This is a genomic window from Microcoleus sp. bin38.metabat.b11b12b14.051 (genome assembly GCF_013299165.1).
Taxonomy (GTDB): domain Bacteria; phylum Cyanobacteriota; class Cyanobacteriia; order Cyanobacteriales; family Microcoleaceae; genus Microcoleus.
This window is the reverse complement of the sequence record NZ_JAAFKD010000035.1, coordinates 1-57,671: the sequence shown is the minus strand read 5'-3', so window position 1 is coordinate 57,671 and position 57,671 is coordinate 1. Positions and strand designations below refer to the sequence as shown.

Annotated in this window: 35 protein-coding genes and 1 pseudogene (1 of these 36 running past the window's edge); 9 read left to right on the top strand and 27 right to left on the bottom strand. The window is 45.9% G+C overall.

What is annotated here, in order from left to right; translation table 11 throughout:
• Positions 1 to 87, bottom strand: partial view of a serine hydroxymethyltransferase gene (gene glyA, locus QZW47_RS25970; protein ID WP_293133773.1) — the beginning only. The gene continues 1,197 nt to the left of window position 1, outside the view; only the first 87 of its 1,284 coding nucleotides appear in the window; it begins with the start codon at positions 85 to 87; the stop codon falls past the left edge of the window.
• Positions 88 to 255: 168 nt separating this feature from the next.
• Between glyA and QZW47_RS25965 the strand changes: the two genes are divergently transcribed.
• Both QZW47_RS25965 and QZW47_RS25960 read left to right on the top strand, forming a co-directional pair.
• Entirely contained in the window at positions 256 to 453 is a 198-nt protein-coding gene (locus QZW47_RS25965) for a hypothetical protein (RefSeq protein WP_293133771.1), read from the top strand.
• A 220-nt stretch (positions 454 to 673) separates the two neighbouring features.
• Complete coding sequence (locus tag QZW47_RS25960; RefSeq protein ID WP_293133766.1) at positions 674 to 1,147, top strand: Tic20 family protein; 474 nt, start codon at positions 674 to 676, stop codon at positions 1,145 to 1,147.
• A gap of 168 nt (positions 1,148 to 1,315) precedes the next feature.
• Here the strand turns inward: QZW47_RS25960 and QZW47_RS25955 are convergent, their stop codons facing one another.
• The 3 genes from QZW47_RS25955 to QZW47_RS25945 all read right to left on the bottom strand — a co-directional run bounded on the left by QZW47_RS25955 (position 1,316) and on the right by QZW47_RS25945 (position 4,761).
• Positions 1,316 to 2,089, bottom strand: coding sequence for a fumarylacetoacetate hydrolase family protein (locus QZW47_RS25955; protein ID WP_293133763.1), 774 nt, complete (start codon positions 2,087 to 2,089; stop codon positions 1,316 to 1,318).
• 239 nt (positions 2,090 to 2,328) lie between these two features.
• Complete coding sequence (locus QZW47_RS25950) at positions 2,329 to 2,928, bottom strand: 5-formyltetrahydrofolate cyclo-ligase (RefSeq protein ID WP_293133760.1); 600 nt, start codon at positions 2,926 to 2,928, stop codon at positions 2,329 to 2,331.
• 399 nt (positions 2,929 to 3,327) lie between these two features.
• The gene (locus QZW47_RS25945; protein WP_293133757.1) at positions 3,328 to 4,761 is read right to left on the bottom strand and encodes an NB-ARC domain-containing protein; all 1,434 of its coding nucleotides are present in this window, start codon (positions 4,759 to 4,761) and stop codon (positions 3,328 to 3,330) included.
• Positions 4,762 to 5,174: 413 nt separating this feature from the next.
• Between QZW47_RS25945 and QZW47_RS25940 the strand changes: the two genes are divergently transcribed.
• Positions 5,175 to 5,492 (top strand): hypothetical protein, encoded by a 318-nt coding sequence (locus QZW47_RS25940; protein WP_293133754.1) that lies wholly within the window; start codon positions 5,175 to 5,177, stop codon positions 5,490 to 5,492.
• Between the two features lie 396 nt (positions 5,493 to 5,888).
• Here QZW47_RS25940 and QZW47_RS25935 read toward each other — a convergent pair whose 3' ends face one another.
• The 8 genes from QZW47_RS25935 to QZW47_RS25900 all read right to left on the bottom strand — a co-directional run bounded on the left by QZW47_RS25935 (position 5,889) and on the right by QZW47_RS25900 (position 13,333).
• Positions 5,889 to 6,179: a hypothetical protein gene (locus tag QZW47_RS25935; protein ID WP_293133752.1), complete on the bottom strand. Its 291-nt coding sequence runs from the start codon at positions 6,177 to 6,179 to the stop codon at positions 5,889 to 5,891.
• Complete coding sequence (locus QZW47_RS25930) at positions 6,172 to 6,996, bottom strand: peptidoglycan-binding protein (protein WP_293133750.1); 825 nt, start codon at positions 6,994 to 6,996, stop codon at positions 6,172 to 6,174. Before QZW47_RS25930 ends, QZW47_RS25935 begins: the two co-directional genes overlap by 8 nt.
• Positions 6,997 to 7,073: 77 nt before the next feature.
• On the bottom strand, positions 7,074 to 7,616 hold the full coding sequence (locus QZW47_RS25925; protein ID WP_293133748.1) for a hypothetical protein: 543 nt from the start codon (positions 7,614 to 7,616) through the stop codon (positions 7,074 to 7,076).
• Positions 7,613 to 8,107: a DUF4365 domain-containing protein gene (locus QZW47_RS25920; protein WP_293133746.1), complete on the bottom strand. Its 495-nt coding sequence runs from the start codon at positions 8,105 to 8,107 to the stop codon at positions 7,613 to 7,615. The genes QZW47_RS25925 and QZW47_RS25920 overlap by 4 nt, the downstream gene beginning before the upstream one ends.
• Before the next feature lie 343 nt (positions 8,108 to 8,450).
• The gene (locus QZW47_RS25915) at positions 8,451 to 9,395 is read right to left on the bottom strand and encodes a GDP-L-fucose synthase (protein ID WP_293133743.1); all 945 of its coding nucleotides are present in this window, start codon (positions 9,393 to 9,395) and stop codon (positions 8,451 to 8,453) included.
• A 528-nt stretch (positions 9,396 to 9,923) separates the two neighbouring features.
• Entirely contained in the window at positions 9,924 to 10,955 is a 1,032-nt protein-coding gene (gene gmd, locus QZW47_RS25910) for a GDP-mannose 4,6-dehydratase (protein WP_293133740.1), read from the bottom strand.
• A 227-nt stretch (positions 10,956 to 11,182) separates the two neighbouring features.
• Complete coding sequence (locus QZW47_RS25905) at positions 11,183 to 11,914, bottom strand: sugar transferase (RefSeq protein WP_293133737.1); 732 nt, start codon at positions 11,912 to 11,914, stop codon at positions 11,183 to 11,185.
• Positions 11,915 to 12,166: 252 nt separating this feature from the next.
• On the bottom strand, positions 12,167 to 13,333 hold the full coding sequence (locus tag QZW47_RS25900) for a glycosyltransferase (protein ID WP_293133783.1): 1,167 nt from the start codon (positions 13,331 to 13,333) through the stop codon (positions 12,167 to 12,169).
• A 453-nt stretch (positions 13,334 to 13,786) separates the two neighbouring features.
• On the opposite strand from QZW47_RS25900, the gene QZW47_RS25895 reads away from it, so the two are divergent.
• Positions 13,787 to 15,862 (top strand): iron uptake porin, encoded by a 2,076-nt coding sequence (locus tag QZW47_RS25895; protein ID WP_293133734.1) that lies wholly within the window; start codon positions 13,787 to 13,789, stop codon positions 15,860 to 15,862.
• 752 nt (positions 15,863 to 16,614) lie between these two features.
• Here QZW47_RS25895 and QZW47_RS25890 read toward each other — a convergent pair.
• The 10 genes from QZW47_RS25890 to QZW47_RS25845 all read right to left on the bottom strand — a co-directional run bounded on the left by QZW47_RS25890 (position 16,615) and on the right by QZW47_RS25845 (position 36,334).
• A complete protein-coding gene (locus tag QZW47_RS25890; RefSeq protein ID WP_293133731.1) occupies positions 16,615 to 17,004 on the bottom strand; it encodes a response regulator in 390 nt (129 codons plus the stop codon).
• A 156-nt stretch (positions 17,005 to 17,160) separates the two neighbouring features.
• On the bottom strand, positions 17,161 to 17,523 hold the full coding sequence (locus QZW47_RS25885) for a hypothetical protein (protein ID WP_293133728.1): 363 nt from the start codon (positions 17,521 to 17,523) through the stop codon (positions 17,161 to 17,163).
• A gap of 384 nt (positions 17,524 to 17,907) precedes the next feature.
• A complete protein-coding gene (locus QZW47_RS25880; protein WP_293133725.1) occupies positions 17,908 to 18,288 on the bottom strand; it encodes a response regulator in 381 nt (126 codons plus the stop codon).
• Between the two features lie 160 nt (positions 18,289 to 18,448).
• Positions 18,449 to 23,599 (bottom strand): PAS domain S-box protein, encoded by a 5,151-nt coding sequence (locus QZW47_RS25875; RefSeq protein ID WP_293133722.1) that lies wholly within the window; start codon positions 23,597 to 23,599, stop codon positions 18,449 to 18,451.
• A 41-nt stretch (positions 23,600 to 23,640) separates the two neighbouring features.
• Positions 23,641 to 24,093, bottom strand: a complete 453-nt coding sequence (locus QZW47_RS25870; protein WP_293133719.1) for a response regulator — start codon at positions 24,091 to 24,093, stop codon at positions 23,641 to 23,643.
• Complete coding sequence (locus QZW47_RS25865; RefSeq protein WP_293133716.1) at positions 24,083 to 26,389, bottom strand: ATP-binding protein; 2,307 nt, start codon at positions 26,387 to 26,389, stop codon at positions 24,083 to 24,085. Before QZW47_RS25865 ends, QZW47_RS25870 begins: the two co-directional genes overlap by 11 nt.
• A 138-nt stretch (positions 26,390 to 26,527) precedes the next feature.
• Complete coding sequence (locus QZW47_RS25860) at positions 26,528 to 28,450, bottom strand: response regulator (RefSeq protein ID WP_293133713.1); 1,923 nt, start codon at positions 28,448 to 28,450, stop codon at positions 26,528 to 26,530.
• Between the two features lie 1,068 nt (positions 28,451 to 29,518).
• Positions 29,519 to 31,417 (bottom strand): NFACT RNA binding domain-containing protein, encoded by a 1,899-nt coding sequence (locus tag QZW47_RS25855; protein WP_293133710.1) that lies wholly within the window; start codon positions 31,415 to 31,417, stop codon positions 29,519 to 29,521.
• Between the two features lie 533 nt (positions 31,418 to 31,950).
• Positions 31,951 to 34,434 carry a CPBP family glutamic-type intramembrane protease gene (locus QZW47_RS25850; protein ID WP_293133707.1) on the bottom strand — a complete coding sequence of 828 codons (2,484 nt, stop codon included), beginning with the start codon at positions 34,432 to 34,434 and terminating at the stop codon, positions 31,951 to 31,953.
• Between the two features lie 319 nt (positions 34,435 to 34,753).
• Positions 34,754 to 36,334, bottom strand: coding sequence for an NAD(P)/FAD-dependent oxidoreductase (locus QZW47_RS25845; protein WP_293133781.1), 1,581 nt, complete (start codon positions 36,332 to 36,334; stop codon positions 34,754 to 34,756).
• A 130-nt stretch (positions 36,335 to 36,464) separates the two neighbouring features.
• On the opposite strand from QZW47_RS25845, the gene QZW47_RS25840 reads away from it, so the two are divergent.
• The 3 genes from QZW47_RS25840 to QZW47_RS25830 all read left to right on the top strand — a co-directional run bounded on the left by QZW47_RS25840 (position 36,465) and on the right by QZW47_RS25830 (position 45,531).
• The gene (locus tag QZW47_RS25840) at positions 36,465 to 37,097 is read left to right on the top strand and encodes a hypothetical protein (RefSeq protein WP_293133704.1); all 633 of its coding nucleotides are present in this window, start codon (positions 36,465 to 36,467) and stop codon (positions 37,095 to 37,097) included.
• Positions 37,098 to 37,204: 107 nt separating this feature from the next.
• Complete coding sequence (locus QZW47_RS25835; protein ID WP_293133701.1) at positions 37,205 to 44,254, top strand: CHAT domain-containing protein; 7,050 nt, start codon at positions 37,205 to 37,207, stop codon at positions 44,252 to 44,254.
• A 263-nt stretch (positions 44,255 to 44,517) separates the two neighbouring features.
• Entirely contained in the window at positions 44,518 to 45,531 is a 1,014-nt protein-coding gene (locus QZW47_RS25830; RefSeq protein ID WP_293133698.1) for a tellurite resistance TerB family protein, read from the top strand.
• Positions 45,532 to 45,839: 308 nt separating this feature from the next.
• Here QZW47_RS25830 and QZW47_RS25825 read toward each other — a convergent pair whose 3' ends face one another.
• The 3 genes from QZW47_RS25825 to QZW47_RS25815 form a co-directional block, all read right to left on the bottom strand.
• Positions 45,840 to 46,406 carry an RNA-binding protein gene (locus tag QZW47_RS25825; protein ID WP_293133695.1) on the bottom strand — a complete coding sequence of 189 codons (567 nt, stop codon included), beginning with the start codon at positions 46,404 to 46,406 and terminating at the stop codon, positions 45,840 to 45,842.
• Between the two features lie 788 nt (positions 46,407 to 47,194).
• Positions 47,195 to 47,365 (bottom strand): hypothetical protein, encoded by a 171-nt coding sequence (locus tag QZW47_RS25820; RefSeq protein WP_293133692.1) that lies wholly within the window; start codon positions 47,363 to 47,365, stop codon positions 47,195 to 47,197.
• Positions 47,366 to 47,551: 186 nt separating this feature from the next.
• Positions 47,552 to 50,062 (bottom strand): zinc metalloprotease HtpX, encoded by a 2,511-nt coding sequence (locus tag QZW47_RS25815; RefSeq protein WP_293133689.1) that lies wholly within the window; start codon positions 50,060 to 50,062, stop codon positions 47,552 to 47,554.
• A 445-nt stretch (positions 50,063 to 50,507) separates the two neighbouring features.
• On the opposite strand from QZW47_RS25815, the gene QZW47_RS25810 reads away from it, so the two are divergent.
• A complete protein-coding gene (locus QZW47_RS25810) occupies positions 50,508 to 53,429 on the top strand; it encodes a hypothetical protein (RefSeq protein ID WP_293133686.1) in 2,922 nt (973 codons plus the stop codon).
• 1,096 nt (positions 53,430 to 54,525) lie between these two features.
• On the opposite strand, the gene prfC is transcribed toward QZW47_RS25810, so the two are convergent.
• Positions 54,526 to 56,154, bottom strand: coding sequence for a peptide chain release factor 3 (gene prfC / locus QZW47_RS25805; protein WP_293133683.1), 1,629 nt, complete (start codon positions 56,152 to 56,154; stop codon positions 54,526 to 54,528).
• Positions 56,155 to 56,257: 103 nt separating this feature from the next.
• Here prfC and QZW47_RS25800 point away from each other — a divergent pair, with 103 nt between their 5' ends.
• The gene (locus QZW47_RS25800; RefSeq protein ID WP_293133680.1) at positions 56,258 to 56,602 is read left to right on the top strand and encodes a DUF4870 domain-containing protein; all 345 of its coding nucleotides are present in this window, start codon (positions 56,258 to 56,260) and stop codon (positions 56,600 to 56,602) included.
• An 876-nt stretch (positions 56,603 to 57,478) separates the two neighbouring features.
• On the opposite strand, the pseudogene QZW47_RS25795 reads toward QZW47_RS25800, so the two are convergent.
• Positions 57,479 to 57,671, bottom strand: a pseudogene (locus tag QZW47_RS25795) (transcriptional regulator); the annotation flags it as partial.

Here is a 57,671-nt window from a genome sequence, read left to right as displayed (position 1 = left end):
ATCTCGCTGGCGTTGAAGCTCTTTGCCGATTAAATCGGCAATTAGCGGATCGGTTTTGGAAATGAAGTCTAAGTTAGTGTCCGTCACAATAATCAACCTTTTGACAATTTTGGGATTGGGAATTGGGGATCTTTTACCGTACTACGGATTTCGCACCATTGACATAAATATTACGTTGTGTTCAGGTTAAGCCGTTTGTCTCAAATTCCTGACATACAATGAAACTACTGGTGTGAAACCTGCCGGAGGTATCAAATGTTAGTCATTCTAATGGAAAATCAGATGCTTGCCCCTCAGTGTGTTTGCCAAAGTTGTGTGCTCGCCGATCGCACGGGCCAACCGCGCTGGAGCGGTGGAGAGCTGCGCTGCGGGCATCCAGTTGCTAAACCTACGGAAAATTTGCCCGATCGATACGAGTGTCAAATGGGCTTTGTCATTGCCAATATTAAATAATCATGGGGCATCGGGCATCGGGCATCGGGCATCGGGCATCGGGCATCGGGCATCGGCCAAACAGTGACTATTGAACCCGACTCGATGTAAGTACCCCCTGAATCTACTCGGCTCTGAGTGTGGGAAAATTCCGGGCGAGTCGGAACACAAACCCTGCTGCTGCGTTATCCTGAGTTTAACGGGAATTGATAGTTTATCGATCGACTCAGGAGAGTTCATTATGACTTGGCGCGGATCTACAACTGTTCCAGACCGGATTTTTGCTTGTTTGCCTTATTTGCTACCGCTGATTGACGGGCTTGCCTTTGGTAGGTTTCTGTTTACACAGTTTCCTGTTTTGCAACTGTTATTGATACCGCTAGCTCCATTGATGCAAATTTATAGTTTGCCCTTTGCTAGCTTGGTTATTTTCTTTGCCCTGTATTTAGGAGTAGTTAGAAACGAAAACATCAGTCACTTTATTCGTTTTAATGCGATGCAGGCGATTCTTTTAGACATTGTTTTGATGCTGTGCGGTTTGGTTTTGCCAATTTTTGCAAAAGGCTTTCAAGTCGCATTTATTGCAGAAACTCTCTATAACATGGTGTTCTTGGGCGTTTTGGCTGCATTTTTCTATGCAGTCGTGCAGTCGGCGTTGGGACGCTATGCAGAGATTCCTCCACTTTCGGACGCTGTTTATATGCAAGTACCATAGTAAGTTGACAGTTAACAGTTGACAGTTGACAGTTGACAGTTGACAGTTGGCAGTTGACAGTTGACAGTTGACAGTTGTTAGTTGACAGTTGGCAGTTGACAGTTGACAGTTGTTAGTTGAAGGTCGGAGAGTGGCAATAATTAATGACCAATGACCAATGACCATTGACTAATGACTAATGACTGTATTTTCTAGACTGCCAATGCCTTCTATTTCAATGCGGACTCGATCGCCTATTTGCAGCGGCCCTACTCCTTGCGGCGTTCCAGTCAGTATCACATCGCCGGGAATCAAGGTCATGATTTGACTGATGTAAGAGACGAGAAAGTCTGGGGAAAATACCATGCGATCGATCTGAGATGACTGTGCAGGTCGATCGCTCCCATTGACAAAAGTCTGCAACCGTGCAGCCGGACTCAATTCGCGGACAATCCAAGGCCCCAACGGACAAAATGTATCAAATCCTTTAGCCCTAGCCCACTGGTTGTCTCGCTTTTGCAAATCTCTGGCTGTTACGTCGTTGGCGATGGTATAGCCCCAAATTTTGCTGTGTGCTTGTTCGGGAGTACAGTTGGTACAATGTTCGCCAATTACCAAGGCCAACTCTCCTTCGTAGTCTACCCTTTCCGACTGTTGCGGATAGCGAATCGCTCCACCTGCTGCGATGACAGCGCTAGGAGGCTTGAAAAACAGCAGGGGTTCAGTGGGTACTGCCGTACCCATCTCCGCGGCGTGATCGACATAATTTTTGCCTACGGCTACAATTTTTGAGGGAGAGCACGGGGCGAGAATTTGGTAGCTCTCTGGCTGGAGTGCCAAATCTGTTGGCTGTCCTTTTAACCAGGGAGGTGCATCAAATACTTGAACGCTGCGGCTCAGTTGCAGCAAACCGTAATGGATGTGTCCTTGTGTTGTTTTAACTCGAACGTAGCGTTGAGCCATACTATTTTAGATTTTGGATTTTAGATTTTAGATTTAAACAGACTGACCGCTTCCCGATCGCGGGAATAGGACTTTCTGTAGAATACAGAGGACTGACGCACGGATGCCTAGAAACCGGATTTTTTAGCCAAAATATTTGCTTAAAACCCTCAATCTCTATTAAAAAACCCGGTTTCTTTGTTGGGAGTGTGTGAGTCATAATACATATAAACATGGATCTAAGCATAATTAGCTAACATTTACTGCTCGATCGACCTTCTGGATTGTTGGTGTATCATTTTTAACCCGTTTTCGGTGCAAATTCCGTGCAGCGGTTTGTCCCAGGAGTCATCGGGTAGCTGGGCTAGCAAGGCAAATTCAAAGATTGTGGCGATCGCAATTTTGGATTCCCACTCAGGTAAACTCAGTATGCGATCGTAATAGCCGCCGCCGTAGCCCAAGCGATAGCCGCGAACATCGCAACCTACGGCGGGTACGAGGATTAAATCTACTTCTGAGCGGTCGATTTTCGGAGCATCAGGCAGCGGTTCCAGTATGCCATAAGCTCCAGTATGTAAAGCATCTCCGGGCTGCCAGATGTGCCAGGATAAGTCTTTACCAACACAGCGGGGAAACCCCCATTTACGGGGAGTTACAAATAGGGGACTTAAATCTGGTTCTTGGCGAAAGCTAAAGTAGGCAAGGATTGTTTCTGCTTCGGTAAATAGGGGCGAGTTTTGCAGGTGCTTGCAGAGGATCTCGCTCTTTTGTCTCCATTCTTGGGCTGGTAGGGATTTGCGGGTGTTTAGGAGCGATCGTCTTAATTCGGTTTTAGTTAATGAAGGTTCAGGAGTATTCATATTTCATATTCAATCAGTTTAAATGAACGCGAAAAAACGTAGGGACACGGCTAAAAAGGGTAGGGGTACGGCTAAAAAAGATAGGACACGGCAGTGCCGTGTCCCTACAAATATCACGGGTAATTAACCGAATTTCAGAATACATCTTGTCTCGCCACAGCGTAGGGAAACGGCACTGCCGTGTCCGACAAATATCACGGGCAATCAACCAAATTTGAGATCGCATCTTGCCTCACCACAGTATATCTCTTGCAAAAGTCTTTTCGCTCTAATTTTGGAACGGGCAAGATGCCCGTTCCACAGAAAAAGTTGTTTTGTGGAACGGGCATCTTGCCCGTTCCTAGCTATTTTTGCAAGAGGTCTAGTAGGGAAACGGCACTGCCTTAGTCCATACAAATATCACGAGCAACAAACCGAATTAGATAACACATATTGTCTCACCACAGGACAAACACTAAATACCGTTTCATTATCCATTTCCTCAATTTCAACCAAAGAGCGCCTCCCCAAAGATTGCAGCCCGTTGAATAACTCCGAAGGCGATAAATCGGCATCTTGTAGCAATTGCTCTATTGAAACTGAATTCGCTTCGCGGCTGAGGCGGCAGATGAGCTTTTTTTCTAATTCTGACAAGCGATTTATCTGCGGGTGCAATGCTGCTGCCAATTCTTCCCCGACGAATAGCATATCATATTTCAAAAAATCTGCGACCCTGCCTCGAAATATTTCTTGAATGGTGGTGGCGACTATTTTTAACCACAATGGATTGCCTCGGTAGGCATTAATTAGGTATTCCCATTTTTCGGGGTTGAGCAAACTTTTGTGTTTGAAAATTTCGGTAGCATCTGTACCGATGCCTTTGAGTTGTAAAGTACGAACAGGTGAATGTTCGCCTGTTAATGCGGTAATTTCTCTGGGGTTTTCCCAAGTGTGGATGATGAAACAACTGTTGTGGGTTGTTTCTCCGATTTGTCTGAAGAGGATGCTGTAATTTTCGCAGTCGGGGCGGTAATTTCCTGCGAGTTGTCCGCTGCTGAGGAGAGTTTGCACGTCGTCGAGGATGATGAGACAGCGGTTTTTTCGCAGATATTCCATTAACAGGGAAAGTCGATCGCCAATGCTGACTGGTAAAAACCCCTCTTCGCCCCCCCTTGGTAAGGGGGGGTTGGGGGGGTATTGATTGGCGATAAATTGAATCAGGTTTTTGAGGGTGGTTCCGAGGGGTGGGGAGGTGCCCAGACTTCGCCAAATCACGCATTCAAAGTGATGTTGAATTTGTGGGATGAGATGGACGGAAAGTGCGGTTTTGCCGATGCCGCTTAGTCCTGATATGGCTGCGAGGTTGCACTTTTCTTGGACAATCCATTTTTCGAGGGTGGCGAGTTCGGATGTGCGATTGCACAACAATGATATATGAGGTGCATCTGCTAAGTCTAGTCGGGTTTGGGGTTTTGAGGTTTCTGGGGTGGGGGTTGAGGGCGATCGATCTTTTGGAACTTCGGGAGATTGACTGTCCTTACAAACATTGACATTACCAATAAAAAAATCATTTCCCGAATTTGATGAAACGATGAATACTTGTTGTCTTTCAAGTGCCGATCGTAAATTTGATTGAGTAACTTCTTCACCTAAGATATTTGACAAACGCTTCCATAATTTTGAGGCGATATTTCTGATGTGACCTTCGCTACAATATGATGCTTCTGCGATTTGAGAGTATTTTTGACCTTCCCATACACCTGCTAGGATAGCTTCTTGCAGATCGTCCAAGTGTTCTCCCGTCTTGGCAAAAACCATGTCGTCAGCCAATTTCAAGAGTTCTTTCACGTCCATCGGTCGTTTATGTAGGGGATTGCTGATATTGTATCAGACTTTTTCTGACATTTTCTGACATCACGCTCGCCTCTGACATTTAATGATATTAAGAAATATTAAATTTGTGATATTTTCTGATGTTTTATGACTTGACTTCATTATGAGGATGGTGTAATTTTCAAATAGAAGCTGTCCGTCACTGGTAGTCGGCTGTAGCCAAACATAAAAATATAAAATCATGACTAATAAACCCAAAAAGTTAAAAGGTTGACTCGATCTAATATATTTAAAAGCTGAATAATCAAGGAAGCAAAATGAGAAATGAGTTGAGTTGGCTTGAAATAATCCGACTATTTTTTGAAATGCTTTTTCAGCTAGTTGACTGACAGTATTGATCGATCGCAGACATTTTACCCTAAAAGGAAAGAAGTATGGACGCACTGGTAGCAGTAATCGCACAAATTTTAGATTACATTCAAAGCCAAGGCCCAGACGCGATCGCGCAGCTAATGGGACTACTCGAAGTTCTCAAGGTTGGAGTAGTTTCTGTTACGGCTTTGTTTGGCTTGGCTGCTAACGTACCCGCTGTTATTGAAATTATGAGTCAGTTGATAGCTTTAATCAGTTCAGGTGCCGGTCTTACTGAAATAGTGGCGGCGATTGGGTCGTTGGCGGGTTCACTGGGATTGTCTATTGAGGCTCTCGTCCACATATTACAAATTATCTTCACTGTCTTGGTAGCATTTTAACTTGATTTTCACAGCTTTTGGGGGAATCAACTATGATTTGTGTGGTGAGGTTTTGTGCCGGATAACATGATAATTATTGCTTCGTTTTGCGGTTAATGACACTCATCAAGTCATTAGACAATAAACTTTCGATTTAGTTTACTATCACCTTATAGAACCCATTTGAGATCTATTCTGCGTAAATCTCAGAAACCGGGTTTCTCTCGGTATTTCTCGTGACCAACCCAAAAACTCGTAGAAACCCGGTTTCTTGCCCCGGGCGTAAATCTCAGAAACCGGGTTAATCTCGGTATTTCGCGTCACCCAACCCAAAAACTCAAAGATGTCAAATGGGTTCTATATCAAAAGCGATCGCCCTTTTGGCCAAAAAGGGCGATCGCCCTAATTATTCTTCACTCAAACTATTTCCGAGGCTAAAAGCCTACCATCAACTCGCTCATATTCATCTTCCAGTAGCCACGAGTGAGCCTCATCGTAACTTGAACCTAAAAACAGCAGTTGATAATTCGGCGATGGCTCGTAAATACCACAGTTACTATTTTTGTCACCCATTAACATCAGAATCCGAGGCGGGAAAACAATCGGATCTACCCACAACTCGATAAAATCCGAATCATTGACTTGTTCGACGAGGTTTTGTGAGGATAACATCGCTTTTTCAATCACAGCTAAAGGATATTTAAGCACTTTCCTCGATTAAATCTGCTTCCGCATCCCGCCGTCTACTCATCCCTTTTTCAATGCTAGTTCCCAGCCAAATTCGTTTCATTTTGCGAATTTGTTCGGCAATTTTATTCACATTCTTTTTCGTAACCAAATCGCGAACTACACGCATTTCTAGGCGACGGTTTCCCTGCATACTCGTGCCGCGATTGAACACCAAACTTACCAATCCTCCTTGAACATCTGCGGGCAATTGTTCAAAACCGGGAAATGCTTCTTTTGTCAGATTGTAAAATTTCGGCACTGTGACAATATTAAAAACTTCCCAAGCTAATTCCCAGGGAACAATGATATCTCTAACACTAGCTAAACGTTCTTTTGCAGCATCCTCTGTCAACCCGCAGCAGTTACTCAAACGCTGTTGCTCAACATCCCCTAATTTCTGCCAATCTTGGTTAAAAACTTCTACTGTGTTGTAACCTAGATCGTAGCCGATGCCGATCGTAATTCCCGATGCTCCTTCCGGCCAAGTTGGACGCTGCAACAGGCTTTCGTAGTATTCCTGTCCGCCACCGACCTCGAATTCTAAGATTAGCTCGATCGCCCTGTATGATAAAAGTGACGAGCCCAAAGGTTCCCCAGGAAACAATGCAGCGAGGGTTTTGGGGCCCGCGATGCCGTCTGCCAAAAATTTTTGATTGGTTTGAAACTGTTTGAGGGATACTTCTGTTTTCGGGCCAAACTTACCGTCAGCAGGGCCTAGATTTAACCCTAACTCCAGCAAGCGTTTTTGAAGTTTCACAACATCGGAACCCGATGCACCTAATTTTAGAGTTTGCACAACCTGTTTTCCTGCGATACTACCCGAACAATAATTTTTGATTCACATTGTACCACAACCAGGATTTCCCAAACTATTTATTTAATTAATTCAGCCTCAGTCAGCAGAGCAAAATCGCGCGGATTGTTGAGCACGAAACCGTCATTTTCTTTAATTAGATCGCCAAAACACGTTACGGGCGATCGCGTTTCATAAGCCTTGAGGGCCAACTGACAATCAGATCCGTTCAATTCTAGGTAAATTTTTCTCAGCTTACCCACCACAAATCCCATTAATGTAATCTTTGCCGCAGATTCTGCCTCGTCCACTTTATTAATCCATCCCGAGATTGCAACATTAGGTAAAGCAGTAATTAAATCGCTGAGAATATCTAGCTGAGAGCGATTTTCAACCACTTCTAGCGTCTTAAAAGCTTCAGCAATAAGATGAGGAGCATCAAATTCTTGTCTCACAGGCTGCTTGATTTCAAAAATCTGACCAACATCATTCTTTTTGTGCCAAATCCAAGTATTCTCATAGACCAAAGCAATTTTTTGCCAGCCATTAGTCTCTAAGTGTTCTCCTAGCACATTGGGATCTATAGTTTGGAAAATTTCCTTGTCTTTTACAGTTACTTTCACGGTAAACCTCCTTGACTGAGACACTGCATAATAGACTTGAGAGCCTCTACTGTGAACTGATTAGAGCGGGATAACTCAACTGTTACATTCGCTGTATTGAGTCTTTCTGGCTGTCCCCGCAGCGACACCCAGTAGGCGCAATACCTCATGCACATTTCGTCTTCAGACTGCTGCAACCAGTTTTCTAGATTTTCCGGCACTAAAACTACTACTAATAGGCGCGGAACCTGGGAATTGATTATCAAATCCCTGTAGTTTTTTATCCTCACCGGATATCGGATGAACTGCCCATCGAGTACATCCCTTGAGGTACATTTCAATTGTAAGTTAAGCTCAGGGGAAAAAACTACTCCCTCACCACCTCTTGCCACAATCTTCAAATCAATGCTGTCGTCATCTACCTCTGGCTGACTGACAGAAAAACCTGCCACGGCTGCCACGGCGCGTACATAAGCTTTGCTAAAAAGTTCTTTCTGTTGGTTTAGTTCCATTCCAAAATAAACTAATTGCGAAAATAATAATATATCTTACAATAAACGTGTCCCACAAGTAATTATTGTAGGATAAACATTCGCGAAAGGCGATCGATTGATATCGTGTCCGCTCGATTGACAGATATAAGATTGGTTCGTAGTGTGGACTTTAGTCCGCTTTATTTTGCGGACTAAAGTCCACACTACGAACTGTTTTTGTGACGCTCATCGAACGAACACGATCTGATATAATTTCTTAGTCCGCGGAGGCGGACATCGTTTGTGTAGTCGCGGTTTCAACCGCCGAGTTTAATCTAAAAAAAGCCCCGGTTTATTCAAGAAACCGGGGCTTTTTTCAAACTCAAACTGCGTGTTTTCGATACCAATCAATCGTATTTTTTAACCCTTCCTTAAACTCCACTTCAGCCACAAAACCAAACCTTTCCTTAGCCCTTTCCGTATCCAAACAGCGGCGCGGCTGACCGTTCGGTTTGTCTGTTTCCCAAACAATTTCTCCCTGATATCCCATCAATTCGCAAATCGTTTCCACTAAGTCGCGAATTTTAACTTCGCTATTTGTTCCCAAATTAACCGGGTCAGATTCGTTGTAAGATTGAGCAGCCATCACAATGCCTCGTGCGGCATCTGTGGAATACAAAAACTCGCGGCTAGGGCTGCCGTCTCCCCAAACTGGCAGTGTTTTGTCTCCTCTTTCTTGGGCTTCGTGGACTTTGCGAATTAATGCGGGGATGACGTGGGAACTTTTCGGGTCAAAGTTATCTTCTGGGCCGTACAAATTCACTGGTAGCAAGTAGATACCGTTGAATCCGTACTGCTGGCGGTAGGATTGCAGTTGTACTAATAAAGCTTTTTTTGCTATTCCATAAGGTGCGTTGGTTACTTCTGGATAGCCGTTCCAGAGGTCGTCTTCTTTGAAGGGAACTGGGGTTAAGTTGGGATAGGCGCAAATTGTGCCGACGCAGACGAATTTTTCGACTCCTGCTTCGTAGGCTGCGTGGATTAGTTGCGCGCCCATCATCAAATTGTCGTAAAATAGTTCTGCGGGTTTGATTAAGTTTAAACCGATGCCGCCGACGTGGGCTGCTAAGTGTATGATGATATCTTGTTGGTCGGCGGCGCGTTTGCAGTTTTCCATGACGCGGAGGTCGCAGTCGCCCGATCGACTAACTGAAATTTTATCAGCATCCGCGCCTGCTTTGACTAATTGGTCGATTACCTGACGGCCGAGGAAACCGGCGCCACCCGTGACTAGAATGCGTTTGTTGCTTAAATCCAAGCTGGTCATAATTTTATCCTCAGAATTTTGAATAATGGTCGATCGACAATTTCCACTCTAAAATTGTAACTTTAGCAAAAAAGCTTTACGCTACAGCACGCGCTTGCCAACAAATCTGTTTGAGCAGTCCCAGATAGGGACAAATTGCCGTGCGTATCTGAGCGTGAGATTTATCGGCTGCGACTGCTCAACCGTGATTTTAATGTTTTTGTTGGCCCGCACAGCCGAAAGTTTGGCGAGCAGTTAAGCTGGTTGTTTGAATGTCGATCGTACAAATAGCTGCAACAATCTTCTTTGTCATGTTTTTTGTCGGGGTAATCCCCGGCTGGCGCTTGGAGCGAATGGGGAATACAGGGGAACTACCCCGACAAATTGTTAGCAGCGCACCCGCCCAAAAACGAATACAAGTCCCCGACATCAGTCGGGGAGGGTCAAAAATTTTCGGCTCATGTTCCAGCTTTCAGATTCGATGCTGCAAGTCAATCTCCAATTCCCCATGGAAAATATCAAATTGACACTCCGGCTTAGTTTTGCCGCTTAATCGAATCCGTTCCCGGAACCTCGCAATTGCTGTTCGAGAGCTTTCGTGTCAGCATCTACCATTAAATGTACTAACTCCTGAAAAGTTACAGAAGGTTCCCATTTTAATTGCTGGCGTGCCTTAGTCGAATCGCCAATCAACAGTTCCACTTCAGCAGGACGCAAGTAGCGTTCATCAAACTCGACATATTTTTGCCAATCTAAATTGACGTAAGTGAAAGCCAAATCGAGAAATTCCTTAATAGAATGGGTCTCGTTGGTAGCAATCACATAATCGTCAGGCTTCTCTTGTTGCAGCATCAGCCACATCGCCTGCACGTAGTCTTTAGCATAACCCCAGTCCCGCTTGGAATCGAGGTTGCCCAAATAAAGTTTTTTCTGCTTACCTGCAACAATTCTGGCAACAGCGCGAGTAATTTTGCGAGTTACAAAAGTTTCGCCCCGGCGTGGAGACTCGTGATTGAACAAGATGCCGTTGCAAGCAAAAAGTCCGTAGGATTCGCGATAATTTACTGTTTGCCAGTGACCGTAAACTTTAGCGCAAGCGTAAGGACTTCTGGGATAAAAGGGAGTTGTTTCCTTCTGCGGAACTTCCTGTACCAAACCAAACATTTCAGAAGAACCTGCTTGATAAAACCGCACTTCTATGCCTGTGCGGCTTTGGTAATCGCGAACTGCTTCTAGCAAGCGCAATACTCCCATTCCTACACAGTCAGCCGTATATTCCGGCGAGTCAAAACTCACTCGAACGTGGGATTGAGCGCCTAAATTATAAACTTCTACAGGCTGAACTTGTTCCAAAATCCGGCGCAGAGTAGTGCCGTCAGTCAAGTCGCCGTAGTGCAGAAATAACTGTGCTCCTTCGCTGTGAGGATCGACATAGATGTGGTCAATGCGATCGGTATTGAAACTAGAACTGCGCCGGATAATGCCGTGAACTTCATATCCTTTTTCTAGCAATAACTCGCTCAAATAAGAGCCGTCTTGACCTGTAATACCTGTTATTAGCGCTCGCTTGCGTTGCGTCATCTGATTTTCCTGTGACAGGCTGTGTTAATTCACTTCGGATGTTCCGGGCAGAGGCTGTTGTTGCCTGCCCGTCCAATGCTCAAGCTCTACCTTAACTCACAATGCTTCGATCGGCATCAAGGAACTGTGAATCTTTTAGCCAAGAGTTTGCCGCTTGCTGTCAGTAGTCAGCATCAGTGGTCGGTAACAAACAAAACTAACTACCGATGGCTGACTGCGGACAAAAATTAATATGCGCCGTTATTTTTAGGGAAAATCACAACTCCAATTGTTTTGAAAACAATCCACATATCCATCCAAAGGTTTTTGTCATTGGCGTAATAGAGGTCTATTTGGACTCGCCGGGGATAGGGAATGTCGTTGCGACCGGACACTTGCCACAAGCCTGTAATTCCAGGTCTGATGGTGAGAATTTTGTTGATGTGACGGCCGTATCTCGGCAGTTCTTCTTCAACTAAAGGTCTCGGCCCGACGACGCTCATATCTCCTTTTAAAACATTCCAAAACTGGGGGAATTCGTCTAAACTGGTCATTCGTAAAAATCTTCCAATACAGGTAATTCGAGGGTCTTGTTTCAGTTTGAAATTGTCTTCAAACTCTTGACGCAAATCCGGAGATTTCTCCATGATTTCCAGCAAGATGTCATCCGCATTTTCCACCATCGTTCTGAATTTAAGGCAATAAAACATTTTACGGTTTTTGCCTACTCGTTCCTGTACGTAAAATATAGGCCCGGACGAGCTTAAGGCGATCGAGAGAGCCAAAAGCAGGTAAACCGGAGCAAACAGGATCAGAACCGATAAGGAAAAGAGAATGTCAAATAACCGCTTGAGAAATTCTCCGTCGAGTCTCTGTAGAGAACGACTGATGCGTCTATCTCCTTGCAGGACAGGCCCAAAACCGCGTCTTGCGATCGCTCGAATTACCTTGCCGGAGATTAGTTGGCTGTCGGCAGTCATCTTACTCCTTCACTTCACACCACACACAGTCATGATCATAAAGCCTCAAGACGCTTTGTTCTATGAATTATGTTTCAAAGACTCAATTTTCTGCATTCAGAATTCGTCCGATGGAAGTCCAAATTCGTCCGACTTCCGTCGGACGAATGGACAAGGCACTTATGCAGAGAGGTTTTCAGCGCTTCTGAAGCAATTGCCAAATATTTTCGAGGTGTCCGAGTCTCCCAGTGTCCCGCTCTCCCTCTGTGGCTCTCAAGTCCCAGACTGGGAAAAATCGCCGGATTTAAATTCCTGATAGCACTGTTCTACAAAAGCTATATAGCGCTGCTCAAAGACTTCGGGGGCAAACTTGGAGGCGTGCAACCTGCTGATTTCTGGCTGAAATTTTGCTTGCAACTGCTCAAATTCCTCGACGGCTTCGACTATTGCTGCTGCAGTTTGCGATGCAAAAAATAAACCTGTCCCAGTCTCCTTGTGTTGGCGAATGTCGAGCACTGTCTCCAAAGCGCCGCCTGCTGCGTAGGCAATTATCGGTGTGCCACAAGCTTGAGCTTCTACTAAAGCGATGCCAAAATCTTCGCAAGCTGCATATACAAAGGCTTTCGCCTCTGCCATGTACTTTTCAACTACCTCCGCGGGCTGCCAGCCGAGCAGTTGCACGTTGGGTTTGGCGATTTGCCGAATCATTTCTAATTCTGGGCCGGTGCCGATGACAATTAGAGTGTGCCCGAGTTGATTGAATGCTTGGACGATCGCACTGACGTTTTTGTAGCTTACCAATCGGCATACTGTCACGTAAAAGTCTTGTTTTTGCCGCATCACCGAAAATCTCTCGATATTTACCGGCGGATAAATCACCTCGGCGCGCCGTCGGTAGCACCGCCAAATTCGGCGCGCCGTGTGTTGAGAGTTGGCGATGAAATAATCGACGCGGTTGGCGGAAATTACGTCCCACTGCCGCAGTCGGTGCAACAGATATCGCGTCAGCAGCCCCGGGATGCCCCGTCCGGCTTTGCTGCGGAGCAAATAGTCAAAAGTTAAGTCCCAAGCGTAGCGCATGGGCGTGTGGCAGTAGCAGACGTGCAGTTGCTGCGGACTGCTGAGTATGCCTTTGGCGACGGCGTGGGAGGATGAGAGGATGATGTCGTATTCTCGCAAATCTAGTTGTTCGATCGCGATCGGCAGAAATGGCAAATATTTTTGCACGCCGCTGCGGGCTGCGGGAAAGTGCTGCAAGAATGTAGTACCAATCTGTCGCCCGAAAAGATAGCTTTGGGGGTTTGCCGATTCAAAGTCGATGAGAGCATAGACATCTGCCTCGTCTATGTATTTGAGGATTTCTTGTACTACGAGTTCTGAACCGCCGGTAGCTAGGGGCGTCAACCATTCATGAACTAGGGCGTATTTGAGTTTTTTCACTTGTATGTAGTCGATCGAACGATTTTTTAGCGCTAGTTCTGTCAATATTAGTCTTACCGAGCGATCGCTTGCCCAGTATCGAGCTATCAACCGGGTTTCTACGCAGGCGAATCGATTTGGGATTTGGGATTTGAGATTTGAGATGTTCTCTCGGATTGAATCTGGGAGATTGAACCAGAGCCTTGCCCGCTCGCTGGTCGTTGGGTCTAAAATTTTGGAATCGACCCTGACCCTAGCGTTGGGGGTTGTACCCGTTTTTGGGCAGGGTCGATTCCCAGAATTTGGGGAATAAACGCGGTTTTTGGGCAATCAGGGACAGCTAAAGTGCAGAATCGGGCAACGATTCCGCCGATTGTTGACAAAAAATGCTATTAGGCGGAATACTGTAGGTGATTTGCGATCGCCCAAATTTTCGGAACTGGCGATCGAACTAACGTGGTGTGAGGAAAAAAAATGTCCAAATTTTTATGGAAGGGACTTTTAGTCAGTCCCGCTGTATTGGCAGCAAGTTTAGTCGTATCTTCGACAGCCCTAGCAACAGAAACACCTGTAGAAATTGCTACAGCTCAAGCCAATCAATTGCAATTAGCAGGTGCTGCCACCGATACCGCACAGCCTGAGACCGCAGCAGCGACCGCCGAGGCAGCGTCACTAGCTGCCAACTTAACTGCTGACACTAATGATACTCTTGAGAAAGAAAGTGTAGCAGCAAAGGTCGCCCCTGTTGCCGAACAAGCCGCATCACCGGAAAACAACTCAGTTGCAGCAGCAGACTTAACCCAAAGCAAACCCGCAGCCGCGCCCGAAAACTTAAATACAGACAAACCAGTCGCAGAGCAAATCCCCGCAGTCGCGCCCGCAAACTCCAGCGCCGAAAAACCGGCCGCACCGACTAATATCAGCGCCGAAAAACCGGCCGCCCAACCCGAGCAGATTTCCCAATCAACTGCTCCAATTGTGCAACCTCAAGCGCAGTCAAGTGTTTTAGAACAAATCAACCAATACAGCGCAGAAAACGGCAGCGAAGATGCAGCCGGCCAAGTAACCTCTGTTTCCCAACTTTCCGACGTTCGGCCCACCGATTGGGCATTTCAAGCTTTGCAATCTCTAGTAGAACGCTACGGTTGCATCGCCGGCTATCCTGACGGCACTTACCGCGGCAACCGGGCGATGACTCGCTACGAGTTTGCAGCGGGTTTAAATGCGTGTTTGGATAAGGTGAACGAGCTGATTAAAGGCAGTGGCAGAAATCTGGCAACAAAAGAAGATTTGGCTTCTATACAAAGGTTGCAAGAAGAATTTGCCGCAGAATTGGCAACTTTGCGCGGGCGCGTAGATGCCTTGGAAGCCCGCACTTCTGAATTAGAAGCAAATCAGTTTTCGACTACAACTAAACTCAACGGCGAAGTGATATTTGCATTGACAGGTATCGCCCGCGGAGAGGATGCTGAGGGCCGCAAAGCCGATCGAACTACGGCTTTTGGCAGCAGGGTGCGTCTCAATTTTGACACGAGTTTTTCTGGTCAAGATTTGCTGAGAACTCGACTGCAAGTTTTAAATTTGGGTGCGTTTTCTACTAACAATACCAAGACTGCTGAAGGGGAATTGCGGTTTAATGCCGGCCCTTTTGGTACTGCTAGCAATACTGTAGCTTTAGATGCGCTACTTTACCAATTCCCTCTAGGCAAAAGCACTACAGTAATTCTAGAAGCCAATGCCGGCGCTGCTGACGATTTCACCAATACTGTCAATCCTTACTTTGACGGAGATGGTGGCAGCGGTGCTCTTTCTAATTTCGGTACTCGCAACCCAATTTACTATTTGACTGCCGGTTCTGGTATCGCTCTGCGGCAGCAGTTTGGGGAAAAACTAGAGCTGAGTTTGGGATATTTGGCCGGCAACGCTCCGAGCCCGACGCGGGGTAACGGCTTGTTCAACGGTTCCTATGGTGCTTTGGCTCAGTTGACTTTCAAACCGACAAGCACTATGGCTTTAGGTTTAACTTACGTTAATTCCTACAACTTTGTTACCGGTACGGGCAGCAACGCTTCTAATTTCCCGGTGCGTCTCGGTTCCTTCGGCATCGACAGCGACAACAGCCCGCGGGTTTCTAGCAATTCCTACGGCGCGCAGGCTTCGTGGAGAGTGCGGCCTGGCTTGGCAATTGGCGGTTGGGCGGGTTACACTAACCAGCGCATTTTATCGAACTTGAATACTCCTACAGGTTCTGTGCAGCGAGGAGATCAAAAAATCTGGAACTGGGCTGTTACTGTGGCTTTGCCCGATTTGTTGAAGGAGGGCAATGTGGCTGGCTTTATTGTCGGTATGGAGCCGCGAGTGACGAGTTCTACTAATCGGACTTTGCCGGAAGATAAGGATACTTCGCTGCACATTGAAGGGTTCTATCAGTTTAAGTTGAGCGACAATATTTCGATTACTCCGGGTGTGATTTGGCTGACTGCTCCTGACCACAATAAAAATAATTCTGATTTGGTGATTGGGGTTGTCAGAACCACGTTTACTTTCTAGAATTAGCTGTTCGAGATTTGGGATTTGAGATGCTAGTTTTAATCTCAAATCTCATTTCGCGAAGCTCAATTCGGTTGCAAAGCTATATCTTTTTTGCACCAGTGCTTTATTGAGACTTGCTCTAGATAGCGATAAACTACATCTGTTAAGATTGTACACAGGCATTTCTTGCCAACAGTCGCGACAAAACCAGTAGACCTCGTGCTGGCGAAAGTGACGCAGCATTGGATTCGAGCAGCAGGGACAGTCTGTATTGTGGCTCGCTTGACCGAGGATTTGATTTGAGCTGCCGGAGTCGTGTATCATAAAAACCTCTTTTTTAAATCAGATGTGTTTCAGTCTTGTTACAGAGCACTTTAAGCTTGGTTGAACCACCAACTCCATCACTCTAAAACTGAAAAGTAAAGATTTTGTAAAAATTCTCAGGTTCTTAATAAATTGAGTTAAAGTAAAATGTTTCTTAATAATACTTGCGTCGCAGAGCACTTATGCCTATTTCAAATGCTCTCAGTCAGTCTTGGACGCATAAGACCGAAGAAACCGGGTTTTTTACCCGAACAGTAGGCTACAACGCAGAATTTTCGTCCATCAAACCCAGTTTCTGACCACCCATGCGTCCAGGAGTATCCGTGTGGGACGCACCAGGCCACAGAAACCGGGTTTTTTATTTAATCTCGTCGCTCCAATGAAGGATTTTCGTAAAAAACCCGGTTTCTGACACCCAGTCTCTGAGTCTGTATCGATGTGAGAATCTAATCTAAGTCCCAGCCCAAAACTTGAGCAATCTGAACGGACAGCATAACTGGATTCAGGGGATTCACAATTACTGCTGCTACTTTATCCCGTGGAAACAAGCTGCGTTGTAAATCAACCCATTTCGCTTTGAGAGTTAGTAGCACAACTGGAATTGATTGGGTTGCAGGTTGTGTTTTTAGTTCTTTGATAAACAAAAATTCATCGACTTCGCCGAGGGAAATATCCAAAATTATGCTATCTGGCTGATGTAGTTTCGCTTGTCGCAAGCCTTCTAACGTAGAGCTAGCAACTCGCACGTTCCAGCCTCCCAAATCAGTTAAACAAGCTTGTACAACCTCTTGCATATTTGGTTCTTTGTGAATCAGTAAAATTGTTTTGGTGGTCATAGCAACCACTTCCAAATCCTTAATTGAATTAGTTTTAAAATCAATTGCTCGGTTGCTAATTAAGTGTTAAGTACACTTTTTTAGGAATCGAACAAATTTGCAGTTGGGGTCTCAATGCAAAGTTTGGATTGCTGATTTATCAACTGCTTAGCAAGCTTAATTTTTACACCATCGGGCTGGCCTGAGTCCAACAGGTTTCTGGTTGTACTGGATGGGGCAACTGGATGAGACTTTCAATCCACTAGGACGGAAAAAATCTTCAACTAAAGTCGCTGCCGTCGGTTTACCTTGAATGAGAATAGTTTCAGGAGTGATTTGGAGATCCAGCTTGACTAAATCAATGTCAGAAATGTCAACTTTCAGCATCAGTGTTTCCTCCATTTCGTGAATCGTAATGGCTGCGATCGGGGGTTTCTGCTGTATTGCCCAAAGTGTTGATTGCTGACCGCCATTGAGCAAACGGGAAGATGAACTCTCCAGATACTCGCTTACATCATGCGATTCCTGAAAACCCTTCATTCACTGTCCTCCTGTGCCACCTGTCTTTACTTCGATAGTAGGAGGCTAAATAATAACGGTAAGGAATTGGTAAAGATTCAGCAATCGTTACAAAAATTTATAATATGGTTGTAACTGTAGCATTTCTCAAAAGTATTGCTAGAGAATTGTTGGGTTTGTTTACCATTGACGATCGCAGATCCCCATAGGTTTGGGTTAAGAGATTTCAACAGGAAAAACCCTATAAAAAATAGATACGGAGATAGCTTCGTCCCTGTCTTGGGAGAATTTCTCACCCAAGCGTATCGTTGCAGAGCCCTGGTGCGGAGCTGTGAGATTGTCGATTTTTGTAGAGGGATTTTCTGGCTTCGACGCACCTCCGGAAGTTGACAAAAACTGCTAAAACTATTCATCCCAGCCTAAAATATCTGCCACTTCTACTGTCAGGCTGGTGGGTTGGATGGGTTTGGCAATTACCCCGGTAACGCCCATTTCGGCGAATTTAGCCCGATCGCTCGGCAAGACTTTTGCTGTCAGCAGAATCACCGGAATCGATCGCGTCTTGGGATCGGACTGGAGGCGATCGTACACAGCAATCCCGTCCATTCCTGGCATAGATACATCGAGCAAAATGGCTGATGGTTTTTCTGTTTGCACTATTTGCAAACATTCCTCTCCCGATCCTGCTACTAGCGTTTCCCATCCACCTAGGTCTTCTAAGCACGCTTGCACGAGTTCTCGGAGGTGTTCTTGATCGTCAACTACTAGAATTAATCTGTCAGTCATAGGATTTTAGATTTTAGGTTTTAGATTTTAGATTGGGGATTTTGGACAGTCGCGATCGAGCCAGTCAACCGCAGATTTAAGGCAGATTAACACAGATAAACGCAGATAATTTCAAGATAAGAAAGCAAATGAATGCAGTCTTGTCTAATAAATCTGACGGTTATTCGATCGCAGGTAACGGCAATGTAAAGAAAAATGTGCTGCCTTCACCAAAGATACTTTCAACCCAGATTTTTCCACCGTGCTGCTCAATAATACTGCGACAGATGGGCAATCCTAAGCCGGTGCCTCCTTTTTCGCGGGAATCCGAGGCATCGACTTGCTGAAATCGCCCAAAAACCAGTTCTAACTTGTCTGCTGGAATGCCCCGCCCGCGATCGCGAACTTGGAACAGCACGCAGTCTGGCTGATTTTCGGCACTCACGTAAATTTCAGCATCGGCAGGGGAGAATTTGATAGCATTACTCAGTAAATTTGTCAAGGTTTGGAGGATGGCATCTGCTGCGGCCCAGACTTGTGCATCGGTGGGTGCAACGATTAAGGAAATCTGGTGTTGAGCGGCGATCGCCTGAATGCCATCTACTGCTTGCTGCATCAAATCTGCCGCATTGGAAAGGGTTTTATCCAGGAATGCGCGCCCGGACTCCAGCCGTTCCAAATCTAAAATATCATTAACCAGGTTCACCAAACGATTGGTATCAAGTAGGGCAATTTCGATCATGCGCCGGGACTTTTCGGGTTTTTTATCGTAAATCCCTGTTTTTAATAGTCCCAGTGACATTTGAATTGCGGTCAAAGGAGTACGCAATTCGTGGCTGACAATGCCAATGAATTCATCTTTAATTTGTTCAATTTTGTTGCGTTCGGTGATATCTTCACCGATGCTGATACTTCCGATGACGGTTCCATCGGCATCTTGCAGCGTTGTATTGTTCCAAGCAATGAATCGTTCCTCGCCGGATTTCGTCAAAATGACATTTCGATAATAGGGATGAGCATTGTGAGTCAAGATTTGCAGAAAATCATTTTCAGTTGATTGTTTGCTAGAGCTAGGCAAGAAGTTTTCAAACCAGTTATTGCCTAAAACTTCTTCGTTAGTATATCCTGTGATGGCGACAAAAAATGGATTGATGTAGTTGACAGTTCCTGACGCATCGAGTCCCACAACAATTAACTGCACGTTCTCCAACAGCGTTCGCCAACGACGTTCAGCTTCTCGGATGACGGCTGTGGCTTGCTGGCGTTCTTGCAATTCGATCTCAAGTTGGGTGTAGAGTTGGGATTGCTGAATGGCGATCGCCAATTGGCTGCTAATCTGTTCGAGTAATTCGATTTCCCAAGATAGCCAATTACGAGGTGCTGTATTTTGGTAGATGATTAACAATCCCCAAAGGACTTCTCCCGAAAATATCGGGACGGCCATATATGCTTTGGCTTGAAATTGTTGTAAGAGTTGGATGTGACAGGGATGAAGCCCAGCTTCGTCAATATCTGCGATCGCAAAGCTTTCGTGATTGCGGAAGCGCCCCCCTTGAGTTTCTTGCAGGTAGACATCTTCACAACCTTTTTGAATATTACATCCTACCAATTTCACCCACTGTGGATCCACTGACTCAACCACAAAATCTCCACTCCAATCGGGAGTGAAACGATAAATAGCAGCGCGATCGACTTGTAATGTTTGCTTGACTTCAGTGACAGCAGTATTCAGAATGGCATTGAGCTCTAAAGATTGGCGAATCGCTTGAGTAATAGTCCAGAGCAAATTTTCCTGGCGGGATTTCTGTAGTAATGCTGCTTGGGCCAGTTTGCGATCGGTGATATCTTGTTGAACTGCAACTAGCACATCGCCGTATTCGGGATGCTGGAAAACAGAGCAAGTTGCAGTGCACCAAAATTCAGTACCATCTTTTTTAACATTATGGACTTCATAGCTGAATTCACCACCTTGTAAAACGGCAGATCGAATGGCTTGATATACATCTTCAGGATTTAGCGATTCGCTAGGATAGTTGAGAATCGAAACATCTTTACCGTTGAGTTCATCTAAGTCATAGCCAAACATCTGCTCAAATTTAGGATTAGCATAGACAATGACTGAATTATCGGCTCTCACCAAGCAAATGCCCTCCGCCATGTTGCGGGTAATCACAGCCTGAAGTTCCAGCATTTGTTCTGCCTGTTTGAGCTGAGTGAGATCCCGCACACTAATGATATAGCCTGAAATATTCTCCCCTGCATCGCGGAAAGGCGAATAGGTAACACTCAAAAAATGCCTGACTAAATTGGGAAAATCAAACCATTTTTCATACTGAATAGTTTCTCCACTCAAACATCGTTCTAACAGAGGCTTACAAAAATTATTAAACAACTCGTCACCCTGAATATTTATAACAGAATTTCCGACTACTTCGCTTTCGGATTTGTTGCACATTGATAGATAAACTTGGTTGGCTATTTGATAAATATAGTTGCGATTCACCAGCGCAATCCCGTCTTTTGTATTTGAGACAATGCGCTCGTATTTGCGGAGGGTTTCTTCTGCACGTTTGCGATCGCTGATATCGAGGATCACGCCGAGCGATCGCACGGGTTGTCCGGATTTTTGGTAAATAGTTTTGCCGCGCCCCATTAACCAATGAACGGAGCCGTCGGGATGCACAACTCGATATTCTGATTCGTAATCGAGGCGAGATTGGAGAGCATCGGCAAACTGTCTTTCAACCCGAGCTCTGTCTTCAGGATGCAATCGCTCGCGCCAGATTTCATAGCTTGGTTCGATGCCGGGAACTAACCCGAGTAAGGTGAAGTGATTATCATTCCAAACGAGCTTTCCTGTGAGTAAATCTAAATCCCAAAAGCCGATGTGTGTTAAATCTAGAGCTAATCGGCGTTGTTCTTCGCTCTCTCGCAGGGCTAATTCAGCTTTTTCTCGCTCTCTTTCGATTTGCTTGCGATCGCTGATATCAAACAAAGTTGAGCGAGTCATCACAAAGTTGCCTGCTGCATCTTTGATGGCGGTAGCATTTAGGTTGAACCAACGGCTGGAGCCGTCTTTGTGAAACATCTGAAACTCCAGATTTTCGACCCAACCTTGTTGTTTTAGTTTGGGGAAGTTATCGTAAAAAACTTGTTTGCCATCCGGGCCGAGCAAATCTAAGAACTTAATTTTATGGATAATTTCATCGCGGGTATAGCCTAACCACTTTAGTTCTGTATCATTAATCCGAACCATTGTTCCTTCTGAGTCTAGGGAGTGATAGCCGCAGGGAGCATTATTGTAGAGGTCTTCTACTTCACGGATATATTTCTGCAAGGCTAATTCCGTTTGTTTTCGCTGGGTAACATCATTATTAATTTCTAGGATCTTAATTGGTCTACCCGCATCATCTTTTTGGAGAACCCAACGGCTAGATACAGTAATCGGGCGATCGTCCCGAGTGTGATGAATTAGTTCTGCTTCCCAGTAACCTGTTTCAAAAAGTTCTGCTTTAATTTCTACCAAAGGCTGAGGAAATTGGGTTTTTAATAAAATGTGCGATTCTTGCCCGCAGGCCTCGGCTGTTGTCCAGCCATACATAGCCTCAGCTCCCTGATTCCAAAAGGTGATGACCGAGTTTAAATCCCAGGTGATAATACTATCATGGGCTAAATCTAGCAGTTGTGCTTGTTCTGTGAGCAGTTGATAGGTCTGTTCTTTTTCTAGTAAATTAAGTAATAAGTAATCGTTGGCTTGGGTGAGTTCTGCTGTGCGTTCTACTACTCGTTGTTCGAGTTCGATATTTATTTGTTGGAGGGCAATTTGTGCTTGTTTGCGATCGGTAATATCTTCAGTGAAGAGAATGATGCCACCAACATCACCATTGCTGCTGTACCAGGGGTGAATTTCCCACCGCAACCATTGCTGTGAACCATCAGAATGCACAAATACATCTTCATCGCATTTTTCTATGAAACCTGCACAACCTCGCTGGTGGAAGTGCTTCCACTCGTCGGGAATATTCGGAAACAGCTCGTAGTGCGATCGCCCAATTATCGATTCTATGTTTTTGAGCCGATATTCATCAACCCATCGCTGGCTGGCGGTTAGGTAGCGCAGGTCGCGATCGAACATCACAATACTTGCCGGAGCATATTTGATGAACAATTGCAGTTTTTCTTGAGTCTCCTGTAAGGCTAGTTCTGCTTGTTTGCGCTCTCTGAGTTCGGTTTCTAGCTGTTCAAATAAATTAGCTTGTTGGATGGCAATACTAGCTTGTGCAGACAACTGCCGCAGCAATTCTATTTCTGAGGGTTGCCACTCGCGGGGCGCTGTGCATTGATGAGCAATCAGTAAACCCCAAAGATTTTCACCTTGCAGAATCGGCACTACTAGATTTGCTCTGACTTGGAAACCTGCCAGCAATTCTAAATGGCAGGGAGCAATTTCAGTCGTATAAATATCTGATTTAGCAGTGACAAAGCCTTTTTTAAATTGTTCAAAATAGCTTTCAGCAAGGCAAGGATCGTCTATCTGAGTGGATAAGATGGTCGGCCATGCTGAATCAACAGACTCGACGACAACTTTGCCGCTCCAGTCTGAGACAAATTTAAAGATAATTACGCGATCGCACAGCAGAATATTTCTAATTTCTGTTACCGTTGTGTTGAGAATATCTTCTAATTTGAGGGAATCGCGGATAGCAAGTGCAGTTTTAGCCAGGATTTGCTGTTGCTGTTGTTGCCATTCCCGTTCTTTCATCAGTTGGCTGTTTCGCAGGACATAGCTGATGGAACGGTGTAAAACTTCTGGGGTAATTTCGCTTTTTTCTAAATAATCCTGAGCGCCATTTTTGAGTAAATCAACGACAATTTGGATATTTGCCTGCCCTGTGAGCATAATTACTGGCAGGTTCTCTCGCCCTGTCTTTTGCAGCAATTCTTCTAACAAATCTAACCCGTCTATATCGGGTAAATAGTAATCTAGTAGAAAAATATCTGGGATTTGGCGATCGCACCATTGCAGCGCATCTTCGCCGTTATCAAATTCGACAATCTCGTAGGTACGATCGCCATCCTCGGACAAAAATCGGCGGTAGGTAGCGCGATCGACTTCTGAGTCGTCTACTAACAGAATGGTGTATTGCCTTGTTTCAGAGCGATCGGTTAAATTGAGAGAGGGAGCGAGGGTCAAATTTGCCACTGGGGGCGTTGTCTGCGGTAGCTGAGTTTCGATTTGCGATCGCCCCGCCTGCTTGAGAGCCGCCATTTCTGAGCGCAACAACTGTAATTCAGCAATCAGTTGGTCTTTCGTTTTGTCGCAGTCTTCCATACTACCTAATTTTTTGTATAATTGGCGAGCGTCAAATCAACTTATAATAATTCCGGCAAAATTGAAAACTCAAACCAATAGCGAAATAAAGTGTGCAGGCTATCGGTTAAAGCGGAGAGTCCCATTTGTTTCAATATATAACCATTCGCACCTTGTGAATAGCAAAATTTTACATCTTTTTGATTAGAAGATGTGGTGAAAACCACAATGGGAATTAATTTTAATTTTTCATGATTTCTGACTGCTACTAATACCTCTCGTCCATCTGTTCCAGGCAAATTTAAATCTAACAAAATTAAATTAGGACGCGGTGCAATTGTAGGATCGGCATACTCTTCTTCGTGAAAGAGAAAGTCCAAAGCTGTATCGCCATCAGTACAGCGATCGATATAAAATGAACCGGCAAAAGATTTTACAACCCGCATGAAGGCTTCAAAATCTTCATCGCTATCTTCTATGACTAATATCCTTATAAGTTTATCCTCATGTTTCATTCGGGGGGGAAAGAGTAAAATAAAATGTCGTTCCTTCCTTAGACTTTGATTCTACCACAATTTCTCCTCCATGTCGTTCGACAATTTTTTTTACTATCGTTAATCCTGCTCCGGTACCGCCTCCGTATTTATTTGGGGCGTGCAAGCGTTTAAAAATCCTAAAAATGCTATCTAAATGCTTTTCTTTAATGCCAATTCCATTATCTTTGACATAAAAAACCTGGAGGTTTTGGTAAAAGCAAGGATGCTCGATCGATGACCAATCGGGTTTACCCATGATACAACCAATTTCTATACGTTTTTCTGGTCGATCGTTATACTTGATCGCATTACTCATTAAGTTAGTAAAAATTTCTTCTATCAACACGCGATCACCTTTGACTATCGGGAGAGGCTGAATAATTTCCACCTCCAATTGAGAGTCAGATTGACTTATTTTAAGGATATCAACAACATTATTAACTAATTGATTCAAGTCGATATTAGTTCGGATTAAATCTGCACGGGATAAACGAGAAAAATGCAGTAAACCATTAATTAAATTTTCCATCCGTTTCGTTAACTGCATTAATGTATTTAATTTGTTTACCCCATCTTCATCTAATTTATTCTGATAATCTGCCAATAAGAAACTCGCATAATTATGAATTCCTCTTAACGGTTCTTTCAGATCGTGGGAAGCAATGTAAGCAAAAGCATCCAATTCAGTATTACTGCGTTGTAACTGTTCGTTGATAGAGGCTAATTCATCGGCTTTTTTGAGGATAATTCCCACAATAGCTGCGCGCAATTCCACTATTCCTTCAAGTTCACGAGGTTGCCATGGTAAACTTTTAAGTTGGACAATTTCTTGCCACTTTGCAAAAGATTTGCGCGGAGACATTCTCGGAGTGCCTTTTTCATCAAGAGTTTCCTGTAAATTGGGATTGCCTCCCCAATTTACAGTTTGAATGACTTCGGGACGAAACCACAAGATGAAATTGCGCTGGATCTTAGTAATAGAGACAACAATTAAGCCACAAGCTAAGTCTTTAAACTGGGTGGCGTTTGGATAAACTTTAGGTAAACTATCTGTATAATAGAGATTATCTTGCAGTTGTGGAACCACCCAATCAAGTAATTGATTAATCTCATTTTCTGAGGGTGTTTTCCCAAATGACATGACTAAATCATTAGAAATGATTGCTGCCCCTGTGGCATTAACTAAGCCCAATAAACGCTCTCGATCTTGACCTAATGCGGCCACAAAATCTTCCGATCGGTAAATACTTGCTACAAAATCCGATTGCAGGCTTTTTAAGCGAACTTTGTCATCCAAATTTTCCTGTTCTTCCTTATTGCTTAATTCCAAGGACATGACTTGCCCAATAAATTCGCAAATGGTTCGAGTGTGATAAGGAAGATATTTAGGTGTGCCGTGATGACAAGCAATTAAACCCCATAATTGATTGTTTTTTAATAATGAGATTGACATCGATGCACCAACTTTCATATTTTGTAAGTATTCAATATGACAGGGGGAGACACTTTTTAAAATAGAAAAAGTTAAATCTGGTGCAGCATTGGTTAGGGGACAATCAGGTGGAATTAATGAGGAAGGTTGATAATTAACGTTAGTAATTAAGCGTAATTTATTCAAACGGTAAAGTTCTTTGGCTGGTGGGGGAATATCGCTAGCGGGAAAATGTAAACCTAAATAGGAGGTTAAATCAGAGCGCTTGTTTTCGGCAATAACTTCTCCCGATCCATCTCGAACATCGAGCCTGTAAACCATCACCCGATCGAATTCGATAATATTTCTAATTTCTCCTGCAATCAATTGACACAAGCTACTGATATCTGATGTACTTTGGATTTTGGCGAGGGTATGACGAGTTAATTGATAAAACTGAAATAAATCATAGGTAATACCTCGCTCTGAAGGTTCAAGTTCCAGAATTAATAAGTTTTCGGGTGAGCGGTGGACAATGCCATAAAAAAATATGCTCTCTTTTTGAATATTTAATAATTTCAAACTCAAAGGATTTACAGCATCGAAATCTCCTGCTAAACACTGAGTTAGGGTTTTTTGAGATTCTGGCTCAAAGATATCGGTGAGACGTTGATTTAATAACTGAGCGGGTGAATAGCCGAGCAGCGATTCTGTATTGTCACTTATTTGTAAAATCTGCCAATCTGCTTCATTAAAAACCAACAAAATGCCGTGAGGTTGAATAGCATTAGGAATATGGATCGGTTCGCGATCGCAATTGTAGGCAGAAATCGGCTCATGAAAAACGTAATTGACAGGGTTCATAGTTTTTTGATTGTGAATTTTAGGTGTTCGCCTTAATTTATGGATGGGCTGGGGCGGCTTTATCTAATTTTTGAGTGGGTGTCAAAGATTAACGTCGAAAGTCGAAAAATGTCAAAATTATCGACGGTTTTAGTGAGTTTAAGTATTTCCCTGGTTGAGGCGCGAATCGGTGCGCTTCAGGCGGCTGAGTACCCGCGTCACTAATTCTGGCCCCAGCACTGGTTTGGTAATGAAATCGTCGGCTCCAGCTAGAAAGGCTTGGCTCAGAGAGTCTCTGTCGGTGCGAGCGGTGACAACTAAGATGGGCAAATCTCCCCAGTGGCTATCCTGTCGCACCACCTGGCACAACTCCAGCCCGCCGATCTGTGGCATCTCCAAATCTAGTATTACTAAGTTGGGTGAAGTTGTTACCAGCATCTCCCAAAATCCTTGGGGATCGGTTAATTCTATCACATCTAAACCCCAAGGTGTTAGCAATGCCGATAAGTGTGCTAACATTGCCGGATCGTCGTCAACAATTAATACTTTGGCTCGTAATGCTTCTGTTTTGATTAAAATACGAGATATGGCTCGAAAAATTTGATCGGTGGTGGCAGGTTTGTGTAAAAATTGTTTAGCACCTAAGCGAGATACTGCTAGGCGATCGGCAAGACTGTCCCTTCCAGTAAATACAATTACAGGTAGGTTTGGCGATCGCTCTTTGAGCTCTTGCAGCAGCGTCAATCCATCTTCTTCGGTGTCTGGAAAGCTTAAATCTATTAAAATCAAATCTGGCATTGACATCGCCAAACGCGAGCGAGCGGCAGTGACATTCGGAGCGATTTTGATCCGAAATCCCCGAGCGTCGCATTCTACTTTTAAGCGCTCTGTCAAAACAGTATCATCGTCAACCATTAGGACTCGATGAGATAAAATTGTAGGCGCTGGTGAAGTCGTTAACGTAACTGTTGGTTTGGTTAATTCCTGCTCTAATCCTGTCACCAATTCTGAAAAGCGGCTGATTTCTTCATCATTGCAGGGGCGCAAGATGCGATCGCCTGCGACTGGGCTAAGAGAGATGAGTAAATGCTCTGCTGATCGCGCCAACTTGGAGCCTTCGGGATACCCAAAGGATGCCATTGAACCGGCTAATTTATGCGCTTCATTCTTAGCCGCTAGGTATAATTCCACCTCTAGATTTCCGCTGAGCAGAGCAGTTTGTGCGCTAGACAACACGGCAATTTGCTGCTTAAATACTCCGCGAAACCGCTCTAGCACTTTGTCGAGCGCCGACGGATCTCCGGCGCGAGATTTCTGTTTGTTGGTGCTGTCGGTGTCAGAATTGTTTGAAAGCGGAGGTGCAGGTTGGGGAGGCGGCTTGAGTCGATAGCCCATACCGTAGACTGTTTCGATGATTTCTGCGCTCATGTTGCCTGCTTTGAGTTTTTTTCGGATATCCTTAATATGAGTGTTGATGGCGCGATCGGTTGGTGCATCCTCAAATCCCCACAGGCGATCGAGAATGGCGCTGCGACTGAAGATGCGATCGGGATTTCGCAGAAATAATTCCAGCAGGTTGTATTCTGTTGCTGTCAGTGAAATAACTTGTTCGTCACAGGTTACTCGCCCTGAATCCATGTCTAAACAAAGATTTCCCCAAGTCAATGTAGTGGATGAGTCTTTAGCAAAACTTCCAGGAGAAACTGCTTTACTGCGCCGCAACAATGTGCGGATTCTTGCTAGCAATACTTCTGTACCGCAAGGCTTGTTGATGTAATCATCCGCCCCGGCGTCGAATCCTGCTACCACATCGGCATCTGAATCGTTTGCTGTCAGTAACAGGATCGGTTTGCGGTAGTTTTGCGATCGCAGTTGGCGGCACAGACTAATCCCATCTAGTTTTGGAACCTGCACGTCGAGTACCATCAGGTCATATTCAACCAATGTTGCTAAGTCTAAGCCTGCTTGTCCGTCGCTCGCCGTATCGATCGTGTAGTCATTTGCTTGCAACACCTTTGCCAGTGTCGCACTCAGCAATATATCATCTTCTACTAGCAGAATTTTGATCGGAGACTTGTTCATTGTATTTGTATGGTGCAATTCTGATGCGCTCTAGGCTGCTGCTGTCAGGCATCTGCCTTTCTGTTCGTTGGATCGTAGGTTTTAATTTTAGAATATTCGGGCGATCGTCTTCGTTATCGCGCTCCTTGACAAGTTATTCGCGGCACAGCAAAATTAGTCATGGAATCGATTGATTTTATTTTACAAAGTATTAAAAAAAATGCCTTTTTTTTGGGCTAAAAGCTTGACTGCTGCACTTTTTTAAAGTATATTTTAAATAATGGGAATATTTGGCAAATTTAAATATGTGTTACCACTCCCATTATCTAAAATATACCCCGAAATTATAGCAAAGTCAATAGGCGATACTTCTATATTAAAGCGAATTTTTTCACAAAAAGCTCGATCGCACCACTGTACTTTAGCTACTATCGGCGGTAAGAAGGGCAGCAGCGATTAAGGAAAAACGACGATAAATCACGTAAACTTCGTAAAATGCGAGCTGGAGTTTGATATTGAAACAGAAACGACCAGCTTTAGCAAAAGCTGGTCTGCAAAATAGTTAAATCCGTTGTTTTTCCCACAGTGTTTTTCTCACAGTGAGGAAACCCAAGTTGCACGTTTCTTTGCAGCGGGTTCTAAGAGCAATATCATCGCTCTTGAGGTGTATTTTTGCAATAAATTTTAATCATTTGCAATAAAACGTTACATAAAAGACGGATTTTTAGGTTTGTAGTGAGGACTTTAGTCCTGGTTTTTGCGGACTGAAGTCCTCACTACGAACTTGGTTTGTAGTGAGGACTTTAGTCCTGGTTTTTGCGGACTGAAGTCCTCACTACGAACTTGGTTTGTAGTGAGGAGTTTAGTCCTGGTTTTTGCGGACTGAAGTCCTCACTACGAACTTGGTTTGTAGTGAGGAGTTTAGTCCTGGTTTTTGCGGACTGAAGTCCTCACTACGAACTTGGTTTGTAGTGAGGAGTTTAGTCCTGGTTTTTGCGGACTGAAGTCCTCACTACGAACTTGGTTTGTAGTGAGGAGTTTAGTCCTGGTTTTTGCGGACTGAAGTCCTCACTACGAACCTATTTTAGATCATGCGGGGGCTTGTTGCGGCCGACCCCAAACAATCCGCTCTTGCTTGTATACGACCATACCAGGCTTCGCACCTTTTGGCTTGTACACATATTTGGGTTCGGTATAAACGACGGGGACTTGTTCGCTGTGGCGGGCGCGACTGTAGTATGCAGTCATGTCGGCTGCAAATTGCAAATCGGTTTCTTGGGCGACATTACCGGGTGTGAGACGCAGCAAGGCGTGACTTCCGGGAATCTCTAGGGTGTGAAACCACAAGTCGTAGTCGTTGGCTGTACGAAAGGTGAGTTGGTCGTTTTGGCGGTTGTTGCGCCCGATTAATAGTTCAAAGCCGCTGGGGGTTTGGTAGCGGTGAAATTCGATCGCAGCATTTTTGTCACTGCTACGGTAATCTGATACAACTAGATATTTTTGCTGGATCAGTTCTTCGCGGATTTCGGCGAGGGTTTGCAAATCTTGGGTGTTGCGGTAGGTTTCTAATACTGCAAGGGCGGCTTCGACTTGTTCTAAATAGTCGATTTCTTCTTGTACGGCGGCTAATAATGGTTCTACTGCAATCCGGGCTCTTTTAAGTTTTTGGTGTTTTTTGTAGATGGCTTGAGCGTTTTGTACGGCGTTTTTCTCGACGTTTAGCGGAATTATAACTGGTTTTTCGGTTTCAAAGTCGGGGAGGGAAATTGATTTCATTCCTGGTTCCCAATGCTGCAAGTTCGCCATTAGCAAGTCGGCTTGGGATTTGTGGGTGTCTGCGCCTGCTGATTGCTGCAATCGTTCTTTAAATGTGTTGGCTTTGAGGCGCAGTTTTGCGAGGAGGTTGTTGAGTTTTTGGGTAAGCTGATGTCGCAGTTGGGCGAAGACTTGTTGGTTGATTTCGCCTGTGTAGTAACTGTTGAGTAATTCTTGGACGGAAGAGAAGGAAGAAGGAAGAAGGAAGAAGGAAGAAGGAAGAGGGGAGTTAGATTCGGAAGAGAAGGAAGAAGGAAGAGGGAAGAAGGAAGAAGGAAGAGGGGAGTTAGATTCGTTGGTAGATTCAGCTTCTTTAGAGAAGGAAGAAGGAAGAGAGGAGTTAGATTCGTTTTCGGGATTTGTTTGTGTTTCGTCGGGTTTTGGCCAGTCGATGACGCTGTAGCCTTCGGGGGTAAAACTTGGTTGAAATTTGGAGTTTTCTAGACATTGCAACCAGTATAGCCAGCGTTGGAATAGTTGTTGCCATTCGTGGGGATTTAGGCTGTCGGTGGATTGTTCGGGGTCGAGATTTGCCGATCGAATCATGGACACTACTAAGACTTTACTCAACCCTCGGTAATTCTTCAACAGATTGGTCTTTATTTGCCCGGGAACCAGGCTAATTCGTTCTTTCCAGCGATCGAGAGATTCGATCGCACTTGGCACTGCATCGGTCAAAGACGGGGGCAATTCGTAGGGTTGCCCGGTTTGGATGGGACGGACGCTGGACTGTTTGGCGCTGACTTGGTGGGCGCAGGTGACAACGAGATTGTCTTGGGCGGTGAGGATGACGTTGCTGTATTTACCCATGATTTCGGCGTAGAGATGCCAGAGGGCGGGTTCGCCCGGACGTTTGGCGAATTGCAAGTCGATGACTCTTTCCCAAGGGGAGACGGGGGCGATGGAAACTAAGGCTAAACCGCTGAGTTGGTGGCGCAGTTGTTCGCTGAAGGTGAATGTGTCGGGAATTCGAGGGGGAGAGTCGCCGACGCAGATGCGGGCGGCTGCGGGATGGGAGGAAATGTCTATCCAGCCCCGTTGATTCATGGTACGCAGGGCCAGGGACACGGTAAATCGATCGCGCTGGTAGACTTGTTCTAAGCGCGCTGGCAGCCATTGGTCTCGCAGTTCGCTGCAAGTTGCGGTTAAAGTTGTAAAGTCTACGGGTTGCACGGTGGCCTCTTTGCGATCGAACTATCTATTTCTGTGGTGACAGATTTAGGGCATATTTGACCAATTGTATCAGATAAGTGTTCTGAAAAACAGATATAGCCTTTCTCTGAAAGATGAGGTACTATTCGGCATAGGGCATAGGGCATAGGGCATAGGGCATAGGGCATAGGGCATAGGGCATACCTCATGTTTTTGAGAACCGCTATAGAACCCATTTGACATCTTTGAGTTTTTGGGTTGGGTGACAAGAAATACTGAGATTAACCCGGTTTCTGAGATTTACGCCCGGGGCAAGAAACCGGGTTTCTACGAGTTTTTGGATTGGTCACGAGAAATACTCCTAGAAACCCGGTTTCTGAGATTTACGCAGAATAGATATCAAATGGGTTCTATAGGGAACTTAAACGCCTGAATCTAACTTAATATTTGCTACATATTACCACCAAGCGAACTCTTGATGCGATCGCATTCAGACAAAACTTCTCATCCTTGATTTTCCCGTCCTCAGCAATATCTGATGAGTTTAATTTTGCCTACAAACGAATTTTATATTTGCTAAAAAGCTGTCGCTGGCCGCCAAGTCCAAACAGCCAAATCGCCGCGACTATCCAGTGGACAAAAATCGCAGCCCAAGCAGAACCGGTCAAGCCATAAACAACAGTGCACGCTACCCCCAAAAGTCCGGTCAAAAGTAGAAAAATCGGCTGACAAAATGTGGGATATCCTTCGGGGAACAAGGTGATTGCCCTCACAGGATGGTAAATTATGTAGGAGCACAAACTCAATCCAATCCACAGCATCCAAGCAGTAGCGGTTACTCCTTCTGTGGGATGGGGAAGCAGCACAACTCGAAACAGCCACTCCTCGAATAATACGGGGAGAATTAGCGCTTTTATTGTGAGAAACAGCAGGTTCCCGAAATTGCCCTTAGGTGCGCTTACTTGCAAAAAACCCACAGCAACACCGAGGGGAATGGCGACGGCCCCGTAGATTAACAAAGCCCAAAGTGCGATCGACAATCCCCTCACATCCGGGAAGGTTGTAAACCCGGCAAAAGAGCGAAATATTAAACTAGATAAGGCGGGAAATTGCCCGAACAAAACAGTCGGCGCCACAGGTAAAATATCCGGGTTATGGCCACCGACTTGATTAGTGCGAAGAAACCAAAGTTGAGCGCCAGCTTTGAGGAAAACGCGGCTCAATTCATCCTGGGCACCGCGCGGCAAGATCGTCCGCCAACTCATCAAAGCCGCTAACAAACTATCGCGCGTGACAAACTGCGGTTCGTCGCCAGTTCCCGATAAAACTTTAGCATTCTTTTTCCAATCCGATCGCACAATTCCCAAGGGAATCAACTGTTGTTTCAGGGCATCTCTCAAAGCTGCTAGTTGCTGAAAGCGGCGAGTTTCCGGGTGATTGGGATGGGCTTTAATCCAGTTTTGGATTGCTGGATTGACATTGACTTTTTGGGCGATCGATTCTATCGTTAAATACAGAGCTTGATTGGAATCTTGCACGCAGGAAGTAGCCGGAGTAACTGTCGCATTTCCTGTCCCGTCTCCAGTCCGGTAGCGGGCTGCCATTATTTGCAAATTCCCTAACAATTCGTCGAGGGGAGAAAGTGTAATTCCGCCCAAATTGTAGTCGCGAGAAATTGCATCTAATTTGACAATAACATCGGATACCGGACGAGTCCCCAGCCAACCTCTCTGCAAGTTTCCCATATAATTTGCCCAAGTTGTACCACCCGCAACAATGGCCTCTGGATTATGGGCATAAACTTGTTCGTATTTGATGTCAAATTGCAATTCTTGAGTGAAAGGATCGCGGACAATTTCAGCGATTCCGTAGGCGAAATGTCCGGTAACAGTACCCCCGACAACTGATTCGCCTTGTGTGCCACCGATACCGCCGAACAGGTGAATTGCTAAAGCCCGATCGCCCTGTTTCCATTCTGACATCAAATTGGGCGATCGCTCGGCTGAATTATCCACAAGTACAGTTTGGGCTGTACCTTTGCGGCTTTGAGTGTTTTGCCAGTTTTGAACCTTAATATAACTGAGTGCGGGATTATTTCCCACAATAACTTGTTGTGGCGCTAGTTGAAAGAGCGATCGAGGTTTAATCGCCTCAACCGTAAAAATTCCCGCAGCATCTTTCGCACCGTAAATATACCAACCACTTGTCCCGACAGGAGAGTTTTCTATTTGCTGGGGAGTCGAGGGAAAAATGCCGCTGCGCTCGGGCGGCTGTTGGGGAAATCGCACAGTTTCCTCTACTCCGTCAAATTGTTTTGAAACAAAGTTATAATGACGAACAATTCGGTATTCGTTTTCACAAGGTGCACTTCCCGGACAAACTTTTGGTACGGCTCGACTTTTGGCAGTTGCCGCACCGACAAAAGCGACTAAACTGTAAAAGCGACCGACAATTTGCACCGGTTCGCTGTCGGTACGAATCACCGAAACTCGATCGCTAGCTGGGTACAGCGTCACCGAATTTAAACTAACAGTAACATCGTCGTTAGGTCGCGCACCAGCGAGAGATTGCAGCGGGCCAACTCGCAAACGGTGGTTAAGGTGATCGGGATGAACGTTACCTTGACTTGTGCTCTTTTGTGTGCTGTTGGTAAACTCGACATTTACGGTTAAATTTCGTAAACTCGACTTTTGACTCCAGGCCAAACGCACTTTTTTACCGATTAAATTTTGAGTATTTGCCGGAGCGTGGTAGACTTCAAGCCAGACCCAATCTTCCCCAGGCAACTCCTGCATTTGTTTGGGAGTGGGTAAAATAAGTCTCCCAGTCCAATCGCCAGTCGGTAAATACAAGTTAGATGCAGCGGTTTGGGCTAAAGGATAGTAACTCGGTTGATTGAAAGATGCCCGAGAACTGAGAGAATAGTTAGAAGGTCGATCGCTCGGTGGAGCTTTCGGATAAAATAGGATTAGGGCGATCGCACATACAACCAACAATCCCAGCCAGCGGCGAAAATAAAGCTTACGTTGATAACTCATATAATTTTAGATTGAGGAATTCGGCGGCATCAGAATTTTAGGATAACAACGCTCAGATTCAGGTCGCAAACGATCGCCTCCCACGACTACAATTAGGTAATTACCGGATAAAATATCAACAATAGACAAGATTGCATAAGTCTTTGATTGATACAGAAACCGCAGATATCAGGCAGATAAACACAGATAAACGCAGATAATTTCGGGGCGTTTTTCGATTTTTGCAATCTTGTCTAATCTCCTGCTTCTACCTTCGCATCTTCGCGTCTTCGCGGTTCGTTAAATAACAATTATTCCCCACAAACAGAGTAACTCTAAACTATTTTAGACCAATATTCCGCAGCATTTCCAAATGCTTGTGCAGGGGTGCGATCGTATTAGCTGCGATCGCCCCGCTAGCAGCAACCGCCGGCAAACCAATCCCCGGAAACGTGGAATCTCCGCAGCAAAACAGCCCAGCTAGAGGCGTTCCCGGCCCAGGAAACAAGCCGCTACCCGCGCGAATTCCCGGCCCGTAGGAGCCCCGATTTCTCCGCAAATACCGTTCGTGGGTGAGGGGTGTCCCGACTAAAGTGACTTCGCAGCGCGATCGAATATCGGGCATAATTCTCTCTAACGCCAACCACATCACCTCGGCGCGCGCTTGCTTTTGCTGTTTGTATTCGGCGCTAGTGCGATTCCCTACGGGATAGCTGCGCCGCGCGTGCTTTTGCCACAAATCGTAAGGCTCGTTACCGGGCGTGTAGGCGTGAATAACGTGTTTCCCCGCAGGCGCGAGGTCGGGGTCGAGAAGGGAGGGAATCGAGACGAGAACAACGTTCTGGGGCGCGGAAACTCCCAGTTCCCAGTCTTTGACGAAGATATAGTGACACGCCAAGTCCGATCGCACTCCGGTAGCATCAATTCCCAGATGTAAGTGCATGAAACTGTCGCATTCGGGAGTCGCCTGTCGCTGTTGTCGAAACCGTTTAGGGACAGAGTTTTCCGGTAATAGTTTCAGCGTATCCCAAACCGACGCGTTAGAAACGACAGCTTTGTGCGATCGAATAACTTTGCCCGATCGCAGCCGCACGCCCGCCGCCCGGTTGTTTTCCACCAAAACCTCTGCAACGTGGGAATTTAGCAGCAACCGCCCTCCGTGGCGCTCTAAACCGCGTACCAAAGCATCGACGAGGGCTGCACTCCCGCCGATCGGATAGTCCAAAACGGCATTGGGGCGATACCAGTCCGCAAACATAAAAGCTACCTCTGCTGCGATCGTGCCGTCGGCGGGAAGTCCAGACAGCAGGAAACACAACAGGTTTAGCCAATTTTTAACAAACGGATCTTGCACATTTTTGTCCATAATTTTGCTAAAAGGGCCTGCCAGGGCGATCGCATCGCCAGCACTTTGCAAAAAAGCCGGCGCAAATTGACCGAGAGTGATCGCAGCGCCCAAATCGAAGCGCAAAGCCAGTGAGGGTAAGGCTGTCGCAGCTTTGGCGTAGGGTTCCATCACCCGTTGAAGTTGTTGCCATTCCGCTGCTGCTGCACTACCGCGCAGTTTTGCGATCACCTCACCAAATTGACTCGCGCCTACAGACGTGTCAAAATCGCCTTCTGGCAAACAGCAACCCCAAGTATCGTAAGTGATACAGGGGAGTTTTTCGCCGATCGCATCGAGAACTTGTCGCAGCGGATTTGCAGAGGGGCTGTAGGACAATCCCGAGTACAAAGACGGCCCGGAGTCGAAGGTAAATCCGTCCCGTTGGAAGCCGTGGGCGGCGCCGCCCGCGATCGAATGACTCTCGCAGACAATCACGTCAAATCCATAGCTAGCCAGCATTGCGCCGCAACTCAACCCGCCGATACCGCTGCCGATAATGATAATTTCCGTGTCCGTGGGGGCGATCGTAACCATGTTATTCTCCACTACATCCCCTAATATTATTACAAACCCCTCTCTTTCCCTCTGCGCCCTCTGCGCCCTCTGCGGTTCAATACCTCAAAAAAATCCATTAGAAAACGAGCATTCCTATATTATTAGTTAAATGGAAAACATATCAATTCTAGAACAAGCCGCCAAATCCAATCCTAAACCATCATCCGCCGCCGTAGTCGCAGCCCTCCTCGAAGCTGAGAAAAATGCCAAAAAAATTAAAACTCGCTATTCCTTGGAGCAACTAACCGGCAATTGGCGCTTGTGCTTTATCACCGGCACCAAAAAGACTCGACAAAAAGCCGGAGTTGTGCTAGGCGCCGGACGTTACATCCCCGAATGGGTGGCAAAAATTCAAATAGCTTACTCAGTTGAACCGGTTGGTGAAGGTGAAAAGCCCAGTACCACGGGCAGGGTGGAGAATTCAGTGTTCGTTGGGGCGATCGAACTAACTCTTTCCGGGCCGACTAAGTTTTGGGAGAATCAGAATATTTTAGCATTTGACTTTACCAGAATTACTGTAAAATTGTTGGGTAAAACAGTTTATCAAGGATTTATTCGCGGTGGTGAATCGCGCGAGGCAGATTTTTTTAATTTGAGTGTAGGCAAGCAGGCATTTTTCGCATATTTTCTAGTAGAAAACGAGATAATTGCCGCCAGGGGAAGGGGCGGAGGATTGGCTTTGTGGCGCCTCGTAGGGGTTCCCTCACCAACAATTGATAATTCCCACCAACAACCGACATAAACCCGCCGCAGAGACCAAATTAACTCGCCAGCAATTAAACTGCTCAGATATTTATGGATTGTTAATGAATTTATTACAACAAAAGCATCTAGTCAAAAAATATGAAAATGGCAAACAAAAACAATATATTGCTCTTCACATTCTTCTGTTTTAGCACCATAGCAACTTGGGAAACAGGACTTTTCGCACCATCCCAAACAGCCACAGCCCAAATCACCCCCGCCGCTGACGGCACCAATACTCAAATCGCTCCCAACGGCAACCAATTCAACATCCAAGGCGGCCAACAATCCAGCGACGGCACAAATCTCTTTCACAGTTTCCAACAATTTGGTTTAACTCAAGGACAAACTGCCAACTTTATCTCAAATCCCAACATTCGCAATATATTAGGGCGAATTGTCGGCGGCGATGCTTCGATAATTAACGGCATAATTCAAGTTACAGGCGGCAATTCTAATTTATTTTTAATGAATCCGGCTGGGATTGTTTTCGGTGCCAATTCGAGCTTGAATATTCCCGGTTCTTTCACTGCAACGACTGCGACAGGCATCGGTTTTGGCAATAATTGGTTTAGTGCAGTAGGCACGAATAATTACGCACAATTAGTCGGAAGTCCGAACACTTTTGCTTTTACAAATCAACCGCCGGGAGGAATTATCAATCTTGGCAGTTTGGCAGTAAAACAGGGACAAAATTTAACTTTATTGGGCGGCACGATTTTGAGTACGGGACAACTTGCTGCACCGGGAGGAAATATTACTGTTGCGGCGGTTCCCGGTCAAAATTTAGTGAGAATTAGCCAAGCTGGAAATTTATTAAATTTAGAAATCCAACCTATTACTGATGCTTCATTGCCAATTGCTAATTATCAAGCTTCTACCTTATCAAGTGCTCAATTGCTAACAGGGAAAGGCGAGAGTCATGCAGCCGGAGTAACAGTCAACAATGATGGAACCGTACAGTTGACTGGTGCAGCGGGAATCGTGCCAACTAACCCAGGAACGGCAATTGTGGCTGGTACTGTTGATGTTTCTAGCGACAGTGGAGGAACTGTCAACCTGTTGGGTTCGCGCGTGGGTTTAATTAATGCCAATATCAACGCTTCCGGCATTAATGGCGGTGGCAGCGTGCGCGTTGGCGGTGATTACAAAGGTCAAGGTGCAGTGCCAAATGCCTTGCGTACATTTGTGAGTAATGATTCCACAATCAATGCTGATTCTATCAGAAATGGTGATGGTGGCAGGGTGATTATTTGGGCGGATGGGCTGACAGGTTTCTATGGAAACATTAGTGCTCGCGGTGGCAGCAATTCTGGCAACGGTGGCTTTGTTGAAGTATCGGGGAAAGAAAACTTAATTTTCCGAGGTGCAGTAGATATTTCGGCATCGAATGGAACTTTTGGCACATTGCTGCTCGATCCAACTACCTTGACGATTGTTGATAGCGTAGCTGGTAGTGGAACTCTCGATAGTGTTAGCCTATTTTTAAGCAGCAAGATATTGGCTGGTGACGGCAATATTGGTGCTAATACTGTTAGTTGGGAGCTAATTAATGCCCTAGGTGCTAATGCCAATATTATTTTAGAAGCAACAGGAAGTATCACTATCAGCAATATCACTGGTGTGGTATCTGGTAAAGCAGATTTAGTTGCCTTACCTTTGACTTCTGGTAGTCTGAGAATCTCTTCAACGGGAGGCGGAATCACATTTGTAGATACCAATGATACTATCCAGACACAAGGAGGATCGATCACCTTACAAGCGCTGGGTGGAAACATCACAGCCGGCACACTATCTACAACAGCATCCCCGGTAGCTCTGATCTCAGCGTTGGGAGGTAATGTTACCCTTGAAGCAACTGGTGACATCTCAGTCAATTCCATACTTGCTAATAGTAAACCCGTCAGTATCACTAGCGGTGGTAACGTCAATATATCTGGGATGGTATTCACTCAATCTTCTGGGACAATTGGCGGTAATATTGCGATTAATGCGACTGGTAATATTACCACTGCCGACATACTATCTAATGGAGGGAGTTCATTTACCGGAATTGATGGGAGTGCAGGAAATATCTGGCTCACCAGCCAAAACGGTAGTATTAATACTGGGTTAATCAGAGCTAAAGGCTATGGTGGTGACGCCGGAGATATTCGCTTCCAATCTGCTGGTAACATGAGGACGGGCGGGATTGAGGCTATGTCTAATTCTGGCAATGCAAGTGGGGGAAATGGTGGAAATATTACGCTTACCAGTCAAACAGGATCTATTGATACGGGTGGAACTTCTCTTGTGTCTGACGGCATAAATAAGGCAGGCGATATTACTCTCACTGCTGCTAAAAATATTATTATAAATAATTCTTTTGCAGCTACAGATGTCAACTCTAATGTTAACACCGCCGGAACAATTAAATTTACGACTAACACAGGTACGATCGATACTAGGGCTTCAGAAATTAGGTCAGTTAATACTCAGGGTGGGAATTCTGGAAACATTATTTTTACCAGCGCTCAAAATATTCTTACAGGTGATGTAATTACTCGTGTGGATAACGGTAATGGACTTGCAGGAGACATTATTTTAAATGCCCCGAATGGTACGATCGATACCACAGCAGGCGGATTAAATTCCATAGCTTTAGTAAATGCAAATGGTTTGGCCGGAAATATTCGATTCGATGCTGGTAAAGATATTTTAGCTGGCGACGTAATTGTTGTTTCTAAAACAGTAAGTCCCTTGCAAGGAGATATTAACTTGCTTAGCCGTACAGGAAATATTCAAACCAGATCAGGAGCCTTACAGGCATCAAATCTTAGCGGTAGGGGGGGCAATATTACCCTAAATGCACCAGCGGGCAATATTACTACTGGGCTGGTGACAACTGAATCTATTGGCAATGGTGGCAATATTAATTTTATCTGTAGTGGAGCAATTGATTCTACTGCCAAGCAAGTGTTATCGACAAGCCAGAAGGGTAATGGAGGTACAATTACATTTCAAGCTGGGGGCAATATTTCCACGAACACTGTTAATGGACAAGGGAACTTAAATGGGGCAAATATTAGTTTGCAAAGTGGAGGTAGCGTTAATACTACCGGAGGAATTATTAACTCTCTTGGTGGCAATAGCGGCGGCAGTATCACCATCAAAGCTGCCAGCAATATTATTACATCCGATATCGCCTTGCTGGTAAGTGGGGTTAATGCAAACAGCGGCAGCATTAATATCACTAGCACCAGCGGTAATATTGATACTAGCAAAGGTGCATTAGCCGCTCCTTCTGCTAATGGTACAGGTGGCAATATTACTCTGAGTAGCCCTGTTGGTAAGATAGCGATTAGCGTTGTTAATGCTATTGCTACTGGCAGCGGTAATGGTGGATTACTGGCTTTTGATGCCAAAAATAGCATAACTATTAATAATGGGAATATCGCTACCAAAAACAATGATATTAACTTCAATGGTGCGATTTCTATGACTGGGGATACGTTGGTCAGCATTAAAGGGACTGGTGACATTACTTTTAAGTCTACAGTTGACGGGCCGTACAATCTGACTGTGAAGCCGGAGGCTGGAATTGTTCGATTTTTCGCTCCTGTGGGCAGCGTGACTCCTCTCAACAGCATCAATATTCAAGATGATATCCCTGCAACTCCTGTCGCTCTTAGCGTGCGCGCCACAAATAATATTACTGCCCAAAATATCACCTCGGCAGCGGGAATTACACTCACCAGCGATAAAGGAGCAATTCAAACAGGTAATCTGAATTCAAGTTCGCCTAATAATGGTGGCAATGTTACTTTGAATGCTGGTGGTAATATTACTGTCAATCAAATTGACACTCAGAGCCTTGGTAGTGGTACAGGTGGGAATATCTATGTTTGGACTGAAAAGTTTTTTCGGGCGCTCAACTCTTTTACAGATAGAAATGGGGTGGCTGCTAGCATTTCCGCTGCGGGAGGTGCAGGGGATAAAGGCGGTACCATTTTGCTGCGTCACGGCGGTAATGGACTAACGCCTTTTATTGTTGGCAATTCAACAACTAACGGAACTGCTGGTGCTATTACTAGAGGAAATGGCACGGCTGAGTCAACGATTTCGTCTGGTAACAGCTATCTTTATACACACAAACAGGATACACAAAGGATTGAAATTCGATCGGTTCCAAATCCTCAGCCATCACCAACACCAACTCCTGCGGCAACACCAACTCCTGCGGCAACGCCAACTCCTGCTGCAACGCCAACTCCCGCGGCAACGCCAACTCCTGCTGCAACGCCAACTCCCGCGCCTGTGGCTGCAACGCCAACTCCCGCGCCTGTAGCTGCAACGCCAACTCCCGCGCCTGTACCTGCACCTGTAGCTGCAACGCCGACTCCTGCGCCTGTGGCTGCACCTGTAGCTGCAACGCCGACTCCTGCGCCTGTGGCTGCACCTGTAGCTGCAACGCCGACTCCCGCGCCTGTGGCTGCACCTGTAGCTGCAACGCCGACTCCCGCGCCTGTGGCTGCAACGCCAACTCCTGCACCTGTGGCTGCAACGCCAACTCCTGCACCTGTACCTGCGCCCGTAGCTGCAACACCAACTCCTGCGCCTGTGGCTGCAACACCAACTCCTGCGCCTGTAGCTGCAACACCAACTCCTGCGCCTGTAGCTGCAACACCAACTCCCGCGCCTGTGGCTGCAATTACTGCATCGCCAGCACCTGCAACTACTGCGCTTGGAGTTATAACCGTTGGGAGTGCGTCGCCGACACCGACACCGGCGCCACCGCTGCGTGTATTTGCCCCAACCCCATCACCAACTTCCCAAAGCTCCGCGCCAACTCCACCCTCAACTGCCACAACAACACAGACTCTATCCCCAACTGCTGCAACAACTACAACCCCATCTCCAATAACAGAAACCGCCCTCGCCCTGCTATTTCCCCCAATACTCGAAACCACTTCCTCCCCAATCTCCGAACCCGCGCCCATACCAGGTTTTCCCCTCAACATCCGACTGCCGCAAACCGGCTATTTATCCACACTGCCACCCCGCACAGCCCCCACACAGCCCTCAACTCCCACAACTCCCAGCGCCGCCGATCGCCTCCCCGCAACCCCAACAATTCCATCGAGCGACCAACTCACCGCCACAAATCTAGCCACTCCCAGCCCGATCGCCCCCACAACCCCGATCGCGCCAAATCCAGCGCCCGCAGCCCTTCAACCCTCTTACAGCCCGCCTGTAGCACAAATTCCACCCCTACCTGCACCCATTCCCGCACCAGTTCCCGCACCCGTACCAGTTCCCGCACCCACACCCGCCCTAGGGCAAAATCCGCAACAAGATTTAGCTTATTTAATTGGCGATTTATTAGGAGCCAAAACCACTATCACCCCAAATCCTGCCACGGGAAGCAGCACTTTTAATTGGGCATTTACCGATTCCAAAAACAACTTTTCCCTCACACCACCGCTCATTGAACAGTCGAATCTGACTTTAATAACGCCTTCAGAAAACCCACCAGAAAAACCCCCCGAGCTGGGTTCTTCTCCTACAGAAAAAGCCGACGCATGGATAGTCTTAACTCCCGCACCCGCTCCCGTTGCTGCGCCTATTATTGAGCAGCCAGTTGTTGAAAAGGAGGCTGATTGGTTGGCCAACCTCCGCCAAATCGCTCCGCCACAAACTCCCGCACCCGCACCCGCACCCGCACCAACTCCTGCACCCGCACCAACTCCTGCACCCGCACCAACTCCAGCGCCAGCGCCAGCACCAACTCCAGCTCCGGCACCGACTCCCGCACCCGCACCAACTCCCGCCCCCGCACCGACTCCCGCACCCGCAGATATCCCGAATCTGATTCCGTTAGAAATTAGCAGGTTTAGCGTCGAACAAACTTTAAACCAAAACAATGCTAACGATGCTGTCGGCTTGATTGACCAACTCTTTGAACAAGATTATGAGAATTATTATGGGGAAAATTTCACAGACAAAAAAGTAACGGTTGAATATCTCAGAGAAACTCTGAAAAAAATCAAGGAGGAAACCGGGAAGCAAGCTGTGATTGTTTACGCCATCGTCCGTCTCGAAGAATTATCCTTAGTGTTAGTAGTTCCTGACGGCCCTCCGATTATCAAAAATATCACTGTCACAAGCAAAGATTTGCTAGACAAAGTGAAATATTTTCACCGTTTGCTAGCCGAACCAAATGATTATGAAGAACAAAAATTATTGTCAACATCCCAGGAACTTTACCAGTGGTTGATTGCGCCTATTAGTTCAAAATTAGAAGAGTTAAAGATCGATACGCTAGTGTTTTCTTTTGATAGCGGTTTGCGCCAGTTGCCGATCGCAGCTTTGCACGACGGACAGCAATTTTTAGTCGAAAAGTACAGCCTCGGCTCGATTCCAAGTGTCAGCTTGACTAACACGAATTATCAAAGCTTGAAAAAATCCCGAGTTTTAGCCATGGGTGCTTCGGAATTTCCCCACACCGATAAACCTAAATTGCCTGCGGTGCCGATCGAATTATCTGCGATCGCAGGTACCGTCAGCAACAACCAAAATCCAGCCCAATTGCCGTTGTGGCCCGGCGTTTCTTTTCTCAATCAAGACTTTACTCTGGAAAATCTCACCAAACAACGGCAGCAACAAGCCTTTGATATTGTTCACTTAGCTACTCACGCCAGCTTTCCGCTGCACCAAAACGGACGACAAGAAGCTGAGATTGATTTGTGGCAGCGTTCTTTGGCTTTGGATGAATTTCGGTTGGCAAAGTGGTACGATCGCCGACAGGTCGAGTTATTGGTGCTGAGTGCGTGCGAAACTGCGATCGGCGACAATAGCGCAGAAATGGGTTTTGCTGGACTCGCCGTGCGTAGCGGTGTTAAATCAGCTTTGGCGAGTTTGTGGAAAGTTAACGATTACGCGACTTTGGGGCTGATGACTGAGTTTTATGCTAATTTGCGATCGGCTCCCATGAAAGCTGAAGCCCTCAGACAAGCTCAAATAGCGATGATTCGCAAACAAATTGTCATTAAAGACGGCAAGTTGCTAGGCACTCAAAGGGCGATCGATCTTGCTCAATCCGCAGAAGTACCAAATTCAGATTTATCTCACCCGAAATATTGGGCCGGATTTACCATAATTGGCAGTCCTTGGTAATAAACTGGGGCGCATCTAATTTTAACGATCCTATTTCAATAAACGATGAGTGAGCCGTTGCACCCGAGGCAGCCAGAAAGTTAAATTCAAATGCCGTACAGCTTATTTGTAGGCATATCTGAACCGTCAGGCGCACCACTCCGTCGCCATCTTACATTGACTCGCGGGATTTGGCAAAAATAAAATGTATCCCAGAGGACTATCTTTTAATGTCATAAATTTGCTATGAATAGCAAAACTAAACACTCTTTGGGGCAAAACCTGTGGGCAAGTTTGATAAAATATTCAATTCAGAAGACAAATCCGAAGCCAGCTTGACTTCAGAGGAATCCGTAGCGGCGGTATCACTTGTCGCAGCCGAGGCTAATTCTCCTGACGCGGATGCTGATATTTTAGAAAGCATACTCTGGGACTCAGAAGTATTTGCTGAATACTCGGAAGATGATATGTCCGCAATGTTTAAAAAACTCGCAGGTATTATCAGCCAAGACGGTTTAGGAGCGTTATTTAAGACTGCTTGGCAATCAATGCCAGATGAGTTAGTTTTGGATACTTTTGCCATCACCGCAGCCATGTTTGTCATTGATGGAGAAGTGTCCGAGAAACACCTGGCGTTTCTCCAGGAATTCCAGCAAGTATTAGGTGTAGAAGATGAGGAAGCTGAGGAAATTATCGAGGATGTAGTTGCTGCGTACTCGCAAGTAGAGGATGTCGAGCCTGAGTTAGATGTAGAGGGGCCGTTGTACGTATCTCCTGAAGGCAATTTTAGCGTTTTGATTCCAGTTGATGAGGCCAAAGGCGGTAGAATTGATGAGGAAGAAGGCTGTGTCGCGTTTTCTGACGACTTTGGTATTTTGCTGAAAATTGATTATTTCCCGATCGCTGGTGAAGTGGAAGAATTAATCGAGTCAGCCGGAGAATCACCCTATCTCACCTCGTTTCTTAACAATTTTATTGATGGGGAAATTCTTACTAAATTTCCCAAATCTAAGTTACTCTACACGGAATATTTAGAAGATGAAGAAGCTTATTTCGCGGTTGTCGATTTGCCGGCGGGTGCAACTCTCAGCGTCCAAGAAAATGACGGCTCTCTGACTCGGCTCGATGCTTACCGGGGATTTATGGCTTTTATCGCTGAAGATTTTTGCTATACGATAAGCTGTCAGCGAATTTATCACCAGAAGCAGGAATTGGGTTCTCTTGAGTCTGAAGTTGAGGACATGATGAACAAAATTTTCGAGTTTATTGAGACTGTGGAATTTTCGCCACTCGAATAAGTACAATTTGTACCTTTCGTAGTACGGTTCGTAGTGCGGACTTCAGTCCGCTCTCTGTCTGCGGACTGAAGTCCGCACTACGAACATTTCGCAGTGCGGTTAATCTATCGCACAGGATATGGCAGGTTTTTGGCATAAAATTGTGCGACATTTCGCAGTGCGGTTAATCTATCGCACAGGATATGGCAGGTTTTTGGCATAAAATTGTGCGATCGAGAACAGGTTGTTTAACCGATCCTCGATCGCACTTCCAAATACACTCACTCAACCAGAGTCGAGAAATAGCAGCAATTAGCCACAATTTTCGATTAATTAGTAGTCTGAGCTTCCACCAATCTTTGCTTGAGTTCTTCCAGAGCGCTCGCCCAGCGCGGATCTGGCTGCACCGAGCCGGAGTCAGCACTCGAAACCGTTGTTGCTGACTGATTGCGGCGGGACTTGTTGTTGTCACTCCGACGGCGATTGCTTTTGCTAGAACCGCCACCGCCACCTTGGGTAGGAGGGGCCGAGCGTTGCTGTTGCTGCGGTGCGGGTATTGGCTGCGACGGCGACGCCGACACCAACTGCGGTGAAGCAGGCGATGATGACTGTTGCTGATCGTCTTCGCCCTTCTCGGATTTACCCTTAGAGCGGGGAAGTGCCTTTTCTATTTTTAGGGGGTTTTCTTTAAACATCAACCCGTTATATTTCTCAATAACTTGGTCGGCTTGTTCGTCGGTGAGCACCGTCACAAAACCAAATCCCCTGCATTTACCTGTTTTGCGGTCTGTAATTACCTTGGTAGTAACAGATTCCCCTTCCGGTGCAAAAACTTCTTGCAATTCTTGGCGGTCAAGTTCTTTGGGTAAATTGCCAACATACAGACGAATAGACATGAAAAATTCCTCCAGACTTGGATTCTAATTAATTTGCTCGAACAGCGTTACCTGAAGTCAATTGAATATTGACCGCAGGAAAAAACCACATAACCACAGAATTTGCACATTCCTCCCACCAACCTTGACAGCTCCCCCCATCTTTTAGAAAAAGATGATTTACTCTGATAAGGCCGTAACTTAACCGCCGATGCAGAGAGCTTTTAAATCTCAGGTTGTTGTGTAAACTTTTAGTCATCACTCAAATGTTGAGGCTATTGGCTATTCTGTATTACTTGCTTCCGGTTTTGATTCAGAATGTTTATAGCCAGGGCCGTGTAGAAATTTATGTCCAAGGATGTCAATTGCAAGCGATCGGAATGCCAGTATTCAGTTTAATACAGTGATGGATAAAATCGCTAACATTTTTTGGGCCAGTAATTTTACCTCGCTCCTAATACTGAGGACTATTGACTTACCCAGTATCCCTCAAATCGGGCCCGGCACCGTCCGACCATTCTTTAAAGGTATCACAGCCTTGGTAGCAGAGCTAGTTATTTAGGAAGATTTCACGCCGAATTGAACGCAAACTGCATCTGAATCACTTTTTTGAATTGATTCCCCACAGCGAAATTGGCTGTAGAAAAAAAACAGCCGACACGCGGCTGGCTGAACTTGCTGTGTTGGGAGGTTGACAATTTTTACGCAATGCCTTAGAGATTTTAGCCAACTGAAGTTATTGCGCTATTTGGTTCAATCCAATTATGTAAATAAATGTAACATAACGTCGGCAAGAAAGCAATTTTTCTTTACGAAGTAGGCAGTGGGCAGTTGGCAGTGGGCAGTTGGCGGTTGGCGGTTGGCAGTTGATGGCAGCAAGAAAGGGCTGTACGATGCGCGCTGCGCTTGAATATCCCATCGGGTGCGGGCTCAATGCCAAGCCGATCGATCGCCCATCCGCGATTTAACTCAACACTCATCTCCGGCTGGGGATTGCCTCAGTCATTTTAATCAAATTTTGGGACGCTGCTCAAAGCCCATCCCACAAGAAAAAAGATTTTTGTGGGATGGGCTTCTAGCCCGTCCTATTTATTTGGGCAAGAAGTCTAATAAATAAAATCTCAAATCCCAAATCTCAAATCCAAAATCCAAAATCCAAAATGGTCTCATGTTCCGCCCTGGGTAATAATGTATGCGCCCCAAAAGGCAGCAGCAAAGGCTAGAATTGCAGACCAAATTGGATGTCCGCTGTCACTAACTATCCCGGATTGACTGCGGAGAGTTTCTAGGTCGATCGCCACAGTAGCACCTCGGCGCAGCCAACCAGTCGCAACAACGGGTTTTCCGATCAAATCGCAGGGGCGAGTTGTCTGTTTGAGCAACAATGGGTACAAAGAGCCGATCGGGCCAATCATCGAAACATAGTGCAACCTCACTAAACCCGTTGCCGTTTGCAAAATTAAATCCTGTCCGAGCCAATTGTCAATACCATGCCTACCCAAAAGTTGCCCGGAAAGCTGCACAGGTTGAGCATCTAGGGGCAGAGTATCTGGATTTGACAAAATTTCCGGTAAACTCGGCGAAACGGTTTTTCGTGGGGTAATGTCGGGGAAAAAATGATTGATCCGCATCAAAGTACCGAGGCAAAATCCGATCGGCAAACAGCCCCAAAGAATCGATCGATCGCCCAAAAGCCAATCGAGTTGCCAAATACTCGTCTTGGAAAACAGCCAGCTAACCGTCCACAGCAGCGCCACAATCCCCAAACTCATCGGAATCCCAAAAAACGGCGCACCTTGTAACAAGAGTTTTGAGTCTTTAAATTCGAGTATTGACTCAAACAGAGACAATTTTGCTTTCTGAGATTGCTCCGGCGACAGACTCGCCAAATCCAACTCCGTCTCCAGTTTCCAGAATTGAGCGTAGAGTTGCAAGAGATTCAAACGCTCTCCCATCAAAGGATGCGTGTTGTTAATTGTCAACCAAGTGCGATCGGGATTTGTGACATCCCAGCGCAAAATCTGTTCTAGTGGCGCTTGTAATGCAGCACCACCGAGGGTTAAAGCTTGGGCGACGCCGACGGGTAACAATAAATCGAAACTTTCGAGAAAAAAGCTGGTTTGTTGTTGCTGTTGGATATTTGCAGCAATGCCGATCGCAATTTTAGCGATAGCGCGCGTCAAACCGTTAGGATTGCCGGTAATTTCTGCTGAAGTGCGATCGCTAAAATAGACTCTCCGGCGCGACAACCACAACATCGGCCAACGCAATAACTTATAAATCCCGTAACTTGTAGCAGAAATTGCAGCGGTGATAACTCTGACACTACGACGCAAAAAGTCGATCGTCATTAAATCGCACAACCGTTCACCCCAGTAAGCAGTCTGCCAATATATAAGGTAAGGAATTTGAAGTATCAGCATCGCCAACGACATCGGCGCAAAATCCCAATGAGAAATATGGGCTAATTCCCGCGCGAAAATAGCTGCAATTTCATCATCCGTGAGTTGATCCAACAGCCCTTGACTGACAGTAATCCGAGCAAAACGAGGTAAACAGCCGTAACTAAAAGCTACAGGAACCTTCAGCGGCAAGAGTTTCAGCACAGGAGTCGGCATATTTTGCTTGGTACAAAAACTGCGGAGTACGCGGCTAGCTTCCTTGCTGTGTTTGGATAAAACAGAGGCGCGCAGGTTTTCGATACCGCCAAATAGTTTTAGGAGTGCGTCTGTCAGCCAGGGAGATGAGGCCAAAAGCAATCCGAAAACAAACTGTAGAAACGGAGTTGGATCTCGGTAAAAAAGCTGAATCGGCTGGAAAATTGGCACCCTAGTAAATATATAAAGCTGAACTAATAGAGAATTAGTGTTTGTCAGCAGGAATTGTAGGACAAATCGGGCTAGGAAAAACAGGGCGATCGCACTTGCGACAGCTTCGATCCGAAAATTCAGCAACTTTAGCGGTTTGAGAGGGCGCGGGCTTTTCACGCGCCCCGCTTCGCGCCAAGTTAGTTGATAAGTATCGGGGCTGGCGAATCCGGGGATATCTGTTGGGGAACCGGAACTGTTTTCATCGCTAGTTTCTGCATCCGTTGCGGTTTCCGTAGGGGCGGTGCCCCCGTGCCCGCCCTCTAATGTCTCTAATGTGGGGCGAATCGGCGGTTTGGGGGGTGGAGGTGGCGGTGAAATATGTGTCGATTTGGTGTTTCCCGGCCCGACAGTCGGCTCTAAGGGTGAAAATCCGGTTTTTTTGTCTGCGGTTGGTCGTAGCGAAGCGGGGCGTAAGCCATCGCCCTTGAGCGTATTTTTCGCAGATTTTGTTCCTAAATCAAACGCGACAAAACCTGTTTCGGGGGGAGTTTCCGGTGTTTTTGGAGGGAGAGGTGGGGTTAATTCTTTTAAAGTGCGATCGGCCCAGGTTTTGATTTGGGTGTTGGGGATGTTGGTGAGGGAAGTGCACAGGGCGATCGCGCTTTGGAGATTTCCGGTAGCTTTGTAAGCCGCCACTAACCCCATTTGGGCGCGGATTCCGGGCGGTTGATTTGCTGCGGTTTGGGTGACGGATTCTAAAAGGGCGATCGCGCTTTGGTAATCTTTTTGTTTCAAAGCAGCTAACCCAGCCTCCAGAGACTGTTTCAGAGATGAATCCGCCGAATTTTGATTGTTTGGAGATGCCATAACTGTGATTGCGCTTGTGTCTTGTCTAACATAACCTCACCCAAAGGCAATTCGGCAACTATAGCCCAATACACTTGGGTTAACATTTGTTGTCATTGCGAGCGTCTTAGCGAAGCAATCGCAGTGTCTGTTTTTCATATCCTTTTACCTCCACAACCGTCTTAACCCAAGCGTATTGGCCGATAACCGAATAAAATTTAGCTAACAAAATACCTCTTGCACTCATTCATAAGCTATCTTAAAATAATCTGCGTTCATCTGTGTTTATCTGCATTAAATCTGCGGTTGACATATTAATCAAAAATTTAGACAAGCTTGTCTAAGGTAATTGCTCGCCCGCACATCAGTTAATCGACAACTATCATAGTCTCTGCGATTGCTTCACTAAGAGTTCGCAATGACATTAGCAGATTAATCCATAAACCACCACCAAACCCGAACAACTATGTCAATAGACGACGAAGACTTTGAAAGCCAATCGATCGCAGACGATCGCAAATTGCAACTTTTCACCGACAGACACGAATTTACCCGCCGATTTGCCTTTTATTTAAACGAAGAGCCAGCCCGCGAACAAATTTTGTATTTTTACGGAGATGGAGGAAACGGCAAATCCTTGCTGCTAAAACACTTGCAGTTTCACTGCTGCAAAAGATTTAAGCCGGAAGTTTGGCAAGAATTGCGCGAAATCCCAGAAGAAAAAGCCGCCGAAGTTGCCGATTTCGTCCGCTACGCAGCAGCCAACACCTACACTTCCATACCCGTAGTGCGGCACGACTTCGGCTTGATACGGATAAAAGAAGATAAACCCCAAGATAGATTTTACGGTTTGCTGATGCTGCGGCGCAATCTGGCAGAGTCAGCCAAGAAATATAAATTGAAGTTTCCTAATTATGATTTTGCTTGCTTTTGGTATTTGCTCAACAAAGGCGAGTCAGACGCAACTCTCAACCAACTTTTCCCCAACGATCTGATTGATTTTTTGACACCTGTAGTCGAAACATTTGCCGGATTTCCCGTGGTGTCGCAAGTCGCGGCGGGGCTAAAATTGATCGATAAATTCGGTGGCATTAAGCGCACGATGAAATTAATTCAAACGCGCCTCGGTGTCAGCGATGAAAAAGCTGATGAAATTCGCCGTAAAGATATTGATATTGAGTTAATCGACTGTTTACCGAAATTGTTTGCGGGCGATTTGAATGCGGCAATGGCTGGGAAACACAAACCCGAACGCCTTGTCATGCTATTCGATACTCACGAGAAATTTTGGGATGAAAAACGCAATTCTCAAGGCGCAACTTTTTGGTATCAAGATGAGTGGTTTCGGCGGTTGCTGAGGGCGATCGATTTTAAATCGGGGATTGTGGTTGCTGTGGCGGGGCGTGATTCCCCAGTCGCACAACTGCGGTGGCCGAATGCGCCGAGGTTTCCGATTCCTGAAGATTATATCGATGCACAATTGGTTTGGCATTTGTCTCCGGCTGATGCTAAGGATTATTTGCACAAAGTGGAGATTGATCGGCCTGATTTGGCGGATGCTGTGATTAAATATGCCAGCGTCAATCCCGATGAGAGTTGGGAGAATTTGCAGGTACATCCGTTTTATTTGGGTTTGTGCGCGGATGTGGTGTTGGCTGAAAGGCGCAGGGGGATTGAGTTGCTGTCGTCGGATTTTGCGCGGATTCCGAAGTTGGAGAATAAGACGGCGGAGTTGACGGATCGTTTGTTGATGTATGTGGATCGCGAAGTGCGATCGGCTGTGCATTCTTTGAGTGCTGGTCGCGCTTTTGATGAGGATTTGTACGTAAAATTGGGATCTGGTTGCCACTTCCATGCAAGCAGTGCAAATTTTGAGATGTTGACGGGTTTTTCCTTTGTGTGGAAATCGCAGAAGCGGGGGGATAACTGGTATCGGATTCACGATTTATTGCGGCGATTGGATGCCGATCGGGATAATCCGAAAACTCGCAAAGCTCATGAATTTTTAGAGAAGCATTACCGAGAAGTGGAGAATGTGGCGGAGGCAATTTTTCATGCTAATCGCTTGGATTGGCAGCGGGGTGTAGAAGAATGGAAAGAGGTGTTTGATGAAGCTTTGAGAAAGAGTCGCTATAAGGAATGCGAGGCGCTGTTGGAAGTTAGAGATGAGTTGTGGATTAAAAGTGATTATTGGCTTGGTAGAGTTTCGCGATCGGAGGGAAATTACTATGCTTGGTTGGCTAGATATGTAGAGGCAAGACAGGAATATTTAGAGGCAGTTGCAGCCTATAATTCTGCTTTACTTATTGCAGCGGATGATATCAATGCTCTCAACAACAAAGGGAATGCGCTGCAAAGTCTGGGTGATTTGCAAGCAAAGCTAAGTGAATTTGAGGCGGCAAAACAGTCTTACTTTGATGCGATCGCTGCCTATGATTCTGCTTTACTTATTGTACCAGATGATATCGACGTTTTCAAGAACAAAGGGATTGCGCTGAAATGCCTGGGTAATTTACAGGCAAAGCTAAGTGAATTTGAGGCAGCAAAACAGTCTTACTTTGAGGCGATCGCAGCCTATGATTCTGCTTTACTTATTGCACCCGATTATATCAATGCTCTCAACAACAAAGGGAATGCGCTGCGATGTCTGGGTGATTTGCAAGCACGGCTAAGTGAATTTGAGGCGGCAAAACAGTCTTACTTTGAGGCGATCGCTGCCTTGAATTCTGCTTTATTTATTGCACCGGATGCTATCTGTGTTCTCAACAACAAAGGGAATGCGCTGCGAGGTCTGGGTGAATTACAAGCACAGCTAAGTGAATTTGAGACGGCAAAACATTCTTACTTTGAGGCGATCGCTGCCTGTAATTCTGCTTTACTTATTGCACCGGATGATATCTGTGCTCTTAACAACAAAGGGAAGGCGCTGTTAAGTCTGGGTGATTTGCAAGCGCAGCTAAGTGAATTTGAGGCGGCAAAACAGTCTTACTTTGAGGCAGTTGCAGCCTTGAATTCTGTTTTTCTTATTGCACCGGATGATCTCGGTGTTCTCAACAACAAAGGGATTGCGCTGCGATGTCTGGGTGAATTGCAAGCACAGCTAAGTGAATTTGAGGTGGCAAAACAGTCTTACTTTGAGGCAGTTGCAGCCTTGAATTCTGTGTTACTTATTGCACCGGATTTTATCGCTGCTCTCACCAACAAAGGGAATGCGCTGCGATGTCTGGGTGATTTGCAAGAAAAATTATCTGAGAGACAGGAAGCACTCAAGAGTTGGCAAGAAGCGCTGGAAATGTTTAATCGAGCTTTAGCCATTGCTCCTAATGACGATTCGATTCGCAATACGCGCGATTCGCTGCAAGAATTTCTCGATGTAAACGGCGGTTGAAACCGCGTCTACACAAACGATGTCCGCCTCCGCGGACTAAAGAAAATAAAGTAATTTCAACGGCATTTCAACGATCGCATTTTCTTCAACCCGCGGAGGCGGGTTTTGTTTGTGTAGACGCGGTTTCAACCGCCCGGTATTATCTTGATGGGAAGGCGTAAATCCGACAAAGAAACCGGGTTTTTCCCTAAATCTGCGAATCACAACGAATAATTCTCGAAAAAACCCGGTTTCTGGCCCCCCACGCAGGATTTACCGACTCCGACAAAGAAACCGGGTTTTTCCCTAAATCTGCGAATCACAACGAAAAATTCTCGTAAAAACCCGGTTTCTGGCCCCCCACGCAGGATTTACGCACTCCGACAAAGAAACCGGGTTTTTCCCTAAATCTGCGAATCACAACGAAAAATTCTCGTAAAAACCCGGTTTCTGGCCCCGCGCAGGATTTACCGACTCCGACAAAGAAACCGGGTTTTTCCCTAAATCTGTGAATCACAACGCGTCTTCTCAGAAAAAACCCGGTTTCTGGCCCCGCGTGCAGGATTTACCCACTCCGACAAAGAAACCGGGTTTTTCCCTAAATCTGCGAATCACAACGAATAATTCTCGAAAAAACCCGGTTTCTGGCCCCCCACGCAGGATTTACCGACTCCGACAAAGAAACCGGGTTTTTCCCTAAATCTGCGAATCACAACGAAAAATTCTCGTAAAAACCCGGTTTCTGGCCCCCGCGCAGGATTTACCGACTCCGACAAAGAAACCGGGTTTTTCCCTAAATCTGCGAATCACAACGAATAATTCTCAGAAAAAACCCGGTTTCTGGCCCCCGCGCGCGCGCGGCGTAAGTCCTAATCGGTACAAAGTTACCAAATGAGACGGCGGTTGAAACCGCGTCTACACAAACGATGTCCGCCTCCGCGGACTGAAGACAATAACGTAATTTCAACGATCATGTTCTCCTCAACCCGCGGAGGCGGGTTTTGTTCGTGTCGCCGCGAATTCCATTCGCCCGGTCTGATTATTCTCCTCAACCCGCGGAGGCGGGTTTTGTTTGTGTCGCCGCGAATTCCATTCGCCCGGTCTTATGAGGGTTTACCTACTCCGCGCTAACGGCCAAACCAGAAACCACAGGCGCGATCGCATTTAACCTCAAAACAGGATGTTCACCTTCCACCTGACGGCAATTCCAGTCATTTCTAAACAACAAAACCGGCCGTCCCCAACTATCCTTCACCGTCACAGTATTAAACAACCGTCCAACCTTCGCCAGCGCATCCCAACCGCCATCAACCCAACGAGCTACACTATAAGGCAACATATCGATCGTAGTTTCGACATTATATTCCGACTGCATTCGGAACTGCACCACCTCAAATTGTAACTGTCCCACAGCCGCCAAAATCGGTTCGCGTTTCGACTCATCAACCGAATACATAATCTGCACGGCGCCCTCTTCCTGCAACTCCGAAACACCTTTGCGGAACTGCTTAAACTTAGAAGGATTCGGATTTCTCAAAAACGCAAAAAGTTCCGGCGAAAAACAGGGAATCCCTTCATATTCCAGCTTTTGACCAGTGTAAATAGTATCCCCGATCGCAAAAACCCCCGGATTGTTCAAACCAATCACATCGCCGGGATACGCAACCTCGATCGACTCCCGATCCTGAGCAAATAATTTTTGAGGCCTTGACAAACGCACCGTTTTACCAGTCCGAGCATGAGTCACGTTCATGTCCTTTTCAAACTTGCCGGTACAAACCCGAATAAACGCCACGCGATCGCGATGTCTCGGGTCCATATTCGCTTGCAACTTAAACACAAACCCGGTAAAGTCTTCATAAGTTGGCGGAAGTTCCCCGGCGCTGCTGTTGCGGGCGATCGGCTTCATCGCGTAATCTAAAAACGCATCTAAAAACAGTTCGACCCCAAAATTGCTCATCGCGCTACCAAAGAAAACAGGCGTCATTTTCCCCGATCGCACCAAGTCCAAATCGAGCTCAGTTCCTAACTCATCCAGCAGTTCCAACTCTTCTTTAAGCTGATAGTAAAGGTCTTGTTCCAACAAATCCTCAATCCGCGGATCGCCCAATTCAATCACCGTCTCAACAGCCGCGCGAGAACCGTGTTTAGTTCGCTCGAACAAGTGAATTTTGCGCCCTCTGCGATCGAAAACACCTTTAAAGCGATCGCCCGTACCGATCGGCCAATTCACCGGATAAGTCTGCAAACCCAATTCCTTCTCAATTTCGTCCAACAAATCCAAAGGATCTCTGCTAGGGCGATCGAGCTTATTAAAGAAAGTAAAAATAGGCAAACGTCGCAGCTTACAAACTTCAAATAACTTGCGAGTTTGCGGTTCCAAACCCTTAGCAGCATCCTCAAGCATCACCGCATTATCAGCAGCAGCCAGAGTTCGATAAGTATCTTCGCTAAAATCTTGGTGTCCGGGAGTATCTAGCAGATTAATGTGATAATTTTGATATTCAAACTGCAACACAGTAGAAGTAATCGAAATTCCCCGCTGCTGTTCCATCGCCATCCAGTCAGAAGTAGCGTGTCGCTGAGCTCGCCGCGCTTTCACAGAACCTGCTTCGTGAATTGCACCTCCGTAAAGCAGCAGCTTTTCTGTCAAAGTAGTTTTACCCGCGTCAGGGTGCGAGATAATAGCAAAGTTGCGCCGGCGCTCAACAGCAGTTAGCAGTTCAGTTTCGAGTTCTGTTGTCATCACAAATTAGGTAGGGGAATCATCACCCGATCGCCATTATACCCTGTGCTACAGTGACTATTAAAGGTAAACTTATTGCTAAAGCCAAGGGAATAAAAGCCATATGTACGACTCCGACAAGCGGAAGCTGCTATCACTGGTGTGTCACGGGGCGATTTTTTTCAGCACGTTACTGTTCTCGATCGGAGCGCCGATCGCCGTATTGTTAGTTTCAGATGACCCCGTTGTCAAAGAAAACGCCACAGAAGCAATTAATTTTCACCTGAATGTATGGCTGTACAGCGCTGTGATTGTGGCGTTAACTGTGGTGACTTTTGGGCTAGCCGGATTTATCCTAGTGCCCCTAGGTTATCTGTTGCACTGGGGACTGACAATTATGGCTATCCTCCACGTTTTGCAAACTCCTAATGAAGCTTACCGCTACCCTTTTATTTTCCGCATAGTTTAGACAGCAAATCGCGCTTTAGCATCGATTTAAATAACCCGATTTCTTGCAGAAGTCGGGTTTTAAATTGTTTGATAAATCATGTAAAAATCCTGTGGTTCGTAGTGAGGACTTTAGTCCGCATTCAAGAAGGACTAAAGTCCTCACTACAAACGAATTATCCTGGTTCGTAGTGAGGACTTTAGTCCGCATTCAAGAAGGACTAAAGTCCTCACTACAAACGAATTATCCTGGTTCGTAGTGAGGACTTTAGTCCGCATTCAAGAAGGACTAAAGTCCTCACTACAAACGAATTATCCTGGTTCGTAGTGAGGACTTTAGTCCGCATTCAAGAAGGACTAAAGTCCTCACTACAAACGAATTATCCTGGTTCGTAGTGAGGACTTTAGTCCGCATTCAAGAAGGACTAAAGTCCTCACTACAAACGAATTATCCTGGTTCGTAGTGAGGACTTTAGTCCGCATTCAAGAAGGACTAAAGTCCTCACTACAAACGAATTATCCTGGTTCGTAGTGAGAACTTTAGTCCGCATTCAAGAAGGACTAAAGTCCTCACTACAAACGAATTATCCTGGTTCGTAGTGAGGACTTTAGTCCGCATTCAAGAAGGACTAAAGTCCTCACTACAAACAAATTATCCTGGTTCGTAGTGAGGACTTTAGTCCGCATTCAAGAAGGACTAAAGTCCTCACTACAAACAAATTATCCTGGTTCGTAGTGAGGACTTTAGTCCGCACTCAAGAAGGACTAAAGTCCTCACTACAAACAAATTATCCTGGTTCGTAGTGAGGACTTTAGTCCGCATTCAAGAAGGACTAAAGTCCTCACTACAAACAAATTATCCTGGAGCGAGAAAAACACAATTCCCAATTACCAATAGTTACCGCATTTCAGGAACTCTCACAGCATCGGGAGGTGCCATAACCGCTTCTTTAGCATTCAACTTAATATTCAACTCGCGAATCCGGCGCGACAGCAAGCGAATAATATTAACAGCAATTCCCGGCGTTTCATCGATCGCATCATAAAGCTGCATTTGAGTCAGCATCAAACACTCCGATTGTTCCAGAGTC

Excerpts from the sequence above, each read along its gene's own strand:
- QZW47_RS25965 (WP_293133771.1), top strand. The coding sequence starts at position 256 with ATGTTAGTCATTCTAATGGAAAATCAGATGCTTGCCCCTCAGTGTGTT.
- QZW47_RS25960 (WP_293133766.1), top strand. The coding sequence starts at position 674 with ATGACTTGGCGCGGATCTACAACTGTTCCAGACCGGATTTTTGCTTGT.
- QZW47_RS25955 (WP_293133763.1), bottom strand. The coding sequence starts at position 2,089 with ATGGCTCAACGCTACGTTCGAGTTAAAACAACACAAGGACACATCCAT.
- QZW47_RS25950 (WP_293133760.1), bottom strand. The coding sequence starts at position 2,928 with ATGAATACTCCTGAACCTTCATTAACTAAAACCGAATTAAGACGATCG.
- QZW47_RS25945 (WP_293133757.1), bottom strand. The coding sequence starts at position 4,761 with ATGGACGTGAAAGAACTCTTGAAATTGGCTGACGACATGGTTTTTGCC.
- QZW47_RS25940 (WP_293133754.1), top strand. The coding sequence starts at position 5,175 with ATGGACGCACTGGTAGCAGTAATCGCACAAATTTTAGATTACATTCAA.
- QZW47_RS25920 (WP_293133746.1), bottom strand. The coding sequence starts at position 8,107 with ATGGAACTAAACCAACAGAAAGAACTTTTTAGCAAAGCTTATGTACGC.
- QZW47_RS25915 (WP_293133743.1), bottom strand. The coding sequence starts at position 9,395 with ATGACCAGCTTGGATTTAAGCAACAAACGCATTCTAGTCACGGGTGGC.
- gmd (WP_293133740.1), bottom strand. The coding sequence starts at position 10,955 with ATGACGCAACGCAAGCGAGCGCTAATAACAGGTATTACAGGTCAAGAC.
- QZW47_RS25905 (WP_293133737.1), bottom strand. The coding sequence starts at position 11,914 with ATGACTGCCGACAGCCAACTAATCTCCGGCAAGGTAATTCGAGCGATC.
- QZW47_RS25895 (WP_293133734.1), top strand. The coding sequence starts at position 13,787 with ATGTCCAAATTTTTATGGAAGGGACTTTTAGTCAGTCCCGCTGTATTG.
- QZW47_RS25890 (WP_293133731.1), bottom strand. The coding sequence starts at position 17,004 with ATGACCACCAAAACAATTTTACTGATTCACAAAGAACCAAATATGCAA.
- QZW47_RS25885 (WP_293133728.1), bottom strand. The coding sequence starts at position 17,523 with ATGAAGGGTTTTCAGGAATCGCATGATGTAAGCGAGTATCTGGAGAGT.
- QZW47_RS25880 (WP_293133725.1), bottom strand. The coding sequence starts at position 18,288 with ATGACTGACAGATTAATTCTAGTAGTTGACGATCAAGAACACCTCCGA.
- QZW47_RS25875 (WP_293133722.1), bottom strand. The coding sequence starts at position 23,599 with ATGGAAGACTGCGACAAAACGAAAGACCAACTGATTGCTGAATTACAG.
- QZW47_RS25870 (WP_293133719.1), bottom strand. The coding sequence starts at position 24,093 with ATGAAACATGAGGATAAACTTATAAGGATATTAGTCATAGAAGATAGC.
- QZW47_RS25865 (WP_293133716.1), bottom strand. The coding sequence starts at position 26,389 with ATGAACCCTGTCAATTACGTTTTTCATGAGCCGATTTCTGCCTACAAT.
- QZW47_RS25860 (WP_293133713.1), bottom strand. The coding sequence starts at position 28,450 with ATGAACAAGTCTCCGATCAAAATTCTGCTAGTAGAAGATGATATATTG.
- QZW47_RS25850 (WP_293133707.1), bottom strand. The coding sequence starts at position 34,434 with ATGAGTTATCAACGTAAGCTTTATTTTCGCCGCTGGCTGGGATTGTTG.
- QZW47_RS25845 (WP_293133781.1), bottom strand. The coding sequence starts at position 36,334 with ATGGTTACGATCGCCCCCACGGACACGGAAATTATCATTATCGGCAGC.
- QZW47_RS25840 (WP_293133704.1), top strand. The coding sequence starts at position 36,465 with ATGGAAAACATATCAATTCTAGAACAAGCCGCCAAATCCAATCCTAAA.
- QZW47_RS25835 (WP_293133701.1), top strand. The coding sequence starts at position 37,205 with ATGGCAAACAAAAACAATATATTGCTCTTCACATTCTTCTGTTTTAGC.
- QZW47_RS25825 (WP_293133695.1), bottom strand. The coding sequence starts at position 46,406 with ATGTCTATTCGTCTGTATGTTGGCAATTTACCCAAAGAACTTGACCGC.
- QZW47_RS25820 (WP_293133692.1), bottom strand. The coding sequence starts at position 47,365 with ATGAGTGTTGAGTTAAATCGCGGATGGGCGATCGATCGGCTTGGCATT.
- QZW47_RS25815 (WP_293133689.1), bottom strand. The coding sequence starts at position 50,062 with ATGGCATCTCCAAACAATCAAAATTCGGCGGATTCATCTCTGAAACAG.
- QZW47_RS25810 (WP_293133686.1), top strand. The coding sequence starts at position 50,508 with ATGTCAATAGACGACGAAGACTTTGAAAGCCAATCGATCGCAGACGAT.
- prfC (WP_293133683.1), bottom strand. The coding sequence starts at position 56,154 with ATGACAACAGAACTCGAAACTGAACTGCTAACTGCTGTTGAGCGCCGG.
- QZW47_RS25800 (WP_293133680.1), top strand. The coding sequence starts at position 56,258 with ATGTACGACTCCGACAAGCGGAAGCTGCTATCACTGGTGTGTCACGGG.